The following is a 48192-nucleotide window of genomic DNA, read 5'->3' on the forward strand; positions in this document are numbered from 1 at the left end:
CCCGCCTTGGCGCGGACCTCTCCCATGTCCACGTCGTCGAAGGCGTCCAAAGCGGCGTCCAGGGCCGTCAGACTCAGGATCGGGGGCGTGCCGCACAGCCAGCGGTCGATCCCGGCGGCGGGCCGGTAGTCGTCCTCGAAGTCAAACGGCCGGGCATGCCCCATCCACCCTGAGAGCGGATTGCGCAGGATGTCCTGATGCCGCTTCGCCACGAACAGATATGCGGGCGCGCCCGGACCGCCGTTCAGATATTTGTAGCCGCAACCCGCCGCCAGATCGGCGCCGTCCCGGTTGAGGCGCACGTCCAGCACCCCGGCGCTATGGCTCAGGTCCCACAGGCTCAGCGCTCCGGCCTTCCGCACCGACGCGCTCTGGGCCGCCATGTCGCGGACCGCGCCACTGCGATAGTGGACGTGACTGAGCAGGACGAGGGCGGTTCGGTTGTCCAGGGCCGCCTGGAAACCGCCCGCCTCAACGACCCGAAGCTCGATTTCCGGGATCGCGGCCGCGAGCCCCTGCAGGATGTAGAGGTCCGTCGGGAAATCGCCCCGCTCGATGATCACCGCGGTCCGCCCGGGACCCTGCGTCCGCACGGCGGCCGCAGCCAGTTTGAACAGGTTTACGGACACTGAGTCCGCGGCGATGACCTCGTCGACTTTCGCGCCGATCAGCCGCGCGATCTTGCGTCCCGCCTGCTGCGGCAGGCCGATCCAGCCGTGGGTGTTCCAGCTTGAGATCAACTCCCGACCCCACTGCTGGCCGGTCGCTTCAGTCACCCGTACCAGGGCCGAGCGCGTCAGCGCGCCCAGGGAGTTGCCGTCCAGATAGATGATCCCGTCCGGCAAGCTGAACCGCTCACGCACCCCGGCCAACGGATCGGCGGCGTCCAGATCAAGACAGGTCTGGCGGGTCGTCATTCTCGAGGCTCCGGAGGAGGACGGCTATTGCTCTCTACAGCGACAGGGAGCGCCCCGCATCTAGCGGCGTCATCGAGACCTGCTTTGCTGAATTCGGCGGCGCCTAGCCCGCCCGCTTCGCCGGTTCGACCGGAGCCATGGCCAGCAGGGTTCCGATCGGCGCCGCCAGAGTTTCCTTCGTCGCCGCCCCTGAAGCCAGGCTGACCTCAAGCGCGCCGATAGCCACCACGAGCCGGGAATCCGACGCCTTCATGGCCAGGGTCTTCAGCTGGGCGGCCTGTTGCCGGATGGCCCGGACGGCCTGGGCGGGATCGCTATCGAACTGATCCAGGGCCGAAGCGAGAATGCGCATGGCCTGATCCCTGGCCGCAGCATCCGCGGCTGCGCCCGTCGCGGGCTTGTCGGCCTTGCGCTTGCTCGGACCGGAAAATTCCCCCGAATTGAACCTCCGCCGGTCGGGTCCGACATAGCCGACAGCCTCGACCCAGTCCCGCGGCTTGAGAGCGACGTTCTCGACGCGCTTCAGGAGATCGCCGCTGGTGAAGGGTTTGCGCAGGAACTCGTGCACGCCCGCATCCCGGGCGCCCAGGATGGTGCTGGCGGTCGCTTCGGCCGTCACCATTATGATCGGGACGCGGCGGCACGCCAGATGCGACCGCCGTACGTTGCGCGCCAGCGCCTCCCCGTCCAGCTTGTCGCCGGTCCGTTCCGTGAAAATGATGCCCGGTTCCATTTCGGCCGCGGTGCGCAAGGCGCGGTCGGTGTTCGGTTCGACCACGATCTCCGCGGCGCCCAGTCCCTTGATGATCTCGGTCAGCATGCGCGCGGAATGCGGGTTCGGATCGACGATCAGAACCCGCCGCAACATCGGGGCCAGTTTCGTCAGCACGCGACGATCAACAGCAAACAAGACGCACTACCTCCGCACCGGACGATCATCCTTAACGGCAGGCGGTTAAGGGCGGTTGAACGTCGTCAGCCCCGGAAGGGATCGTGCATCATGATCGTGTCGTCACGTTCCGGGCTCGTCGACAGCAAGGCCACCGGCGCGCCGATCAGTTCCTCGATGCGCCGGACATACTTGATCGCATTCGCGTTCAGGTCGCGGAAACTGCGGGCGCCGGCGGTGCTTTCGCTCCAGCCCTCCAGTTCCTCAAACACCGGCTCGGCCGCGGCCTGGGCCTTCAGGCTGGACGGCAGATAATCCAGCACCTCGCCGTCGATGCGATAGCCGGTGCAGATCCTCAGCGTTTTCAGACCGTCCAGGACATCCAGCTTGGTCAGGGCGATACCGTCGATGCCGTTGATGGCCACAGACTGGCGCACCAGAACCGCATCGAACCAGCCGCATCGGCGCGCCCGACCGGTGTTTACTCCGACCTCGCGCCCGACGGTCGCCAGATGCTCGCCGACCTCGTCGTTCAGCTCGCAGGCGAAGGGCCCCTCGCCCACCCGGGTCGTGTAGGCCTTCACGATGCCCAGCACATAGCCGACGCCGCGGGGGCCGATGCCCGATCCCGCCGCCGCCTGTCCCGCCACGGTGTTCGAGCTGGTCACATAGGGATAGGTGCCGTGGTCCACGTCGAGGAAGGCGCCCTGCGCGCCTTCGAACAGCACCCGCTTGCCGTCCCGCCGCGCCTTGTCCAGCACCCGCCATGCGGGCTGCACATACGGAAGGATCTTCGGCGCGATCTCGAGCAGCTGGCGCAACAGCGCCTCCGGATCGATCGGTTCGAGACCCAGCCCGGCCCGCAGCGGGTCGTGGTGGGCCCGCAGCCGGTCGATCTTGACCTTCAGATCCTCGGCGCTGGCCAGGTCGCAGACCCGGATCGCGCGACGGCCGACCTTGTCCTCATAGGCCGGGCCGATGCCGCGCCCCGTCGTGCCGATCCGGGCCCCGGGCGCGCTGGCCGCCGCCTCGCGCGCCACGTCCAGCGCCGGATGGATGGGCAGGATCAGGCAGGCGTTGTCGGCGACGATCAGTACGTCCGGACTGATCCGGATACCCTGCGCTTCAATCTTCTCGATCTCGCCGACCAGATGCCACGGATCGACGACCACGCCGTTGCCGATGATCGAGGGCTTGCCCTGCACCACGCCCGAGGGCAGCAGCGCCAGCTTGTAGACCTTGCCGTCCACGACCAGCGTGTGGCCGGCGTTGTGACCGCCCTGGAACCGTACGACCATGTCTGCCCGGTTCGACAGCCAGTCGACGATCTTGCCCTTGCCCTCGTCGCCCCACTGGGCGCCGACCACTGCGACGTTCGCCAAGACTGTTCTCCGCTGTCCGGGATTTCGGAATGCGGGCGCAGCCTATAGCGGGGGAATCGGCGGGTGTCCCGTCGCCGGATGATTATTCCGACAGCGCGGTCTCGAAGGCCCAGTCAAGCCAGGGCGTCAGCGCCTCGATATCCGCGACATCCACCGTGCATCCGCACCAGATTCTCAGGCCGGCCGGCGCATTGCGGTGGCTCTCGATATCGAAGGCTGCGCCTTCTCCCTCGACCAGCGCCTTCATCCGGATGACCAGCGCCCGTCGGCCATCGTCGTCCATCGCCGTCACACGCGGATCCACAATCCGCAGGCATACCGAGGTCGTCGACCGCGTCGTCGGGTGATCGGCCAGATACTCGACCCAATCCGTCCGTCGCACCCAGGCATCCAGCGCGGCGGCGTTTGCGTTCGTCCGAGCGATCAGGGCGTCCAGCCCTCCCTCGGCCAGTCCCCATTCGACCGCATCGATCCAGTCCTCGATCGTCCAGACCGAGAAGGTGTTGAGCATCGACCCGTTGGCCAGCATGCGGTCGAAACCGTTCGCGTCCCGCAACCGCAGCACCTTGGGCACGCTGCGCGGCGGTTTATAACGGTCCAGCCGCTCGACCGCGCGCGGCGAGAGCGCCGCCACGCCCAAGCCCGCTTCGCCGCCCAGCGCCTTCTGGAAACTGAACGTCACGACATCCAGCTTGCTCCAGGGCAGGGTCATGGCGAACGCCGCCGAGGTCGCGTCGCAGATCACCACGCCCTCGCGGTCGTCCGCGATGAATTCGCCGTCCGGCGCGCACACGCCCGAGGTCGTACCGTTCCAGGGGAACACCAGGTCCTTCGCCGGATCCACCCTGGAGGTGTCCGGCCAGCCGCCCCACGGGGCGGTCAGCAGCTCGGCGTCCAGTTTCAGATGATCGACCGCGTCGCTCGCCCAGACCTTGCCGAAATTCTCGAACGCCAGGACCTGCACCGGTCGCTCGCCCAGCATCGACCACATGGCGGCCTCGACCGCCGCGGTGTCAGAGCCGGGTATGTAGACGAGCACCCAGTCCGCCGGGACCTGCAGCAGTTCGCGTGTCAGCCTCAGGCCATGCGCGAAACGCTCCACCACCTCGGGCGCGCGGATGCCGCGACCCAGCAGGTCATGCGGAATCGCCTGCGACGACCATCCCGGCCGCTTCGCCGTCGGCCCTGATGAAAACCAAGGCCGCGCGGGCTTCACATTCGGCCGGTTGGCCATCAATCGCGCCATGGCTTGTAGGGGCCGGCGTCCCGCATGCTCTGCGCGACCTTCGTCAGCGCCGCGTTTTCCTCATCGGGCAGCATGACCATCAGCTTGGCCAGAAGGTCGCCCCGCTTGCCGTCCGCGAAGGCGCCCCGCCCCTTCAGCCGCAACACCTTGCCCGAGTTCGATCCCTTGGGGATGGTCATGGAGACCGTTCCCTCCGGCGTCCGGACCGGAATCTTGCCGCCAAGAACGGCGTCGGACAGCGTCACCGGAAGGTCCATCGTCAAATCCGCGCCCTCGCGCATGAACACAGGATGCCGCGCCAGCTTGAGTGTGATGAGGGCGTCGCCCGCCTCGCTGCGTCCGGAAGCGCCGGGCGCGCCCTGGCCCCGCAGCCGGATCGTCTGACCGTCGGCGGCCCCTTTGGGTATCGTCACGTCCAGCGTCCGTCCATCAGAGAACTGGATGCGCCGGGTCGCGCCGGAGATTGAATCTTCCAGGCTGATCTCCAGCGTCGCCTTGACGTCGGCTCCGCGTCCGAGGCCCGCACCGCCGAAGCCGCCGCCTCGCGCGCTGCCGGGCCTGGCTCCGCCGCCGAACATGCCGCCGAACAGTTCGTCCAGATCGATATTCTCGAAACCCTGCTGCCGCGCCCCGCCTTGGCCGAAGGGATTTCCGCCCGGCCCGCCGCGCGTCTGCCCGCCGCCGAAGCCGCGGAACTGCTCACGGCCGTCGGAGTCGATCTCGCCACGATCGAATTTGGAGCGCTTTTCCTTGTTGCCCAGCAGGTCGAAGGCGGCGGTGATCCGCTTGAACCGTTCGTCGGCGACCGTGTTACCGGGGTTCTTGTCGGGGTGCAGTTCCTTGGCGAGCTTGCGGAACGCCTTCTTGATCTCGTCCGCGCTCGCGCCCCTCGAAACGCCCAGTTCCTTGTAGGGATCGCCCGCCACGTAGAAATCGCTCCTGCGCCGGGCTCAAGCAGCGCCAAGCGCGTCAGCCCACTGAATACCGAATGGATCAGTTAGGGCATCGTGGGGATTCCGCAAAGGCGCGGCGCCGAAAACTCTGACACGGCTATCCAAGCGGCGCCTTCGCTTCAGCGCCCCAGCCGTATCCCTCGCCCCACTGGGATACCGCGAAAGCCGCCTCGGAGTCTGGACCGCCGGGGAAATCAGCCGCGGCGCTCGCCCCGGTATAGACCGTGTCCTCGCCTTCGGCCTCGAAGGTTCTCAGCGCCACGGTTCCCGCGAGTATCCTGATCCGGAACCGCTTGGGATCAGCCGAGGTCGGCTCGCCGTCCCAGCGGTCCCCGTCGATCCGCGCCCGCGGGATCCAGGCCAGATTGAACCCGCCGTCGATCCGGGACTTCGAGCGCAGGTGGGCAGGAGACCAGGGTCGGTCATGCACGCCGCTGCTGGTATGTGCGACTTCCGTCACCAATGGCCCGCCCGCCGGTGCGCCTGCCGGCCCCGCACGCCAGATCAGCGGCAGTCCCCGCTCGGCCCGCGTCGATTCGGCTCGCGCCGGCTCGACGTCCAGAAGAACAACGACCGCTCCAGCCGCTGCCCCGGTCGCCATGGCGCCATCCGTACCCTGCTGACCGCGCAGCAATCCGCCCAGCCGCCAGACGCCTTCGCCGATAAGCTCCGCCGCCCGAAACTGCAGCAGTTCCCAGCCGTCCGCCGTTTCGACCGCCGCCGCATTACCGCCTGCGAACACCGCGATCAGCGATCGGCTTTCGGGCGCTCGTCCCTCGATACGGATAGCCAATGAGTTCACCGGGTCCCAACGATGGCGCAGACCTGCCTTCAATGGTTCCGTCAGCACGCCCACGGTTACCGGTCGCGCGACATCGCCTCGCACCGTCAGCGCGTCCTCGGACGCTCCGGCAAACACTCGCATCGGCCGCCACGGTTCGGCCGCCGCAAATGCGATCGGACGGTCGTCCGCCTCTTTCCCGATCAGCGGAGGCAGTTCCACGATCCGGAAGAAGGGCGCCCCGCCCCCGGCGCTCTCATCACGGGCAGACGGCTCGCCGTCGTCCGGCCCCACCGTCACGGACGACACCCGTTCCAGCACCGCCGAGGGTGTTTCATCCACGTCCAGCCGCATGACCCGCCACCCGCCGGCATGACCCTCGACCGTGACGCCGTCGCCGGGCTCAAGTTGCAGCGCCTCCCTCGGTCCCAGCGCCACCGTCAGTTGCTGGTGCGCCCCGCCTTCCAGCGCGCGCTCCGCCGCGGCCCGCGCCAAAGAGGCTGAACACACGGCCGGCAGATCCAGATCGATCCCGCCGCCCGCGCCACTCGATCGGGCGACCGCCACGCCCGTCTGATAGTCGGCGTCGCCGTCGATGAACCTGACGCGCGCCGCGCCCGGCCGCGCCTCCAGGGTGCGATCCCCCCGGATGCTGGTTCCTTTCTCCGGCAGGGCCAAGGCATCGAGCCCTAGCGGGGTTTCTGATCTCGCCTCCCCGATCACCGCGATCTTTCCGCCCTGCTCGGCCGCGACCAGTCCCAGCGCCGCCAGCAGCGGCTCCAGCGCATCCCGGGTCCGCATCGGCCGGTCGATGACATACCCCTGCACCGCCCCGCTCGCAGAGGCGATATGGAAATCATTCTCGGCCAGGCCGCCTCGCTCCAGCACCGCCGCAATCAGGTCGCGAGTCTCACCGGCCAGGCGTCCGTTCAGCCAGTGCCCGGTCCGCCACGCGCCGGCATCGGCCCATACATCCCTTCGTCCCGGAAAGGCCGGCCAGGGTCGCGCATCCCAGCACCAGGCATCTGCGCCGGCCAGCATCGGCCCGCCATAAACATCCGAGACCGGATTGTTCTCCGGACGGGCATAGTGGTCCAACACCGCTTCCAGCGCGCGCCGCTGCATCCGATCATCGCGCGCGCCGGTCGAGAATGGCGGCAGACTGCTTTCGGAGCTTTTCGGGTCCTGAAACAGGTTCGGCGCATTGCCCCCGCGGTCCACCGCTGCGCAACCGAACTCCGTCAGCCGGATCGGCTTCATGCCCGGAATCCAGCCTGTCGGCGCTGAACTCCTCAACCCGCCGGGCCGGTCATGGTGCGAATGGCTCCACCAGCCCTTCAGATCTTTGGGCCGGAACACCCAGTGCTCGCCGTGCGCCAGATCGTTGATCGCAGTACGCGCCTGCGCCGCACGATCGGCGTTCGAAGCGTAGAACCAGTCGAAGCCTTCGCCGCCGTTCACCTGCCCCGCCAGATAGCCTGGATCGTCCGGCCCGGGGAACGCTGCGCCATCGACGCCGCCGTCCTCCGCCCGCCAGTCGCCGAGCGGCGGATACCAGTCGATACCCACATAATCGATGTTCGCATCGGCCCACAGCGGGTCCAGATGGAAGATCACATCGGCGCCGTCGTGCCGTCCGAAATACTCTGACCAGTCGGCCGCGTAGCTGATCGCCACATCCGGTCCCACGACCGCGCGGCACTCGGCCGCCAGCGTCTTCAACTGGCTGACGGCGGGAAACCCGCCGTCAGCGTCTCGGGTCCACGTCAGGCCGCGCATCTCCGAGCCGATCAGCAGCCCATCCGCCCCCGTCTCGACCGCCAGACCGGCATAGTGCAGCGCCAGACGCCGCAGGCCCCAGCCGTCCGCCGCGCCAAACACCGCCGACATGTCCGCCGTAGCCTGCGCCCCGTCGCGCCCCTTCATTCGCCCGCGCCACGGATAGGCCGCCTGCTCGGTTGCGCCATAGGGATCGGGCAACCCGTTTCCTGCAGCCACATCCATGAAGACGAAGGGATACAGGGTGACCTCCAGTCCCCGCGCCTTGATCTCCGCGACAGCCTGCCTCACGCTCTCGTCCGAAGGCGTCCCGCCATAGGCCGGCCCGCCGTCGTTTTCCGAAATCACGTGCGCATGCCCGCGGGTCAGCCCTGCGACGGACCAGGCCAGCGGTTCCGTCGCCTTGGCCACCCGCTCGACCCCGGGGCGGACCGTGCAATGCGCCGCCCGCAGGTCGGTCCCGAACCATCCGATGACCAGGCTGACCCGCTTCAGCGCCGGCGCCTGAGCCATCAGTTGATCCAGCGAGACGACGAAGTCGGTCCGGCCATCTCCGCCATGGACGTTCTCCGCGGTCGTCCGCGTCAGGCCCTCGCGGCGCCTGATGACATCGGTCGCCAGCACGAATTCCCCCGCGCCGGGGATCAGACACACGCCTTCAAGCCGATCCTCAAGCGCCGTTCCGCCGACGCCTGCCCTCCGGAATATCTCGAACGACAGCTGCGGCGGCCGATTTCCGTAGGGGCCCAGCGGCAGGTCTTCGAAGACCGCATAGGCGACGCCGCGATAGGCCGGCGCGTCGCCCTCCACGGCCTCTATCAACGGATCCGGCGTCTGATCGCCGCCGCCGCGATGCACCCGCATCGTGGCCCTCGACAGGTCCATGGGCCGCCCGTCGGCCCACACCCGACCCACGCCGTCGATTTCGCCCTCGCAAAGCGCGACGGCGAAGCTCAGCGAATAGTCGTACTCGGTGGTTCGCGGTCCGCCTTTTCCACCGGCGGACGTGTTCCGGCCTTCCAGGAACCGCGCCGCCCAGATGATCTGACCTGTTACGCGCGCGCGACCGAACACCGCCGGCACAGGCGCGCCTTCGGCCGTCCCCTGCACCTTCAGCGTCTCGAATCGCGGCCCCTTCTGCCGCGCCGGCTCCAGGCTGGACATGACGCGTTGATCGATCGCACGGCCAACCATCGAGCCGATGACCGCGCCGATCGGTCCGCCCACCGCCTGGCCCACGCTGGTCAGGATCACCTGCGCCATTCAGTCGTCTCCCTGTCCTTCAGCCGGCCAGCCGAAGGCCGCCACCAGCCGTCGGCGCCACCAGACGCCCATCCAGCTCTCGACCACCGCCCGGCCCCAGTAGGCGTGGATCATCCGGGCCTCGGCGCCGCCAAGGTCGCTAAGGATGGCGCAGTGTTTGACCGGGCATCCGGCGGCCATGCGAAACATCAGCACGTCGCCGACCTTCGCCTCCGCGACGGGCTTTTCCTTCAGCCAGCGCCGCGCAGCCGCCAGCAAGGTTTCCTCGCCCCCGACCTCGGCCCAGTCGGCAGGATAGGACGGGGTCGGCTCCGGCTCGCCTCCCACCAGTTCGCGCCAGACCCCGCGGACCAGGCCCAGGCAATCCGCGCCCTCGCCCCGCACGCTCGCCTGGTGACGGTAGGGCGTGCCCAGCCAGGCCCTCGCGATCGACGCCGCCCGACAGCTCACCGCCGGCTGCCGCCGTCATTCCGACCGCCCTCGACCGGAACGGCGGTCAGGAAGTCGTCCCCGGGAATGTCCGGAAACCCCTGAAAATTGATCCCGTTGGCGAATGTCCCGATGCAGGTCGCCCAGCGCTTGTCGCAACCGATGCCGGGGAAATCTGTCAGATCGACCCCGCAGCGCGGGTCGCCCAGCACGGCGTCGCACAGCCGCCCATAGGTCCGCCCCACCACCCGCTCCAGTCTCGCCAGGGGCCCGTCCAGCTCGGCGACGAAACCTCCCCCCTCCCGCCGGAGCCGCGCCAACCTCGCGGTCCACAGCCGCACCTTGAGGTCGGGCCGCGCCCAATCCACCCGCCACAGCGCGACATCCGCGCCGTCGTACAAGCCCGCCTCGACGTCCTCATCCCGGATCGCCGCGTCATCGAATCCCCCGGCAATGGCTGCGGATCCGGCCGTGAAACCGACGGCGCCGTCCGCCGCTCCCGAAGTCCAACCGCTCGCCGCCCGGCATTCGACTCCTTGGACGGTCAGATCCCGGTCATGGTCCGTAAACCCCAGCTCGACCCCGTCCGTCCGTCGCAACACCCACGCATGGCACAGCGTCGCCGCCCCGCTCTCAATGCGGGCGGCCATTTCCTCAGGTATGTCGCGCATGACTAGACCCGCACCTCGATCAGGGGCGCAGCCGCCATCCGTCCGGCGTTGAAGCTCTCCAGCGTGACCTCGATCCGGTCCGTATCGAACCGCACCGGCGTGTCGAATTCGAATCCCGCTGTCACCACCGCCCCGACGTCCGGCGGCTCGTCCAACGTGATCAGTCCGGTGACATGATCGACAGTGAAGCTTTCTTCCGGTTGCTCGACGCCGCCCACGGCCAACCGCACCGTGCCCTCAACCGGCTTGGCGATCCGTCGTTCCGGTGCGGTCTCATCGTCGCCATACCGTTTGAGAAGCGCGAACGTGGTGCGCGCCGCATCACCCTCGCCCAGCGCCTGGTCGGCCGCGGTGACCGATCCTCCGGGCCCGCAGGATTTGAAGTCGAAGAAATCCCGGAACCGGAAACCGAACAGGCGGCCGTGGCGGGCCTCGAAGAAGTCGGTCATGGCCGCCATGTCGTCCAGGGACCTCAGATTGGCGCCGATCAGATAGCGCCGCCGCCCCTGCGCCCAAGGCGTCGAACGCCGCTCGAAACCCGACCCCAGGGTTACAATCTCGGTGCGCCGCTCCACGCCGCCCGTCGATCCGAACGCCAGCCGCGCAGGCAGCCTCACCTCGTGAAACGACATCCCGCTTCTCCTCTCAGGTTCATTTCCGGGTTCGCTTTTGCTTGTCGAGCAAACGCCGGTACGTCATCCTCCCCCTGCCGGCCTCAAGGGTGCGGATCGCGTGGGAGGGCGCTATGAGCTTCGATACATCGTCCCGGATTGAAAGCTTCGACTGGCAGAAGCTTCTGTTTTCGTTCGAGGGCCGGACCCGGCGCTCTCACTTCTGGATCGGCTGGCTGATCTGCCTGGGACTCAGCGTCGTCGCCGGCTGGATTCCCCTGCTCGGCGCATTGCTTTCCATCGCCTTGATCTGGCCCAGCCTGGCCATCGCCGTGAAGCGTTTGCACGACATGGGGAAGAGCGGCTGGTTTGCGGCGATCCCCTGGGTCGTAAACATCGTCGGGGTCTGTTTCGCCTTCGTCACCGTCGGCGTCACGGCCATCACCAGCGCCGCGGCCCTCGAACGCGAGGAGCCGGCCGCCATCCTGGCCCTGCTTGGCCCGATCCTCGGCGTTCTGGCCGTGCTTGCTCTGGTCAATCTCGGCTTTCTGCTCTGGATCGGCGTCACCGACAGCCAGCCCGGCGACAACCGCTTCGGGCCCAACCCCAAGGGCTTCTGAACCCGACGGCAGCGCTCAGAGCCTGCGCGCGCCCAGCGACACGGCGCGCGCCAGCATCTGGGCGATCTGCCCTTCCGACCGCAGCAGTCCCTGGGCGCCGCCGTCGACACGGACGTTGACGACGACGCCGGCTCCGCCGACCGGCTCGATCACGCCGGGGCCTGAGGGGCGAAACACCTCCGGTCCTCGCTCGCCGACCAGATAGGCGCCGCCGCCCGCGACGGGCCCGCCATCCGCGCGCGCGCCCGGGAAGATCGTCTGCACCGCTTGGGCGATTGCGTCCGACAACCCGCCCCCGCCGCCCGATCCGGACGCCGCATTCACCGCCGCCAGCATCGCGCGCGCCAGTTCGGCCAGCGTCACCTCTCCGTCCGCCGCCGCCCGCGCCAGCGATCGCGTCAGGCTTTCTCCCGCCCGACCGAATGCATCCTCGATCGAGGCTGCCGCCCGTTCCGCCGGCTCCCGCAGGCCTTCCAGGGCCGCGGCCGCCTCAGCCGCCTTGATCGGCACCGCGTCCAGCCCGGCCGGTTCGAAACTGTCACTCATCCGGCCACGCCTCCGTCATCCGCACCAGATCCGTACGCCCCATAGGCGCGCCGCTCGCCGGCCGATCCGTCAACATCCGCCATTCCTTCAGCGACAGCCGCCAGAACGCCTCCGGCGCAACACCCAGCATCGCAGCGGTGCGCGTCATCTCGCTCCATGGCGTCTTCACGCGGCCGCTGCGAAGGCCTTCGCCACCGCCTCCGCCGCCTCGCGCGGATCGATCGCCGCGCGGTCCAGGTCAGTCGCCAATTCGAGCTCCCCGCCGCCCCGCAGGAGAGCGGCCAGCACCGCCACCAGGTCCCTGCCCGAAAGCGCCCGCATCCGTTCCGCCAGCGCGCCGACAGACTCCAGCCCCAGCGCCGTCTCGATCTGCGCCAGCGCACCCAGGGTCAGGCACAACCGCCGTTCACGTCCGGCCAGAACCGCCTTCGTCTCGCCTCGCGCCCCGTTGATTCCCATCACAGGGCGCCAAACGTAACCTCGCCGGCGCTCGCCAGACTGATCGCGAACGTCGCCTCGCCCTCGTGCTCGCCCGCATACTCGAGCGCCGCGACCAGAAACGGCCCCTCCAGAACGCCGAAGTCCGGCACAATCAGCCTCCAGGCCCGGGCCGCCTGATCAAAGAAGGCCTCACGGATCAGGGCGTCGGAGGCAGCGTCGCGAAAAATCCCCTGCCCCGCCACGGCCGCCGACTTGACCCCCGCGCCGCCCAGCAGCTCGCGCCACCGCCCGGCGCTGTCGCCGTCGGTCGCATCCACGGAGCGGGCGTTGAGGCTGATTGTCCGCGCCCTCAAACCAGCGACCGTCGTGAACACGCCCGGCGCGTTCTCGATCTTCAGCAGAATGTCCTTGCCGCGTTGTGCGCTCATGATCCGACCTCCTCCGTGACGGCGCGTACCCGCAGCACCGCAAATGTCCGCGCTCCGTCCGCGCCTGGAAACACATCCGCGAACGCGACCCTCAGGTTCACCGTCCGCGCTCCATCCGCCTCAAGCACGGCGTGCGTCAGACACAGCCGCACCGCCGCCAGCACCGCCTTGGCTTCCTCGGTCCCGCGAAACCGCGACACGACGGTCAAGGTCAGCGCATGCTCGACCCCTCCTCCGTCGGCTCGTACCGGCCGGCTTTCGCTGCGGCCGATCAGCAGATGCGGAAACACCGGCCGATCGGGCGGCGCATCCCAGATCCGCGCCGGTTCGCCCAACAGCGCCTGCACCGCCGCGTCCTCTTTCAGATGGGCGATCAAGGCCTTCTGCAGCGCCAGTTCGTGCGCGCTCATCGCATTCGCTCCAGGTTCAGGATCGCCTGCCCGCCGACCGTCTCGCCCGACACGATCCGCCAGTCGCCGCCGCCAAATCTCAGCATCCGGCCCGGCTCCAGCCGGACATCCGCCCGCGTCTCCGCCGTAACGGTGTCGACGGTGCGCAGGCCGCCCGCCTCCGACCGCTCGCGCGTTCGAAGTTTTCCCAGCTTGAGCCAGGCCGAGCCCAACGGTTCCCAACTGACGGCCCGCCCGCCGTAGGGCGTCTCTGATCCAACGCCTTCGAACAGGCCCGCCAGCGACCTCACAGCCGCGCCTCGCGATACGGTGCGATCCAGGCCTCCACGGGCGCGATCGGCATCGCCGGCTCTTCCCGCTCATAGGCCCTGAGCGCCAGCATCAGGATCGCCAGCCTCAGCGGCGCCGGAGAGGTGGACAGCAGGGGCGCCCCCACCTCCCCCTCGACCCGGGCCCGGGCCGCATCGATCAGCGTCTGGATCAGCGCATCCTCGGCGTCATGCTCGACGCGCAGGAACAGCTTCGCCTCCGCCAGGGCGACGGGTGCGGTCATGGGATGTCTCCGATGTTGGAAGGGAGGCGGCAGGCGTCAGCGAACAGACAGGAATTCCAACCCCGTCGCCTCGCCGTCGCCTGCCGCCTGTCGCCGCCTGCCTGGGTCAGCTCGCCGCGAACTTCATCACCTTGATGGCGTCGAAATTCTGCACGCCGCCGCCGACCCGCTTGGTGGTGTAGAACAGCACATAGGGCTTGGCGGAATACGGATCCCTCAGCACCCGCACGCCCGCCCGGTCGACGATCAGATAGCCCCGCTGGAAGTCGCCGAACGCGATCGCCGCGCTGTTGGCCGCGATGTCCGGCATCGTCTCGATCTCGGTCACCCGATAGCCCAGCAGACTGGCCGTCTCGCCCGCCCGCTGCGCCGGCTGCCAGATGTAGTTGCCGTCGGCGTCCTTGAATTTTCGCACCGCCGACACTGTCTTGCGGTTCATCACGAACCGCCCGTTGGGCCGGTACTGGGCCTTGGGCGCATAGACCAGGTCGATCAGCCGGTCCGCCGGGCTGGTCGAGGCGAAGGCCCCGGCTCCGCCCGACGCCACATAGCCGATCTCTCCCCAGACGGCGCTCGCATCCGCCACGATCGGATAGCTGAGGAAGCCCTTCGGCTTGTTGACTCCGTCGCCCGTGACGAAGGCCGCCGTCTCCTGCGCCGCGAATGCGTCCTCGACCTCGGCGGCCAGCCATTCGTCGAGGTCGATCAGGGCGTCGTCCAGCAGGGACTGCGTCGCCGCCGGATTGGCGTACAGATCGGCCGAGGGGAACTCCAGCAACGCCAGGGTCGCGGGGTCCGTCTCCGGTCGGGCCGCCGTCTCGGCCACCCAGCCTGCCGCCACGCCCGCCGTCGAGACCGGCTTCCTGAAAACCCCGGCTCCCACGGTGCGCACCGTCGCGATCTCGCGCATGGGCGATCCCGCCATCAGCCTGCGCTCGATGGCCCGCTCTGTCTGTTCGGGCACGACGTAGCCTGCCGAGTTCGACGCCGTGCTCAACCCGGCCTTCAGCTCCAGCCCGAACGACTGCCCGGTCTTCAGATATCCGTCGAACGCCGCCTTCTCTTCCAGTCCTGTTCCTTTGGAGGAGGGGACCGACCCCAGCTCCGGCCGCCGGCTTTCGCTCATCACGCGATCCAGCCGCGCCTGCGCGCCGGCCACCGCCTGGTCGATCCGCGCCACCTTCTCCTCCAGCAGCGCGTCGGCGGAAGCCTTCTTCTCGATCTCGTCCAGCCGGGCGTCGTTCGCCCCTTTGAACGCCTCGAACGCGGCCATCATCTCGTGCATGGCGGCGCGCGCCTCCGGCGTGGCCGGGGCCTGTTTGGTCTCTTTCATGATCTCTCCGGTTGAAGAACCGCGGGTTGCGGTTAGGGTCGAGGCGTGAACCGCCTTCTTGGAAAATTGGCGTTGGTCGCCGGGTGAGCCCTCGCTTCACCCCGCTCGAGACTGCCGTCCTCGACGCCCTCGCCTGGGAATTGCGGGACCTCGCTCCCGACCTCGCGGGCCAGTTCGCTGAAAGCCTTCCGGGCCAGCGCCGCAACACCGGCTCGGGCCTGCTCACTGAACTGATCGTCGACCGGACCCGTCCCGAGCCCATGACCACGCCGACGGGCCGCTTCGGCACGACACACGCCATGGTCGGCGATCTGCCGGATCCCGTTGCCTTCCAGGTCGAACTGCGCGCCGGCCGGCTGCTCTATCTCTTCGGCGACTCATACGGTCAGGACACGCGCGACATCGACTTCGCCACGGTCCCCTTCGACCAGGTGTTCACCATCGACGCCGCCGGGGAGTCGGTCGCTTTCGATCCCGTCGCCCTGATGCCGCCCAGTCCTCTGCTGGACCTGCATCGCTATCCCGAGCCGGAACCCGTCACCCCCGACAGGCCGCTTGTGAACGCCGGCCCGTTGCAGCGGCTTCAGGAGCCGCTGCCGAGCGCTCCCCAGCTGTCGCTCGACGCCTTGTTCGGTCTCACGGAACCGTCGAAGGACAAGGGGGTCGAAACATCCTCATCCCAGCCGCTCTCAAACACCCTGAAGTCCTGGGTGATCATCGGCCTCGCTCTTCTGGCCGCCACCGTCATGTTCCGGCTGCCGCTCGGCTTCCTGGGATTCTTCGCGGTCTACGGTCTGGTCAATCTGTTCCGCCGGCCCGCCCTGATGCGCGAACTGGGCCGGATGCTCGCCGGTCTCGCCCGTACCCGCTGACGCCGAACCGGGCGCCGGGCAACATCGGAAACGTCACCAGCGACACTTCCCACAGTTCCACCTCGACCAGCACCCGCAACCGCCCCTCGCGTCGCGCCCGGCTGCTGCGGAAACCGATCGACAGCCCATCCAGCGCCCCGGCCTTCGACAAGGCTCCGGCGAACCGCGCCTCGGCTGACCAGTCCATGATCCGGCCCCGGACAAACAAACCGCGCTCGTCCTCGATCATCTCATCCCAGACCCCGACCACGGCGCGGCCCTCATGCTGGTGCAGCATCCGGACGCCACGCGCGCCGCTCCTGGCCAGACTGGCGGCGAAGGCTCCCTTGGCGACCACGTCCCCGTTCAGATCGGCGACGCCCCACAACGAGGCATAGCCTTCGATCTCCAGACCCGCGTCCACGGATGCGACAATCGTCACCCCCAGCCCTCCAGCCTGTCCTCGATCCGGTCCAGCGACGCCCGCGTGGCGACGCTCTGTTCCTCCAGCCGCGCCAGCCGCTCGGCCACCAGCCGCTGCTCGGCGACCCGTTCCTCCAGGCTGGCGATCCTCGCCGCCGCGCCGCCGGCCCAAACCAGTCCGCCGATCGTCTGGACCGTCAACGCCACGATCAGCGCTATCGGAATCTTCCTCAGGCTTTCCATCACTTGCCCACTCCCGCCATCCGCCGCCGCTCCTCGTCCGTCAGGAAGGTCGCTGCGTTCAGTCGCGCCCACAGCGCATCGCGTTCGGGCTGCAGCGCCGGCAGCGCCTCCAGATCCGCCTCGATCCTGATCCCCTCGAACCGCCCGCCCAGCCATCCGCCCAGGGCCGCCGCCGTCTTCCGGACCAGCGGCACCACCGTCCCCCGCCAGAAGGCTGCATTGGCCTCGCGATAGTTGGCGTAGGTCGCGTCGCCGGGGATCCCCAGCAGTTGCGGCGGCACCCCGAACGCCAGGGCGATCTCCCGCGCCGCCGCATGCTTGCCGGCGATGAAATCCATATCCGCGGGCGTCCAGCTCATGGGCTTCCAGTCCAGCCCGCCTTCCAGGATCATCGGCCGTCCGGCGTTCATCGCCCCGGCATGGCTGTCGTTGACCTGCGCCCGCAGGCCCTCGAACTGCTCGGCTGTCAGTCGCTCGCCGTCCTTCGCCCCATAGACAAGCGCGCCCGAGGGTCGCGCCGCATTGTCCAGCAACGCCTTGTTCCAGGCCCCTGACGCATTGTGCACATCGATGGCCGCTGCCGCCGCCTCCAGCGGCGAGAACCCGTAGTGATCGTCCGTTGGATGAAACAGCTTCAGCTGCATCACCGGCATCCAGCCGTCCGCCGCCCGGCCGATCCGGACCGATCGGCCATCCACCGAATAGTCCCAGGCCTCGGCCCAGCCGGCGCGCCCCGGAACCACCTTCACCCTGTCGGGCCGCAGGTTCCAGAGCTCCTCGGGTTCAGCATCGCCCACTGCCTCGGCGTAGGCGTTGCCCGCCGTCTGCAGCGCGCCGTACAGCGCCTCCAGCCACTCCGCCCCCGACTGTTCCGGATTGGGTCGCGCCAGCAGTCTCGCCAGCGGATGGTCCGGCGCCCGCACCCCGTCGGCGAACACGATCAGCGGCGTCGACGACGCCGCCTCCGCGATCATGCGCACGCAGCGATAGGCCACGGCGTTCTTCCCGAACCCCTCCACCGCCAGATGGGCGTAGTCGCGCGGCGTCCACCGCGCCCGGCCGCCGCTGGTCAGCGCGATCAGCGGCCCGGCGCGGCTGTCCTTGATTTCAGGCGCGGCTCCACGCCCGCGGCGGCCCATCGGCCAGCGCAGCTTCTGCATGTCCATCCTTTCGAGAGGGTCCGCCTCCGGGCGTCAGCACGCCGCCGGCCGCCCGGCCCGGTCCTGATTTCCCGTCATGCCCAAAGACTAGCCGACCAGCGCACCAAGGCTGGAAAATCGCCGCGAGAAAAGTGCAAGGCCTTGTTCTGGAGACCCTTTATCTCGTGAATGCGACTATAGATCCGCGAATGACCCGCACGCCGGCTCCTTAGCCGTCCTTGTCCCCGCCCCGCTCAAGCATCCACTCGGGCGCCTCGAAATCCAGAGCGTCCTCCGACTTCTCCAGCGCCAGTTCCGACACGGTCTGCCCTTTCACGGACACCCCGGCCCTGTGCACGCTGTCAGGGTCGCCCGAAACCAGCGGGTGCCAGTCCGCCAGTCCCCGCCCCTCGTTGATCCGGCGGTATCCGCACGACAAGGGCATCCACCTCAATGCCTCGATGTTCCACGGCGTCAGCTTGATGCAGTCCGGCACATGCTCGCGACGGTTGGCGTAGTCGGTGCAGGTGCAGCGGTCCGGGTCGAACAACTTGCAGTGAACCCGTGTCGGAACCACCTCGCCGGTGTCCTCGTCCTCGAACCGCACCAGGCAGCACAGGCCGCAGCCGTCGCACAGACTCTCCCACTCCTCGCGGGTCATCTGTTCCAGGCGCTTGGTTTGCCAGAAGGGCCGTTCCATCGGCGCCTGTTAGCCCCTCGAGGCCCTCATGTCTCCCACAAGGCGCCGGCGCGGTGGTCACAAAGGTCCTAACCCCCTATATGGCCGCCTTCGACCGCACGGCCTCCCCGCCGTGCCGCGTGTCCAGGGTTTCCATGGCTCCCCGTCCTCCTCTCGTCGCCCTCAAGAATGTTCGTCTCCAGGACGGCCAGCGCCCGCTGTTCGACGGGGTCGATATCGCCGTGGAGCCGCGCACCCGCGCCGCCCTCGTCGGCCGCAATGGCGCTGGCAAGTCGACCCTGATGAAGATGGTCATGGGCCTGATCGAGCCTGACGCCGGCGACCGCTCGGTCCAGGCCGGCACCCGCTTCGCCTATGTCCCCCAGGAACCCGTCATCACCGGCGAGACCCTGCTCGACTACGCCGCCTCCGAAGGCGCCGAACGCTGGACCGCCGAGGCCTGGCTGACCACCTTTGGCCTCGACCCGGCGAAGCCCGCCGTCAATCTGTCCGGGGGCGAGACCCGCCGCGCCGCCCTCGCCAAGGCCTTCGCCGAAGAGCCCGACCTGCTGCTGCTGGACGAGCCGACCAACCACCTCGACATCCTCGCCATCGAACTGCTCGAGGAAGAACTGCTCCAGGCGCGCTTCTCCGTCCTCGTCGTCAGCCACGACCGCGCCTTCCTCAACCGTGTCACCCAGTCCTGCCACTGGCTCGAAGGTCGCCGCGTCCGCACCCTCAACAAGGGCTTCGCCGCCTTCGACGAATGGGCCGACAAGGTCATGGAAGAGGAGGCGGAATCCCTGCGCCGCCTCAACAAGCGCATCGAGGCCGAGACCTACACCTTCTACCGGTCCATCACGGCCCAGCGCACCCGCAACGAGGGCCGCGCCCGCGCCCTGGAGGCCATGCGCCAGGACCGCGCCATGCGGGTCAAGGACATCCCCCGCGAGCTGAACCTCGGCGTCGATTCCGGCGTCGCCTCCGGCAAGCTGGTCGCCGACCTGAAGGGCGTCTCGAAATCCTTCGGCGACCGGCCGGTCATCAAGCCTTTCACCACCCGCGTCATCCGCGGCGACCGCCTCGCCATCGTCGGCCCCAACGGCGCCGGCAAGACCACCCTGGTCAAGATCCTGCTCGGCGAACTCAAGCCCGATGAGGGCGCGGTCCGTCTCGGCGCCAATCTTGAGCCCGTCTATCTCGACCAGTCCCGCGAAGGCCTGAAGTCGGACATGACCCTGTGGGACGCCCTGACTCCCGGCGGCGGCGACAGCGTTCTGGTGCGCGGGATATCCAAACACGTCGCCGCCTACGCCAAGGACTTTCTGTTCCAGGAGGGCCAGCTGCGCCAGCCGATCTCGACCCTGTCGGGCGGCGAACGCAACCGCTTGCTGCTGGCCCGCGCGCTGGCCAAGCCCGCCAACATGCTGGTGCTCGACGAACCGACCAACGACCTCGACATGGATACGCTCGACAAGCTGGAAGAGCTGCTCGAGTCCTATGACGGCACCCTGATCCTGGTCAGCCACGACCGCGACTTCGTCGATCGTCTGGCCACCTCGACCATCGCCATGAACGGCCGCGGCGACATCGTCGAGACGCCGGGCGGCTGGACCGACTTCATCCGCCAGAACCCCGGCTTCCTCCAGCCCGGCGCCAACCCGCGCCCGCAGGACAAGGACGCCGCCCAGCGCGCCGCCGCCGCTCCGGCTCCGGCCCTGGCGCCGAAGAAGCCCGGCAAGCTCACCTTCAAGGACGCCCACCGGCTGAAGGAACTGGAAGGCCTGCTCGCCTCCCTGCCGGAAGACATCGCCCGCCACGACGCGACCCTGTCGGACCCCGACCTCTACGCCCGCGACCGCAAGGCCTTCGACCGCGCAACCGCCAACGCCGACCGCGCCCGGTCGCTCCTCGCGGCCGCCGAGGAGGAATGGCTGGAGCTGGAAGCGAAGCGGGAAGCCCTGTCGGCCTGAGCGGCCAGAAAGCCGCATCGCGCACAACCGGCGGCTGGGCTAGCGTCCGCCCATGACCGCCCGGATTCGCCGTCTCGAACTGACGCCCGCCGAACGCCGCGCCGCCGCGCGAGGCAATGCGGCGCTGGCGCTGGTGCCCCGCCTCAAGGCTGACGGTTGGCGGCTTGCGGCGACCCAGTGGCTCAGCAGCCGCTTCGGCGACACGGCGGCGTGGGTCACCGCGGCCCAGCTCAAACAGCGTGGCGTTCGGGTCGAGACTGTCCGCGTCCCTTCCGAGGACGGCGGCGTCTCTATCCGCATCCTCAATCCTCCGGGTCCGCCGCGCGGTGTCGTGCTGGACATGCACGGCGGCGGCTGGGTGGTCGGCAGCGCCGGCCTCAACGACCACCTGAACGCCGACCTCGCGGCCGAGGCCGGCCTGGCCGTTGTCTCAGTTGACTACCGTCTCCTCAGCGAGCCCCGCGGCGTGCTGATGCAGCACGCCCTTTCCGACTGCATGGCCGCCGGCCGCTGGCTGGCGGAAAACGCCGGGGAACGCTTCGGGACCGACCGCCTGTTCCTGTCGGGCCAGTCAGCCGGCGCCCATCTGGCCGCGCTCACAGCCCTCGCCCTGCGCGATGAAGGACGCCTGGGCGCCTTCCGGGGGTGCGTTCTGACCTACGGCGTCTACGACCTGTCCGGCACGCCCTCCGCGCGCGCGGCAGGCCCCGAGACCCTGATCCTGAATGGCCCGACCCTGGCTTCCGACCTCGGCCGTCTGACGCCTGACCGCGACGAGGCCGGCCGTCGCCGTCCGGACATCTCCCCGCTCTACGCCGACCTGCGCGATCTGCCGCCCGCCCTGTTCGTGTCCGGCGACCTCGACCCCCTTCGGGACGACAGCCGCCTGATGGCCGACGCCTGGTCAGGAGAGGCCGAATTGCTGGAAGTGCCGCTCGCCCCGCACGGCTTCATTCACTTCGGCGGCCCCCTCGCCGTGCGCGCCCTGGCGGAAATTCAGGCCTGGCTCGAACAGCGGATGGCCGTCCTCGAGGCCGCCTGACCCATCATCAGGGTCGGAAAACAGGCCGTTCGGGCGAAAAATTCGCTCGAAACATCGTCCCTGTGCAGAAATCGCAAGAGCCTCACGAATCAAAGAAAATTGCTCGATCCGCACAAGACGATCCCCGGCCTGCAAACTTTATCCCCAACATCGTCCACAGCCGGTCATTCCGGACCGCTTGCCAGTTCCGCTGATCGGAGCGAGCTTGATCAGGCCGAGGGACACGGCGGCGCGGAAAACCGGGGAGACCCGGGGCTCAAAGCGGACCGGCCCGGCTCTCTGATCGAACGCACCGGGGGGTTTCGACCTTAACGGACGGGAGACAGGATCAAGGCCCAAAGGATTTTTCAAAGGCTTCGGCCGGAGAAAACCCGGAGGGAACCGGATCGGGATCGATGGACGGCGCGAGGCTCGACCTCGTGGAACGCCGGAGACCAGGAGCGCGACAGGATACAGCCGACCATCGCCGGGGTTCGCCCCGCTGATGCAAGGCCAGGGTCTTGAACCTCAATGGCCAAGTCCAACCCGGACTTGGCGAGGGGACGAGGGAAGCCGGTTCGCCGGGGACCTTCGTCCCCTCGCTCAATTCCGGCGGGACCTCAGGTTCGGACCGGGGCGCGCCCCAGTTGAACGCCCCCTTCCCCTTCTCCCGGCTGAGCCGTAAACCAAGGCATGACCTTGCGTGGGAATCGCCGTTTCCGGCCCGACCGCCGCGCCGTGATCGCGGGCGCCGGCGCGATGGCGGCTGTGGCGGCCGTCTCGGCCTGCCAACGCGCCGAAGCTCCGGTCGATGAGGAAGGCCGCGTCCGCCTGCGCTTCGCCACCGACTGGCGCGCCCAGGCCGAACATGGCGGCTTCTACCAGGCCCTGGCCTCGGGGGCCTACGCCCGTCGCGGCCTGAACGTCCAGATCATCCAGGGCGGTCCGGGCGTGAACGTGCCCCAGCTGCTGGCCTCGGGCGCGGTCGAGCTGGGCATGGGCTCCAACAGCTTCATCCCCCTGAACCTCGTCGCCGAGGGCGCTCCGGTGAAGGCCGTCGCCGCCTTCTTCCAGAAGGACCCCCAGGTCCTGATCGCCCATCCCGATCCGGCGCTCAGATCCATCGCCGACCTCCAGGGACGCCCGTTCCTCCTGGCCGACGCCTCGATCACCGCCTTCTGGGTCTGGTTGAAGGCCAAATACGGTTTCACCGACGACCAGGTGCGCAAATACACCTTCAACCTCGCGCCCTTCCTGGCCGACGAGCGGGCGGTGCAGCAGGGCTATCTGACGTCCGAGCCCTATACGATCGAGCAGGAGGCGGGCTTCACGCCCAAGGTCTTCCTGCTGGCCGATGAGGGCTACCCTTCCTACGCCACGATGGTCCTCGCCCCGGACGCCTTCGCCCGCGACAACGCCACCGCCCTGCGCAGCTTCATCGCCGGCTCGGCCGAGGGTTGGCGCGACTATATCCAGGGCGACGGCAAGGCGGCTGACGCCTTGATACGCAAGGACAATCCGGAAATGACCCAGGACATACTGGATCAGGCCCGGGCCAAGCTGAAGGCCAACGGCATCGTCGACGGCGGCGACGCCGCGCTCTACGGCCTCGGCGCCATGACCGCCGAACGCTGGCAGGCCTTCTTCGACGTCACCTCGGGCGCCGGCGTCTATCCGGCCGGCCTCGACTGGCGAAAGGCCTTCACCACCCAGTACCTGCCCGGCCGTGGCTGAGCCGACGGCCGCGCTCTCGGGCGCCGTCGTCCGCTACTCCGGTCGCCCGCCCCTGGGCCCTGTCGACCTGTCCATCGCGCCGGGAGAGATCGTCGCCCTTGTCGGGGCCTCGGGCGCGGGCAAGTCCACCATCCTGCGGTTGCTCGCAGGGCTGGAAAAGCCCGCCGAAGGACAGACTGGACGCGGCGCCGGGCCCGGCCGGACCGGCTTCGTCTTCCAGAGCGCCACCCTGATGCCCTGGGCCGACGCCCGGACCAATGTCGCCCTGCCCCTGGAAATCTCCGGCGTCCCTCGTTCGGAAGCCCGCCGCCGGGCGGAAGGCGCGCTGTCAGCCGTCGGCCTCGGCGACCGCTTCACCGCCCGTCCCCGCCAGCTCTCCGGCGGTATGGCCATGCGGGTGTCGCTGGCCCGGGCGCTGGTCACTGAACCCGATCTGCTGCTCCTCGACGAGCCTTTCGCGGCCCTCGACAGCATCACCCGCCGCGGCCTGATCGAGGATCTGCACCGGCTATGGGCCGCTCGCTCGCCCCGGCCCGCCATCGTCTTCGTCACCCACGATGTCGAGGAGGCCGTCTATCTGGCCCGCCGCGCCCTGGTCCTCGATGCGGGGACCGGACGCCTCGCCGCGGAACAGGCCTTGCCCGGATCCCTGCCGCGTCCGGCAAGCTGGCGGATGCATGCCGATTATCGCGGCGCGGTGGAGGCGCTGGCCCGGGCGCTCGCCGATGCCATGACGCCGCCGCAGGCGGCCGCATGACTCGTCTCCTTCCGCCCCTCCTGCTGACCGCCCTTCTGTTGGCGGCGTGGGAAATGGCCTGTCGGACGTTGCACGTCCCGGCCTATTTCCTGCCCCCGCCCAGCGCCGTGGCCGTCGCCATGGTCGACCGCGCGCCCGTCCTCGCCGCCTCGGCCGTCGCCACCTTCTGGATGGCGCTGCAGGCCCTGATCGTCGCCGCCCTTCTGGGCGGCGGCCTCGCCTTGATCGTCTCCCTGAGCCGTCCGGCTGAACGGGCCGTACGACCGCTGGCCGTCGCGCTGCAGGTGACGCCAGTCGTCGCCATCGCGCCCCTGGTGCTGATATGGACGGGCCTGGACCATGCTGACCGCGCCGTCGTCGCCCTCGCCGCCGCGGTCGCCTTCTTCCCCCTCTTCTCGGGCGTTCTGACCGGCCTCAAGGCGGCCGATCCGGACCTCGAACGGCTGTTCGATCTCTACCGCGCCAGCCCGCTCCAGCGCCTGATCCGGCTGCGGCTGCCCGCAGCGCTCCCGTTCATGCTCGAGGGACTGCGGGTCGCCTCCGGCCTGGCGGTGATCGGAGCGGTGGTGGCCGAGTTCGTCTCCGGCTCCGGCGCGACCCAGGGCCTCGCCTGGCGCCTGCTTGAAGCCGGCAACCGGTTGCGAACGGCCGACATGCTCGCGGCCCTGGCGCTGCTGATGTTCATGGGCCTGGCGCTCAATGGACTGGTCAGCGCGCTGGAACGCGCCGTGCGCCGCCGAACCCTCTAGCCGTTTGTCCGCCGGGCGCCCGCCGCAGCCCCTTGCGTTAGCCCGGCCTTAAGGCCCTGACGGCTAGCCTGGGGCTCCAGTCCCTGCGTCCGGAGCCGCCCCTTGCGTCGCGTCCTCAGCCTCCCGATCGCGCTCCTCGTCGCTACGACGCTGACCGGCGCCGCAGCCGCGCAGACCCGGCCGGCCGTCCGGCAGGATCTGCGTCAGATCTCGTGGCCGGGCCGGAACGCCGCCGCGCCCGCCCCGAACGCGCCCGCGCCCGCGCCCGAGGCGGCGCGCACGGACCTGCGCCGCACCAACCTCGTTATTCCCCACGGCGGTTTCGGCGCGGTCGAACCCGCCGCGGCGCCGCGCCCCGCTCCCGCGCCCCGGCGAACCCTGACGCCCGCCGACTCCTGGCTGCGACCGGCAGCTCCGGCACCGGCTCCGGCTCCCGCTGTGATCGCGACGGTTCCGGTCCGGTCGGAAGCAGCTTCGCCGCCGCCCGCCTCCCGACCCGCAGCGATACCCGAATATCTCCCTGACCAGGGACGGCGCGGCCAGCACGCGCCCGCCGACATCGTCTATGCAGCGCCGCCCGAGCCCGCGCCTTCGGGCACAAGCGCCGCCTCAGACCAACCGGCCGATCCGATGGCGCCCCGTCGTGACGCGCCGATCTTCCGCATCCAGCAGGCGCCGCCCTCGCCTGAGCCTGCTCCCGAGGCCGCCGTCGCGCAGGAGCCGGCCCCCGCTCCCAGGCCTCGCTACGTCGCCGAGGTGGTCAACACCGGGGAACGTCCGCCCCAGCAAGGCGCCCGCTACTACTCCGTCCATCGCCAGAATGGCCGTCAGCCCGATTCCCTGGCGATGCCCGAGCCGACCTATGTCGACGCCCTGGCCATCACCATGACCCAGACGCCCGCCTCGCAGGATCTGGCCGAGCCCGAGCAGGGCCCGAACCTGATCCGCGACAACCAGGGTCGGACCCGGCCCGTTCCCGCCGCTTCCGACGGGGACCATCAGTGAGCGAGGCTGAGTTCGCGTCCTCGCGCCTTCCCGACCTGATCGCCCTGGCGGAAGAGGGCTCCAGCGAGAAGCGGCGCGCCCTGCTGCGTGAACTGACTGATCATTTCTTCGGCGGTACGCCGCGCACCGCGACGGAAGACACCCTGTACGGCGCCGTCCTGACCCGGCTGACGGCGGACATGGAACTGGCCGTCCGCGCCGAGCTTTCGGCCCGCTTCGCCTCGGCTCCCGACGCGCCCCATAACCTGATCCGCCGGCTGGCCAACGACGAGGCCGCCGTGGCCGGCGCGGTGCTGGCCTCTTCTCCCGTGTTGACGGACGAGGACCTGCTCAGCGTCGTGCGCGAGCACGGCCAGGACCATCTGCGCGCCGTCTCGGCCCGGCCGTCGGTCTCCGAGGCTGTCTCGGACGTCATCGTCGAGCGTGGCGACGACGTGACCCTCGGCACGTTGTTGCGCAACGACGGGGCCCGGCTGTCGCGTCAGGCCTCGGAAGCCGCCATCGAACGCGCCAAGGTCAATCCGGCCCTGCACGAGGCGGCGGTCGAGCGCACAAGCCTTCCGCCGGACCTGCTGAACGAGATGTATTTCGTGGTCGAGGCCCGCCTCCGCACCCAGATCCTCGAGCAGAACGCGCGGCTGGATCCGGCTCTGCTGGAAAGCGCCATCGCCGCCGGTCGCACCCGGGTCGCCACCGACGACGGCGCCCTGCCCGCCGACTACGCCGAGTGTCTGGCCTACGTCGAGGAACTGAAGGCCGCCGACCAGTTGTCGCCGCAGATGCTCGCCCGTTTCCTGCGCTCGGGCGGAACCACATCCTTCCTCATCGCCCTGGCCCAGTTGTCGGACATCGACTTCCACACCGCGCGGCAGATCATCGAACGCCGCGAGCTGGACGCCCTGGCCGTCGTCTGCAAGTCAGCCGACCTGGATCGCGCCCTGTTCCTGACCTATGCGGTTGTGCTGCTGAACGACGACGGCGATGCAATGGCCAAGGCTCGCGCCTACGCCCGCATGTACGCCGACCTCAGTCGCGACGCGGCCCTGCGCACCCTGCGCTTCTGGCGCATGCGCCGCGGAGCCCAGGCGGCCTGACCCGACGCCGGACGTGAAAACGCCCGCCTCCGTTTCCGGAAGCGGGCGTCTCATGCCGCGACAGGCGGATTATTTCTTGGCGCGGCCGGCAGCGGCGCGAGCGGGCTTGCGGCCGCCCTGGCCCAGCCCCATCGACTTGGCCAGGTCCGAACGGGCCTTGGCGTAGTTCGGCGCGACCATCGGATAGTCTTTCGCCAGGCCCCACTTCGCCCGGTATTCTTCGGGACTCATGTTGTATTTGGTGCGCAGGTGCCGCTTCAGCGACTTGAACTTGCGGCCGTCTTCCAGGCAGATCAGGAAATCGGGCGTGATCGACTTGCGCACCGGAACCGCGGGATCCTTGACCTCGGGTTCGGGTTCGACGGCGCCGTTGGAAACCTGCGTCAGGGCGGCGTGAATGCTGGAGATCAGCCCCGGCACTTCAGTCGCCTGAACGTTATTGTTACCGACATAGGCGGACACGATGTCCGCGGTCATCTCGAGCAGTTGAGCGTTGTCTTCCACGTGCGGGCCCCGTCTTGCTAAACTCAAATCTGGACTGAATCAGTCGATGATGAGGTCAATAGATTTGTTCCGTACTGAAAGCAACCACAGCCACAATCATCGCAACGCTGATCCTCTGGCGTGCGCGAGTTTACTATAGGTGTTGCCCGTTCGGGTAGAAAGCGGCTTTGCTTTTGGTTGCGCCGCGGTATTCAACGTCCGAAATTTTCCGCCAGGGCCAGCATAGCGGCGCGTTCGGGAGCGGAGTAATCGTCGATTCCCTCTTCTTCGCCGTCCCGGATGGCCCTGAGTAGAGCCGGCGTCAAGGCGGACGACAGCGACCAGTTCCAGTAACGCAGCACCGTCTGGGCCCGATCGACCGCCAGCATGTCGTAGGTGACCTGCACGCGCTCCCACGCCGGATGAACCGACCCGTCCTCATCCGTTTCCGGACGGCGCATCGATCGCCACAGGCCCAGCAGATCGCTCTTGCCCAGACCCGTGGCCTTGCAAAGGATCGCCAGCGGTTCGCCGCCGGGGTCGCCCATGATCTTGGCCCCGGTTATCGGCTTGATCCCGGACAGATAGGCGATCTCCGTCGCGACCTCGCGGTTCAGTCCGCCGGCGGCCGCGGCCGCCACGGCCTGCTCCAGTCCTCCGTAGGGACTCTTGGCGATGGCGGCGCGGTTGCGCTGGCGACGCTCGATGAACTGCAGGGCCTTGCGCGAGACCGGGTCCTGCCAGTTTTCCTCCGCCGCCATGGCGAAGACATCCTCGGCCACTTCCTGCATGACTTCCCGCGATACGGCGAAGCGCTGCAGAATGGTCCGGCGATCCTCGGCCGACGACCACCAGAACATCACATAGGCCCCGGACGGGCGGAGTTCAGGCCGCTTCAGCACGGGACCGCACAGCTGCGGCTCCTGCCGGCTCAGACTGACCACGCACTCAATGGCGGTCTGGCAAAGGCGGGCGGTGTTGTTGCGCAGCACCGCCTCGATGACGTGGCTTTCACCGAAACTCAGCAAGGTCTCGGTCACGACCTCGGACAACGACCGGCGGCTGGCCATGAGGAACCGGTGCTCCGGACCGGTGTCGCGCGCGCAGGCCACCAGGTCGGCGTCCGACAGCGAGGCGCACTGCTCGATCAGCAGGCCCGCGATCTCGGGATCGTCGCGCAACAGCATCCGCGCCAGCGCATTGGGCAGTTCAGCGAGCGGCGCCAGACGCTGGGCCACGCGACGCCGGTCCTCGGCGCTCGCCAGTCGGAGCATTTCGACCAGCAGGTCGCCGGTCACCGCCCGCTCGAACGCGTTGATCCGGCTGGCGGGCAGGGACACCACATCGGCCAGGCGCTTCAGCAGCGCATGGCGCGCGCGGAAACCGCCTTCCGGGGCGGGCTCCTCGGTGATGGGCGCGAGATCGGACATGTCGGCGCCGACGTTACGGCGGCGCCGGTTAACCGCCTGTGACGGTTACAACCCCTCGAACAGCGCCGTCGACAGATAGCGTTCGGCGAAGCTTGGGACGATGGCGACAATGGTCTTGCCGGCGTTTTCATCCCGCGACGCGATGCGGAAGGCCGCCGTCAGGGCTGCGCCCGAGGATATTCCGACGGGGATTCCTTCCACCCGCGCGACCTTGCGGGCCATGTCGAAACTGTCCTCGTTCGACACCTGTTCGACCCCGTCGATGACCGAACGGTCGACGTTGGGCGGGATGAAGCCCGCGCCGATCCCCTGGATCTTGTGCGGGCCGGGCTCGCCGCCCGACAGCACCGGCGACGCCGTCGGCTCCACGGCGATCATTCGCAGCGAAGGCTTGCGCGCCTTCAGCACCTGGCCGACGCCGGTGATCGTGCCCCCGGTGCCGACCCCGGCGACGACGATGTCGACCGCGCCGGCCGTGTCGTTCCAGATTTCCTCAGCCGTCGTGACCCGGTGGATGGCCGGGTTGGCCGGGTTGTCGAACTGCGAGGGGCAAACTGACCCGGCGGTCCGGTCCAGAAGTTCCTGCGCCATGGCTATGGCCCCCTTCATGCCCTTCTCGGCCGGCGTTAAAACCAGTTCCGCCCCCAGCAGGGCCAGCATCTTGCGCCGCTCGATCGACATGCTCTCGGGCATGACCAGGATCAGTCGATAACCCTTGGCCGCGGCGACGAAGGCCAGGGCGATGCCGGTGTTGCCGCTGGTCGGCTCGATCAGCACCGTATCCGGCCCGATCTTCCCGGCCTGTTCCAGCGCATCGATCATGGCCACGCCGATCCGGTCCTTCACCGAGGCGATCGGATTGAAGAACTCCAGCTTGGCCAGCACGGTCGCCTTGGGCGAATACTCGGCCGACAGGCGCGGCAGACCAACGATCGGGGTGTCGCCGATGGTGTCGAGGATCGACCCATACACCTTGCCGCGTCCGGCCTTCAGGTGGCGGGAAGGATCATAGGAGGCGTCTGACATGGCGGTGCTCCGGGCTTGAGTCCGGGGAACATAGGCGCTTCCCCGGCAGGAAAAAGGTGAAACTGCCGGTCTGCCCTGGTCCGTGCAAGGTCACGCCCGGGCCGGGACTGCAGGGGTGTCCAGCCAGCCGGCGGCGCGCAGACGTGCAACGCTCGTGCGCGACACGGGGGCCTCGATTCCGCCCTTCAGCCGGATCCGGATGTTGCGGCCGTCCTCGATCACGCCCTGGACCGCATTGCGGGCGACCCACCACGACCGATGCACCTGCAGGCCTTCGAGATCGCTGAGCTCATCCATCGCCTGGCTCAGGGACATCAGGACCAGGGTTGAGCCATGGATCGTATGGAGCCGCACATAGTGATCCTCCATCGACAGGCACAGGAGGTCGCGGCCAAGCCGGGCCGGCAGGTGGCGCAGGATGCGCGGGGTCGCCGGATCGGTCGTGGTCTGCGCGACGGCAGCGTGCGAAGGGCGCCGGCGCAGCGCGCCGTAGAGCGCCACATAGATCAGGCTCACCATCACCGTCTGACCGTACCAGTCCAAAGGACTCACGGCCTGGAGAATCCCGGGCCACAGGGCGGCGGCCATCGCGCGGGTGACCCAGGCCAGAGGGATTCCGAGCGCCAGCACCATCATGGGCGCCCAGGCCCACACCGGCACGCCGCCGGTCCGCGCGCGGGGCGCCAGCACCCGGATCGTCAGGCCGAACACAATGCCGCAAACCAGGAACACCCCGGCCCAGTAGGCGACCCGCACGGGGAGCGTGTCGTTGAAGAAACTGCCGAAGGGACCGATCACGCCCAGCATGGCGCCCGTCCCCAGACAGACCGCCAGCTCCGTCGTCCAGGCGCGGGCCGTATTCGGCGTTTCGATCATCGTTCCCCCTTGGCCGACACTATAACGCAGCGATTTCCGCGGGGAACTGCTGGCCGGACCGCGAACCCGTTCGCCCGTTGGCGAAGCGGCTCTGGCGGCGGCCGACCCGAGGGCCGACGATCCGGGACTTCGCCGACCTCCCGGACCATCACATGTCATTGCATCGCGCTTCCTTCGCCCTGATCGCCGCCCTTATGGGCGCCTGGACTCTCGCGCCGGCCGCCCCGGCCACGGCCCAGGAAGCGGATATGGCATTCCGTTTCGCTGATCCCGACGGCGGCGAGATCGAGGCCGGCGTCTGGCTTCCGGATCAGGCTTCGTCCGGGGCGCCCCATCCCCTCATTGTCATCTCCCACGGCAACGGCGGATGGTATCGCGGCCACTACGACACAGCCGAAGCGCTCGCCGGGGCCGGCTTCGTCGTCGCCGCTCTTACCCACCCCGGCGACAACTGGCGCGACGACAGCCAATCAACCCAGCTCAGCGCTCGCCCTCGCCACGTCAGCCTCCTGATCGATCACATGACGCAGGACTGGTCGGGGCCGGTCGCCATCGATCCCGGCCGGATCGGCGCCTTCGGCTTCTCGGCCGGCGGCTTCACCGTCACGGCGATCGCCGGCGGCGTCAGCGATCCGTTGCTTATCCTTCGTCATTGCGAGGAACAGCCCCAGGTGTTCGCCTGCCGCCTTCTGGCGCAGCGCCCCCTCCCGGTGCCGACCTGGCGCCCCGTGGGCCATGATCCCCGCGTGAAGGCCGCGGTCATCGCGGCCCCGGCCCTCGGCATGGCCTTCACCGACGAAAGCCTCGCGGCCGTACAGATCCCGATCCAGCTGTGGCAGGCCGCCGACGATGAAATCCTGCCGACCCCCTTCAATGTCGAGCCCATCCGCGACCGGCTGGGCAGGCCGCCCGAGTATCATCGCGTCGCCGACGCCACCCACTACGACTTCCTCCCGCCCTGCGCGCCGGCGATGCGCGAGGCCCTGCCGGTGCTGTGCGCCTCGAAGCCGGGATTTGACCGGACCGCCTTCCACCGGCAGCTCAACCAGGAGGTCGTACGCTTCTTCCGCGAGACGCTCTGAGCCGGCCCCTTCACGTCCGGTTAACCACGATGACGCATCCCTGAACCACTGTTCCGGGGCCCTATCTTGCGTAATCTCGCCACCGCCGTTGAAGCCGTCGATCCGCTTGTCGTGACCGGCAAGGTCGCGGGCGTGAACGGACTGCTGATTGAATCGCGCGGCGGCCTGTCGCGCCTCGCCGTCGGCGCGCGCGCCGAGATCGAGCGCCGCCATCTGCACCCCCTGCCCGCCGAGGTCGTCGGCTTCCGAGACGCCAAGGCCCTGCTGATGCCGTTCGGCCCGGTCGAGGGCGTGGCCCCGGGGGCCGACATCCGCATCGTCTCCGCCGCCGCCAGCGTCCGGCCGACCACCGCCTGGCTGGGCCGGATCATCGACGCCTTCGGCCAGCCCATCGACGGCAAGGGGCCGCTGCCGCAAGGCCCTGCCGCCTATCCCCTGCGCGCCCCCCCGCCCCCGGCCCACTCGCGCGGCCGGGTCGGAGAGCGGCTCGACCTCGGCGTCCGCTCGATGGACGTCTTCACCACCACCTGCCGCGGCCAGCGCCTCGGCATCTTCGCCGGCTCGGGCGTCGGCAAGTCGGTCCTGCTGTCCATGCTCGCCCGTCAGGCCACCTGCGACGTCGTCGTCGTCGGCCTGATCGGCGAACGCGGCCGCGAGGTCCGCGAATTCATCGAGGAAACCCTCGGCGAGGAAGGCCTGCGCCGCGCCATCGTCGTCGTCGCCACCTCGGACGAGCCGGCGCTGAAGCGCCGGCAGGCCGCCTATATGACCATGGCCATCTCCGAATACCTGCGCGATCAGGATCTGGAGGTCCTGTGCCTGATGGACTCCGTCACCCGCTTCGCCATGGCCCAGCGCGAGATCGGCCTGGCCGCGGGCGAGCCGCCGACCACCAAGGGCTACACGCCCACCGTCTTCACCGAACTGCCCAAGCTGCTGGAGCGCGCCGGCCCCGGCCCGGTCCGCCCCGACGGCACCACCGCCGGACCGATCACCGCCCTGTTCACCGTGCTGGTCGACGGCGGCGACCATGACGAGCCCATCGCCGACGCCGTGCGAGGCATTCTCGACGGCCACATCGTCATGGACCGCAAGATCGCCGAGCGCGGCCGCTTCCCGGCCATCGATGTGCTGAAGTCGGTCAGCCGCACCCTGCCCGCCTGCCAGACCCTGCCCGAGCGCGAACTGAACAAGCGCGCCCGCCAGTGCCTCAGCGCCTACGCCAACATGGAAGAGCTGATCCGCATCGGCGCCTACCGCACCGGCGCCGACCCCATCGTCGACCGCGCCATCGCCCTGAATCCCGCGCTCGAGGCGTTCCTCGGCCAGGACAAGGACGATCACACGCCTCTTTCCGATTCCTTTACCCAGCTGGAAGCAATCCTGAACCAGGGAATGATCCAGTGACCGGAGTACGCAGATGACCGCCTGGGCCCAATCGCTGATCCGCATCTCGAACTACGAGGTCGAGACGCTGCAGAAGCGCCTCGCGGAGATCACCGCCCGCCGCGCCTCCGCCGAAATGCGCATCGCCGTTCTCGAGGCCGAGGCCGAGATCGAACAGGAACGCGCCCGCTCCGACGCCGACGCCGCCATGATGCTTCAGGCCTATCTGAGCGGCTGGAAGCTCCGCAAGGGCGCGGCCGAGGCCGACGTCGTCGTCATCAACGCCGAGGAGGAAGGCGCCCGCGACGCCCTCACCGGCGCCTTCGAGGAACTGAAGAAGTTCGAACACGTCGCTGAAACCACCCGGCTGAACAGCATCATCGCAGCCGGCAAGCGGGAAACCGCCGCCTTCGACGAACTGGGCCTGCGCCGCCACGCCGGCTGATCCGCGTCTCGAGCAGGGCCATGATCGATCGCCGCTCCCTGCTCGCCACGTCTCTCGCCCTCGCGGCCTGCAACCGCTTCGCCTCCGCCCGCACGCCCGGCCCCGAAGCCGCGCCGCTGAAGGATCTCGCCCCCTTCCCCTTCGGCGCCACCGGCATGACAGGTCAGCTGTCGGACCCGGTCTGGGTCGCCCAGATGCGCAAGCACGTCAGCCAGCTCACCCCCGAGTGGGAGCTGAAGCCCGAACGCATCCTGCAGCCCGACTTCACATGCGACTTCTCCGCCTCGGACCGCATCGTCGACTGGGGCCGCGAACAGGGGATGCGGGTCCACGGGCACACCCTCGTCTGGTACTCCCAGGGTCAGGACGCCTTCACCGACGATCTTCCCCGCGCCCGTTTCGCCGCCGAATACGACCGCTATGTCTCGACTGTCGCCGGGCGTTATCGCGGCCGGATGGCCGGCTGGGACGTCGTCAACGAGCCGGTGGCCGAGGACGGCGACGGCCTGCGCGACTGCCATTTCAGCCGGGCCCTCGGTCAGGAAGGCTACATCGTCCGCGCCTTCGAACAGGCCCGCGCCGCCGACCCGGAGGCGGTCCTCTTCCTCAACGAATACAATCTCGAGAACATTCCGCGGAAGGGCGCGACCTTCCTTCGTCTGGTGGAACGCCTGCTCGCCCTCGGCGCCCCCATCGGCGGCATCGGCACCCAGTCCCACCTCGACATCGAGATCCCCGCCGGCCAGATCGCCGCCTTCTTCAAGGACGCCGGCTCCCTCGGCCTGCCGATCCATGTGTCCGAGCTGGACTTCTCCCTGCGCTCCGACAACCGCCTCGACACCCGCTCCCTCGCCACGAAGCGCGGCCAGCAGGTCGCCCGCGTCGGAGAACTGGCTGCGGCCTTCATGGCCTTGCCCGAACGCCAGCGGTACGCCTTCACCACCTGGGGCCTGCGCGATACGGACAGCTGGCTCCTCCGCCCCGAAGGCAAGGGCTGGACGGACGACAGCCCGCTCCTGCTCGATGCGAACGGTCGGGCCAATCCCGCCTATGCCGCGGTGGCGGACGCGTTCCCGGGCCGAAAGCCCGCCTCAACCCGGCCTTGAGGTTTGTGCTATAGTCTCCCACCTGAGACCCGAGCCCGCCCCGAAAGCCGATCGAATGTACGAGACCCCCGAACTGGACGACGACGCCTTCGTCCGCACCCACGAGATCCGCGTCCATGACGCCGAGGCCTTCGAGGGCATGCGCAAGGCCGGCCGTCTGGTCGCCGAGGCCCTCGACATGATCACGCCGTTCGTGGTCCCGGGCGTGACCACCGGCGAGCTCGACGATCGCATCCGCGAGTTCACCCTGGACCACGGCGCCCTGCCCGCCTGCCTCGGCTACAAGGGCTACGAGAAGACGATCTGCACCTCGATCAACCACGTCGTCTGCCACGGCATTCCCGGCGACAAGGTTCTCAAGGACGGCGACATCGTCAACATCGACCACACCGTCATCGTCGACGGCTGGCACGGCGACTCCAGCCGCATGTATCCGGTCGGGAACATCAACGCCCGGGCGAGGAAGCTCATCGACGTCACCTATGACTCGCTCGACGCCGGCCTGGCCATGGTCAAGCCGGGCAACACCTTCGGCGACATCGGCTACGCCATCCAGCAGGTGGTCGAGGCCAACCGCATGTCGGTGGTGCGCGATTTCTGCGGCCACGGCATCGGCCGGCTCTTCCACGACAGCCCCAACGTCCTGCACTACGGCCGCCGCGGCGAGGGGGCGACGCTCAAGACCGGCATGTTCTTCACCGTCGAGCCGATGGTGAACCTGGGCAAGCCGCACGTGAAGGTTCTGTCCGACGGCTGGACCGCCGTGACCCGCGACAAGTCCCTGTCGTCCCAGTGCGAGCACACCATCGGGGTGACCGACACGGGTCTGGAAATCTTCAGCGCCAGCCCTGCCGGTCTCTTCCGCCCGAAATTCTGACCGGCCGACCGCAGCGGCGAACCGCTGGACGTTCCTTTTTTGTTCTGGCATCGTGCGCCCCTTCGTCCGGAGGTCGCCATGTCCGCCGTATTGCCCTTCCCGATAACGGCTCCCGCGCCGCGTCAGGCCGCGCCGTCCGCCGATGTCGTCCCTATCCGGGGCGCCGGCCTGTCTGGCCATCGCGAACGCCTGCGCGACCGCGCCCGCGGCGCCGGCCTTCCCCACCTCCCCGACTACGAGCTTCTCGAACTGTTCCTGTTCCGCAGTCAGCCGCAGGGTGACGTCAAGCCCGTCGCCAAGGCCCTCCTGGCCCGGTTCGGCTCACTGGCGGCGGTGCTGGCCGCCTCCGTCGAGGACCTGATGACCGTCCGCGCCGAGGACGCGAAGGGCCGGATCAGGAGTGTCGGCGCCGAAACCGCCCTCGACCTCGCCGCCCTGCACGAGGTCGCCCGCCGCGTCACCCGCGAAGAGGCCGCCGCCCGCCCCGTCATCTCATCCTGGACCGCCCTGGTCGCCTATGTCCGCCTGAGCCTCCAGCATGAGCCGCGCGAACAGTTCCGCGTCCTCTACCTCGACAACCGCAACCAGTTGATCCTCGACGAAATCCAGAACCGCGGCACCGTCGACCACGCCCCCGTCTATCCGCGCGAGGTCGTGCGCCGGGCGCTGGAGTTGTCGGCCAGGTCCATGATCATCGTTCACAATCACCCCTCGGGCGATCCGACGCCCTCGCGGCCCGACATCGAGATGACGCGGCTGGTGATAGAGGCGGCCCGGGCTCTCGGCGTCGACGTGCATGACCACCTGGTCGTCGGCCGCGCCGGCGTGGCCAGTTTCAGGCAACTGGGCCTGATCTAGGCGTCGGCGCAGCCTGACGGTCTCATTGCGCGAACGCGTCGCTGCGCGGCAGTTGCAGGTGGAATGTCGCGCCATACACCCTGCCGCGCGAGGCCCAGAGCCGCCCGCCGCAGGCCTCGATGATGATCCGGCAGAGCGAAAGGCCCAGGCCGACGCCCGTCGGTTTGGTGGTGAAATAGACCTCGAAGATCTGGTCCAGCGCATCGGGCGCGATGCCGGCGCCGTTGTCGCTGACCTCGAGCAACACAGCCGTGCCTTCCGCCGCCCTGGAGCTGACCGTTATCTTGCGACGTCGGTTCTTCACGCTGTCGAGGGACTCGATCCCGTTCGTAATCAGGTTGACGAGCACGCGCTGGATCTGGATCGGGTCGGCCAGAATGGGCGGCAGCGTTTCATCCAGCGAGAGTTCCAGTGAGACCTTGTGGGCGGTCAGGTCACGGTCCATCACCAGCGCGGTCTCGCGCACCAGATCGTTGAGGTTGAACTGGGTTCGCCCGCCCCGACGCTGGCCGAACATGGCCCGGATGCTCTTGATGACGTCGGACGTCCGATGTTCGGCCTCAAGAACCGCGTCGAACGCCCCGATCGCACTCGGCACATCCGGGGGCGTGACCTCGAGCCGGCTCCGGCCCATCCCCGCCTGGAGGCGAATGGCCGTGAGCGGCTGGCCGATTTCGTGGGAGATGGCGGCGGCGACCGCGTCCAGGGACATCAGCCGGGCGTTGCGTTCCCGGTTCCGTCCGATCGTGGCCAGAGCCAGCCGCGCATAGAGCCGGTTGGATTCTGCGATCAGGGCCAGCATCACAATGAGGTGTGAAAACACCGACACGATGAAGAAGACATACCAGCCGGCAGTGAACCGGGCGGAGAGCATCATGACGGTCAGCGTCTCGATCACCCAGCACGCCACGGCGACGAGAAGCCACATGTCGAGCACGGATTTGCGCGCTCGGAACAGCATGATCCCGGCGGTGGCGAATCCCGTGAGCAGCGCGGCTTGATACCAGACTGCATGGGAATAGATGACGTCGGATCGGTTGAAGAAATAGGCTGGAAGAAAGTCTTTTCCGACCGTCGTCAGCAGCGTAATCGCCGCCGCAATCGCGACTGCGGCGAGGACCCACACGCCGACCCGAATGGCGGGTCGTTCTGTCCCCGGGACGGCTACGGCCTCTTCCCGCTTCAGCCAGACATAGAGAATCACGACGAGCGGAAAGACCCATCGCCTTCCGTAGGCGAGCCATGCCGCCGTGCTTGTCCCGGCGCCGAGCAACCCTTCGGGGGCGAAGGCGCCCGGAAAGGTCAGCCCGTGCGCCACGACCAGCAAGGCGGTGACCGCATATCCGGTGCCGAGGACGACAAGCGCTCGGGATCGAAAGACGGACGCCTGGGCGTAAAGCAGGGTCGCGGTTATCGCCTCCCCGAGAAACATGATCGCGTCGATCGTCGGGGCGAATGCATTGAGGGCGGGCAGCGGAACCGCGCGCAGGGGCCAGATCAACGGCAGGGTGACCCCCACCAGGCAGACGATTCCGATGCTGAGCCGTATCTGTCGCCGATCCGGCGGTGTGTCGAAAAGTCCCAACCGATTGTGAGGCACGCCCGCGTCCCCCCCGGATAAAGGCGCCCAGGCCCGTCCAGGAAGGCTAGCGTGAAAATTTCTTAACACCTAGCGCGTTCCCTGCCCCTGCCCCTGCCCGGCGGCTCCTTGATCCAGCGTTCAGCGCCATTTCTGCTACGGTCGGCCAGATGAACGGAACAGCGGTAGAGGCGGCGCGAACGCCTGACCGACAGCGAAGAGGATCCATCCTGTGCCCGACCTGCCGGTCAGAAATCTGATCATCCTCAACCAACCGAAGCGACCATGAGCGCGCAGACCCGCAGGGCCGTTCTGGGCGCCGCGCCGCTCGTCGCCGTCGCCGGATCGGCGGCGGCCCGGGATCGCACGCCTGACGTCATGGTCTCCACCTGGGATTTCGGCGCCGCGGCCAACGCCGCGGGCTGGGCCGCGCGTCAGGGCGGAGGTTCCGCGCTGGACATGGTCGAGGCCGGAGGTCGCGTGGCCGAGGCTGACGAGAGCAACACCTCGGTCGGTCTGGGCGGCCTGCCTGACCGCGACGGCCGGGTGACCCTGGACGCCTGCATCATGACCTGGGCGGGCGACATCGGCGCGGTCTGCGCGCTGGAGGACGTCGTCCACGCCGTCTCCGTGGCCCGCCGGGTCATGGAACGCACGCCCCACACCATGCTGGTCGGCGCCGGCGCGCGGTCGTTCGCCGTCGATCAGGGCTTCGAAACGCAGACCCTGCTGACGCCCCGCGCCGAGGCGGCCTGGCGCGAATGGCTGAAGACCGCCGACTACGCCCCGCGCCCCAACAGCGAGAACGCCGACTGGAGGGGAACCCCTGGCGGCCCGGGCAATCACGACACCATCGGCCTTCTGGCGATCGGCGCGGACCAGCGCATGGCCGGCGCCTGCACCACGTCCGGCATGGCCTTCAAGATGCGCGGCCGGGTCGGCGACAGTCCGATCATCGGCGCCGGCCTCTATATCGACGACGAGATCGGCGGGGCCACGGCCACCGGAGTCGGCGAGGACGTGGTGCGCGTGACAGGCTCCCATTCGGTGGTCGAGGCCATGCGCCACGGCTTCGACCCGACCGCCGCCTGCCGCGCGGTGATCGAACGCCTCGCCCGCCTGCGGGGAGCGAAGGTCGCCGCCTCGCAGGTCGCCCTGCTGGCGCTGGACAAGGCCGGACGCGCCGGCGCTTTCGCCCTCCAGCCGGGCTTCACCTACGCCGTCACAGACTCCGCCGGCCGCACCCGCATCGAACGCGCAGGAGCCCTGTTCGCATGACCACCCTCGTCACCGAACGCCTGACGCTGGCCCCCGTGACCCTCGCCGATCTCGACGACCTGGTCGCCCTCTGGGCCGATCCAGCCTTCGCCACGGCCATCTTCCCCGCGCCCCTGAGTTCGGAGGATGTATGGTTCCGGCTGCTGCGCGACATCGGTCATTGGGAGGCGCTCGGCTACGGCAACTGGGCCATCCGGGAAACCGCGACAGGCGCCTATGTCGGCAGTGTCGGCGTGCTGGACTATCGCCGCATCATGACCCCGGCGTTCGACGCGCCCGAGCTCGGCTGGGGGGTCGCGCCGCGCTTCCAGGGCAAGGGCTTCGCCTTCGAGGCCCTGTCCGCGGCCCTCGCCTGGTGCGACGACACCCTGAACGCCCCCCGCACCGTCTGCATGATCTCGCCCGACAACGCGCCGTCGCATGCTCTTGCAAGGCGAGCCGGCTACGTCCCCTATGTCGAGACCGCCTACAAGGGCGCGCCGATCGTCTTGCTGGAGCGGACGGCGGCGTAGCCAGCCATTAAGGTTTACGCGGCATGATCCCGGCTCCATCCGGGGACCGCGCCTTCCATGCCCATGCCTGTCGAAACGCTTCGCGGCCATCTGACCGAAGCCTTTCCCGACGCCGAGATCGTCATCGACGATCTGGCCGGCGACGGCGACCATTATCGCGCGCGTATCGTCTCCACGGCCTTCGCCGGTCTTCCCCGCGTGCGCCAGCATCAGCTGGTCTACGCCGCGCTGAAGGGAAAAATGGGCGGCGAACTACACGCGCTGGCGCTCGAAACAGCCGCGCCGGCGGGAGACTGAGACCATGCGCTACCGTCCCTTCGGCGTCGCCGGACAGGCCGTTTCGGCCCTCACCCTCAGCCTCGGCGCCCGCGACATCGCCGGCGGCCCCGAGGCCGGCCGCGAACTCGTCTATTCTGCGCTGGAAGCCGGCATCAACAGCTACCGCCTGGAAACCGCCGATCCCGTGCTCGCCGAGGTGCTGGGCCAGGCGCTCAAGCACGTCGACCGCAAGCTGGTTCAGGTCTCGCTGACCCTCGGGGCCGGCGACGGCCGCCGCGGCTCGGACCGCGACTTCTCGGCCGAGGGCATCACCTCCGCCATCGACAAGGCCCTGCACGCCTCCGGCCTCGGCTGGTTCGACATGGCCCTGCTGGACGAGCCGGTCGACAATGAACTGCCCCAGTCCACCCTGAACGCGCTGAAGGCCCTGCGCGCCACTGAACGCGTGCGTCTGCTGGGCGTGTCCGGCGACGGCGACGTCATGGACACCTATGTCTCCACCGGCGCCTTCGACGTGCTGGCGACGCCCTTCCACGTCAACGCCAGCTGGCAGATCCGTTCGCGCCTGCGCGCCGCCCGCGAGCAGGACATGGCCATCTTCGTCTACGGCTATTTCCCCGACAGTCTGAACACCGCGAAGAAGGCGGCCACCGCCCACGTCGAGAAGAAGCGGGGCCTGTTCGGTTTCGGCGGCCCCAAGGTCAAGGAAGGCCCCCTGGCCCACGCCGGCACCTTCGCCTTCCTGCACCGCACGAACAACTGGACCGCAGAGGCTATCTGTCTGGCCTACGCCCTGACGGATCCCTCGGTTTCCAGCGTCCTGATCGAGGCCAGCGACATCGAGCGGCTGAACAGCCTGTCGCTGGTCCCGGACCGCGACATGCCGCCGGGCCTGGCCGCCCAGATCGAGATGGCGCGGGTCGCCGGAGCCAAGGCGGCCTGACGTCGCACGCCCCTTGACCCCCTGCCCCCGGGCCCATACCTGACGGCCTTCACCGAGAGGCCAGTATCCCCGTGACCGACCAAGCCGTGACTTCCGCCGCCGGCGCTGATCCCGTCCACGCCTTCATCGGCGAGACGGTGAAACAGCACGACGTCGTCCTGTTCATGAAGGGCACGCCCGACGCGCCGCGCTGCGGCTTCTCCTCTCTGGCGGTCCAGATCCTCGACCACATCGGCGCGAATTTCGTCGGCGTCGACGTGCTGCAGGACGAAGCCCTGCGCGACGGCATCAAGACCTTCAGCGACTGGCCGACCATCCCGCAGCTCTATGTGAAGGGCGAATTCGTGGGCGGTTCGGACATCGTGCGCGAAATGTTCAATGCGGGCGAACTTCAGACCCTGATGGCCGACAAGGGCGTGGCCCTGGGCGAAGACGCCGAGGCCTGATGGCGCGCGCGGTCCTTGAACCCCGCGAGGACCGCGAAATCTTCGTCGTCCCGCTGACGGTCCTGCCCGAACACATCGACGACAACGGCCATGTGAACAATGTGGTCTATGTCGGCTGGCTCCAGGACGCCGGCACGGCCCACTGGAACGCCCGCTTCGACAGCGAAACCCGCGCCCGCTGGTCCTGGGTCGCCGTCCGGCACGAGATCGACTACTTCCGCCCCCTGCCTCCGGAAGCTCAGGGCGTCGCGGCCCGCACCTGGGTCGGCGATCCGCAGGGACCGCGCTTCAACCGCTATGTCCGCATCGAGGACGGCGAGGGCCGGCTGTGCGCCCAGGGCGTCTCGGAATGGGTGCTGGTGGACGCCGCGACCATGCGGCCGCACCGTATTCCGGCGACGATGGTTCCCGCCTTCGAGCGGCGTTAGCCCGGCGGCAGCTGGTACGGGTTCTCGACCGACAGGCGCGTGCCGTCCGCCAGACCCAGTTCCTCGAACGACCAGCGCATCTCGACGCCTTCGGGCTGTACCTGACGGCAGCGGTCTTCCTTGATCCGGCGCAGGGTGATGATGGGCCCGTCGCTGGACTGGCGCACCACCGGCTGGATGTCGGCCTTGGCCGTGCAGCCGTTCGAACTGACCCAGAAGGCGGCCTGGTTCTGGGCGATGACCGCGGCGTGAACCGGCTCGACATGGCCCGGCAGCGCCGCTGTTTCCGGCATCCGGGGCTGATCCGTGAACTGCCGCGCGATCACGCAGGCCGACAGCAGGGGGCAAAGCGCAAGCAAGGCGGCGGCTGTCGCGATCAGTCTCATCCCCGGCCTCCTCGCCAACCCTGGACTCCGGGAAATACGCCTGTTCGCGGCGCGGCGAAACCCGCCCCCTGTGCGAAACGACCGTGTCGAGGGACGGCCTTGCCGACCGGGCGCTTCGGCCCGACCTTTGCCAGCGGGTCTCAAACCGTTAGGCTATCGACGGTCGGCCAAACAAGGCGGGCGGCGAAACGGCGACGACGATGGCGGATGACCGGCCGATCCGACGTCCCAGACGGAGCGCGAAGCCCGGCGAGCCGCCGACGACGCCCGCCCGCAAGGATGAGCTGAAGACCGCGAGATGGCGCATCACCGAGGCCGGCGCCGCGGTCGCGGCCTTCCTGCTTTCCCTGAGCATCTTCCTGCTGGGGACCTTCCAGTCGATCCGGGGCTCCGAGATTGTCCTGCTGCCTCCGCAGTATGTTTACCTGTATCGGGACGCCCCGACGCCTTCCACCGATGTCCTGATGCTCGCCGTCGAAACCGGCATGATCAACACCGCCCGCGCCGACTATGGCGATGTCGCCATACAGGCGTATGCGGAGATCGCGGGCACGCAGGCCGCCGTGGCGCGGTTTCCGTATGACGGCTCGCTCGACCCGGTGACCCTGCCTGTCGGGCTGGATCGCACCGCCGACTGCCCCATCGACGCGCGCTGCGTCCCGGCGACCGGCCTCGGGCCGCCCAAGCCCGGGCGGATGGGCCTGATGGTGATCGAGCGGAGGCCAGAGTTGCTGACCGTTCCCGGCGGGTCTTCGAATTCCGTTTGGCTCGGATTTTCGTTCGCCAACTGTCGCGGCCAGTCCACGACCTGCGATCGCTACTCGAGTTTCAAAGATGCGCTCAAGCAACTTCGGCGCGCGCCCGATCTGTCCTTTCGCGTAACGCTGGACTTTCACTCGGACGGGCGTAAGACAATTCTATGCGCATTCGATCGCGAGGGCGCCACGAGCCGACGGGAGTTTCTGGATTTCTTGGAGGAACGAGGATGGGCTACCTTAACGTGTCGTCGAGAATTGCGGCCCTGAGCCTGGGCTTGCTGGCCCTGGCCGGTTGCCAGGACGCCGGCCAGACCTCCGGAAGCACGGTGCGATTGCCCGTCAAGGATCAGATGGCCTTCGTGATCTGTCCCGGTGACAGACGATGCGGCCAGATGGACGAAACCGCCGTAGGGGCGTCGACCTGCAGCCTCCAGCGCACCCACTACAGGTTCCAGTGCGGTCCCGAGAATCTGCCGTGCCCCGGAAAGGGCTGCCCTACGGGCGAGCCCGGCATCGAAGCCCAGGCGTGCCGCATCACCGAGGCCTTCATCGATGTGAAATGCCGCAAACCGGCGGACGGCAGTCCGTCGGCGGGCCCCGCCGCCGCGACAGCGCAACCCGCCCCCGCCCCCGCTGAAAAAACGGAATAGGGGGCGCCGCTGCAGACCGGTCACGAAAAAGGGCCCCGGATCGCTCCGGGGCTCTTCTGTTTTCCGGATCCCGCCGGGGCGGGACACCGTCCTTACGAGGAGTAGTATTCCACGACCAGGTTCGGCTCCATCTTCACCGGGAACGGCACGTCGGCCAGTTCCGGCACGCGGACGAAGCGGACCGAGAAGCCGCGGTCGCCCAGCTCGATGTAGTCGGGGATGTCGCGTTCCGACGACTGCTGGGCTTCGAGCACCAGCGCCATGTTGCGGGACTTTTCCTTGACCTCGACGACGTCGCCGACCTTCAGACGGTACGACGCGATGTCGACCTTCTTGCCGTTGACGGTCACGTGGCCGTGGCTGACGAACTGACGGGCCGACCAGACGGTCGGAACGAATTTGGCGCGATAGACCAGGGCGTCCAGGCGGGACTCCAGCAGGCCGATCAGGTTCTCCGAGCTGTTGCCCTTGCGGCGCGAGGCTTCCTCGTACGTCGCGGCGAACTGCTTCTCGGTGATGTTGCCGTAGTAGCCCTTCAGCTTCTGCTTGGCCTTCAGCTGCAGGCCGAAGTCAGAGACTTTCGACTTGCGGCGCTGGCCGTGCTGGCCGGGGCCGTACGAGCGTTTGTTGACGGGGGACTTGGCGCGACCCCACAGGTTTTCACCCATGACCCGGTCGAGTTTGTACTTGGCGCTATGGCGCTTGGACATGTGTCACTCTTCTCATGATGCGGCCCGGTCCCTCCCCAACTGGAGAGACGATCTCAACGGCGGTCCACGCATCGTCCGTAGTGGTTCGCGCGTCCGGCGGGCCGGATGCGTGAGGGCGGGCTTATGACGGCCACGCCCCGCAGAGTCAAGGCTGGGCGGTCGTTTCAGGAACCCAGACGAAGCCGTCGTCCTTGCGCTGGAACCGGCCCAGTCCCGGGAAGGGGAAGTGCACGCCGTAGACCCGCAGCGACCCGGCCGCCCCGCGCTCCAGCAGACCCTGACGCGTCGCCACCCCCGCGGCCCCGTCGGTGTCCCAGCCGTTGACCCAGTCGGGCCGCTGCACCGAGATGACCGAGCTATGCATGGCGTCGCCGATATACAGCAGCCGCTCCGCGCCCGAGACGATCTCATAACCCGAATGCCCCGGCGTATGGCCGGCCAGCGCCACGGCGCTGATCGAGGGCGTCACCTGGGCCCCCGGCGCGAAAGGCTGGACCTTGGGCGTCACCGCCGCCAGCAGGGCCGCTTCACCGGCCCTGGCGGCGCCGGCCTTCATATATTCCCACTCCGGCTCGCTGATGCGCACCGCCGCGTTGGGGAAGGTCAGCGAGCCGTCCGCCCCGACCAGGCCGCCGACGTGGTCGCCATGCGCGTGCGAGATCAGGACATCGGTGACCGTCGTCGGATCGACCCCGGCGGCCCGCAGGGAGCCCACAAGCTTGTTCTGCGTGCCCATTCGCCCGCCCGCGCCGGTGTCGATCAACACCACGCGCTCGCCGTCCCGCACCAGCAGCGGCTGGACCGACAGGTGAATGGCGTCCCCGGGCTGGCCCGCGCCGGTCAACACGGTCCGCGCCCCGGCCGTGTCCGACCAAGGGCTTTCGTTCGCCGCGTTCGGAAGGACGATCTCGCCGTCCCTGAGCGCCACCGCCTCCAGCGCCCCGATCCGGAAGGCGTGGGCGTCGGGGCTCTGAACCGTCGCGGGCGTCGTTGCGGCCGGCGAGGCGGACTTGTCCGCCTCGGGCGAACAGGCGGTGATCGACGCCAGGATCAGCGCGGCGGCGGCGAGGCGGGCATGCACGTTCATCGGTCGGCTCTCCGTGGGCGGGATACGGCAGCCATTGAAACAGGCCGCCGCATCCCTCGCGCCATTGCGGAACAGGAAATTCCGGCGATCAGCTCGCCGCGGCGAACAGTTCGTTGGCCTTGTTCCAGTTCACCACCGTCCAGAAGGCCTTCAGATAATCAGGCCGGCGGTTCTGGTATTTCAGATAATAGGCGTGTTCCCAGACGTCGGCGGCCAAGACCACGGCGCCCCGCTCCTCGGCTACGTCCATCAGCGGATTGTCCTGGTTAGGCGTCGAGGTCACCTTCAGCTTGCCGTCCTGGACGATCAGCCAGGCCCAGCCCGAGCCGAACTGGCCGGCGCCGGCGGCGTTGAAGGCTTCCTTGAACGTCTCCAGCCCGCCCAGATCGCGGTCGATGGCGGCGGCCAGTTCGGCCGAGGGTTCGCCGGTCTCGCCGACGGGGGCCATCAGCTCCCAGAACAGGCTGTGGTTCCAGTGTCCTCCGCCGTTGTTGCGCACGGCCTTGGGGGCTTTCGAGATCGAGGCGAACAGTTGTTCCAGCGTCTTGCCCTGCAGGCCGGCGTCAGCGGCCACCGCCTCGTTCAGCTTGTCGACATAGGCCTGGTGGTGCTTGTCGTGGTGGAAGGTCATCGTCTCCTTGTCGATCGCCGGCTCCAGGGCGTCATAGGCGTAAGGGAGGGGCGGAAGCGTGAAGGCCATGGGGAGGCTCCTTTGGCGACTGGACAGGTCTGCATGTAGGCGCCCGGACGGCAGGCCCAAGCGTCAGCGACGGATTTCATCGGTCTTCAAACGCTTGCATCCGGGCAATAGCTGCACGACGGTGCAAATGGTTAAGCTTCGGGGAAGCGGGGGAAACGGCATGCGAACGCGAAACACGTTGATCGCCCTGGCGGCGGCAGGCGTCGGTCTGGGCGGCTGCACCAGCGACCCGGCCTTCTGGGATGCTGTGGCCACGGGTCTTGACCAGGCGGCCTACGACCTGGCCAACGAACCGGTCTGCACCTGGTACACGGACCGCTTCGGCGTGCTGCAACAGAGTTGCGTCCCGGCCTATGCCGTCAATGCGCCGACCTACTATCCCGTGTCGCAGTACGGGGACCAGGATCGCGATCGGGACCGCCGCGATCGCGGAGACCGGGACGGCCGTCGCGATGGACGCCGGGATCATGATCGGGATGACCGCCGCGACCGGGACGGACGACGGGGTCCCAAGGGCGAGTGAAGCCTCAGCCCTGCGGCAGATGCGCCTTCAGGCAGTCCCGCACGGCGCGCCTGAGATCCCCCGTCGAGGAGGCGAAGTCCACGCCCTCGGCGTCGAAGACGGCGCGCACCGCCGCATCCAGCCCGTTGGCCAGCGCCGCCTGGACCCGGGCCTCGCCCTTCGGATGAAGGCAGAAGCCGACTTCCACGCACAGGGCGGCGAACATCGGGGCGTAGTCTGGGGCGCTGGTCTCGGTCATTCGCCCTGCTAGCACAAAACTCAGGGCAGCAGGCCGCTCAGCCAGTGCATTATGTTCAGCCCGAACTGCGCATTGCCCGGCGCCACGTTCATGCCGAACCGCGTCTCGGGCCGGCCGTCCGGAAAGCGGACGACCTGGGCTGACAGCATGCCGGCCTCGCCCAGCACCACCACCCGTCCCTGTCCGTGATCGAACGCCAGGGCCTGCGCCGGCAGGGCGGGTGTCGAGAACTCCTCAAGGGCGGCCGCTCGCGCCGCGCCGCCGTTCAGCCGTTCGGCCAGCGCCTGAAGCGTCGGCAGGTCCCGCGCCTCACGCGCGCCCAAGGTCATCGGCAACAGCGTCACCGCTTCCGCTGGCCCCTGCAGGGACTGACCCGTGAAGGCGGTCACGCTCGCAACCCGCTCATCGGCGCTTCGCCCCGCGATGATCGGATGATCCCCGAACGCTTCCGCCGGATAGGTCAGGTTGGTGGTCAGGTCGCCGTCGTCGGTCATGGCGAAGGCGTAGCCCTTGCCCATCCTGACCCCGAAACGTATCGCCAGCGCCTCGGCCGCCGAGCCGAACGGCGTATGATCGGCGATCAGCAGCAGTTTCCCGCCACCTCGCACCCAGGCCTCGACCGCCTCGATCTCGCTCGCGGTGAAGGGCGAACCGCCATCGGACGGTCCCGCGTTGGCGATCACCATCACTCCGACCCGGTCCAGCCCACCCGCGTCGAAGGCCGCGGTCCCGCCGCGCACCTGATAGCCGTCCGCCCGCAACAGCGCGACGAACGGAGCGTAACGGCCGTCGACGGTGTGGAAATTATTGTGCGCTCCGTCGATGACGACCACCGGGCCGTCCGCGGCGAAGGCGGGCCGGGCCACCGTGGGATGGAAGTCCGGATCGGTCATCTGCTGCGCCGCGGCGGGCGCGGCGACGGCGAGGGCGATCAGGCCGAGGGCAAAGGCGAAACGTCTCATCGAAACCCCTCCGGTTTGGCCCACCCTACCCCTTCAGACGCGCCGCATGGAAGGCGACATGGTCGCCGATGAAACTGGCCATAAAGAAGTACGAGTGGTCGTATCCCGGCTGCATCCGCAGGGTGATCCTCTGCCCCGCGGCCTCGCCGGCCTGAACCAGCAGATCGGGCTTCAGCTGTTCCGTCAGGAAGGGATCGGCATCGCCCTGGTCGATCAGGATGTCG

The 48192-nt window shown here is 68.6% G+C and carries 56 protein-coding genes and 1 pseudogene; 24 read left to right on the top strand and 33 right to left on the bottom strand.

Features of this window, described 5'->3' with window-relative positions; all coding sequences use genetic code 11:
- The 9 genes from V6M42_RS10645 to V6M42_RS10685 all read right to left on the bottom strand — a co-directional run.
- On the bottom strand, positions 1–917 hold a 917-nt coding region (locus tag V6M42_RS10645; protein WP_332678452.1), incomplete at its 3' end, for an aminotransferase class V-fold PLP-dependent enzyme.
- A 103-nt stretch (positions 918–1020) separates the two neighbouring features.
- On the bottom strand, positions 1021–1806 hold the full coding sequence (locus V6M42_RS10650; protein ID WP_332678453.1) for a response regulator: 786 nt from the start codon (positions 1804–1806) through the stop codon (positions 1021–1023).
- 86 nt (positions 1807–1892) lie between these two features.
- Positions 1893–3188 carry an adenylosuccinate synthase gene (locus V6M42_RS10655; protein ID WP_332659328.1) on the bottom strand — a complete coding sequence of 432 codons (1296 nt, stop codon included), beginning with the start codon at positions 3186–3188 and terminating at the stop codon, positions 1893–1895.
- A gap of 82 nt (positions 3189–3270) precedes the next feature.
- Positions 3271–4422: a phosphoserine transaminase gene (locus V6M42_RS10660; protein WP_332678454.1), complete on the bottom strand. Its 1152-nt coding sequence runs from the start codon at positions 4420–4422 to the stop codon at positions 3271–3273.
- Positions 4422–5360, bottom strand: a complete 939-nt coding sequence (locus V6M42_RS10665) for a DnaJ C-terminal domain-containing protein (RefSeq protein ID WP_332678455.1) — start codon at positions 5358–5360, stop codon at positions 4422–4424. The genes V6M42_RS10660 and V6M42_RS10665 overlap by 1 nt, the downstream gene beginning before the upstream one ends.
- A gap of 124 nt (positions 5361–5484) precedes the next feature.
- Positions 5485–9210 carry a baseplate multidomain protein megatron gene (locus V6M42_RS10670; RefSeq protein ID WP_332678456.1) on the bottom strand — a complete coding sequence of 1242 codons (3726 nt, stop codon included), beginning with the start codon at positions 9208–9210 and terminating at the stop codon, positions 5485–5487.
- Positions 9211–9660, bottom strand: a complete 450-nt coding sequence (locus tag V6M42_RS10675) for an NlpC/P60 family protein (RefSeq protein WP_332659334.1) — start codon at positions 9658–9660, stop codon at positions 9211–9213.
- The gene (locus V6M42_RS10680; protein ID WP_332678457.1) at positions 9657–10310 is read right to left on the bottom strand and encodes a baseplate hub domain-containing protein; all 654 of its coding nucleotides are present in this window, start codon (positions 10308–10310) and stop codon (positions 9657–9659) included. The genes V6M42_RS10675 and V6M42_RS10680 overlap by 4 nt, the downstream gene beginning before the upstream one ends.
- A gap of 2 nt (positions 10311–10312) precedes the next feature.
- A complete protein-coding gene (locus tag V6M42_RS10685; RefSeq protein WP_332678458.1) occupies positions 10313–10942 on the bottom strand; it encodes a DUF2460 domain-containing protein in 630 nt (209 codons plus the stop codon).
- A 113-nt stretch (positions 10943–11055) separates the two neighbouring features.
- On the opposite strand from V6M42_RS10685, the gene V6M42_RS10690 reads away from it, so the two are divergent.
- On the top strand, positions 11056–11541 hold the full coding sequence (locus tag V6M42_RS10690; protein WP_332659337.1) for a DUF805 domain-containing protein: 486 nt from the start codon (positions 11056–11058) through the stop codon (positions 11539–11541).
- A gap of 15 nt (positions 11542–11556) precedes the next feature.
- On the opposite strand, the gene V6M42_RS10695 is transcribed toward V6M42_RS10690, so the two are convergent.
- The 8 genes from V6M42_RS10695 to V6M42_RS10730 all read right to left on the bottom strand — a co-directional run bounded on the left by V6M42_RS10695 (position 11557) and on the right by V6M42_RS10730 (position 15252).
- Entirely contained in the window at positions 11557–12087 is a 531-nt protein-coding gene (locus V6M42_RS10695) for a phage tail tape measure protein (RefSeq protein WP_332678459.1), read from the bottom strand.
- Positions 12080–12235 (bottom strand): phage tail assembly chaperone, encoded by a 156-nt coding sequence (locus V6M42_RS10700; protein WP_332659339.1) that lies wholly within the window; start codon positions 12233–12235, stop codon positions 12080–12082. Before V6M42_RS10700 ends, V6M42_RS10695 begins: the two co-directional genes overlap by 8 nt.
- 17 nt (positions 12236–12252) lie before the next feature.
- Positions 12253–12546, bottom strand: coding sequence for a GTA-gp10 family protein (locus V6M42_RS10705; RefSeq protein ID WP_332659340.1), 294 nt, complete (start codon positions 12544–12546; stop codon positions 12253–12255).
- Complete coding sequence (locus V6M42_RS10710) at positions 12546–12956, bottom strand: phage major tail protein, TP901-1 family (RefSeq protein ID WP_332678460.1); 411 nt, start codon at positions 12954–12956, stop codon at positions 12546–12548. The genes V6M42_RS10705 and V6M42_RS10710 overlap by 1 nt, the downstream gene beginning before the upstream one ends.
- Positions 12953–13366 carry a DUF3168 domain-containing protein gene (locus V6M42_RS10715; RefSeq protein WP_332678461.1) on the bottom strand — a complete coding sequence of 138 codons (414 nt, stop codon included), beginning with the start codon at positions 13364–13366 and terminating at the stop codon, positions 12953–12955. The genes V6M42_RS10710 and V6M42_RS10715 overlap by 4 nt, the downstream gene beginning before the upstream one ends.
- Complete coding sequence (locus tag V6M42_RS10720) at positions 13363–13656, bottom strand: phage head completion protein (RefSeq protein ID WP_332659343.1); 294 nt, start codon at positions 13654–13656, stop codon at positions 13363–13365. The genes V6M42_RS10715 and V6M42_RS10720 overlap by 4 nt, the downstream gene beginning before the upstream one ends.
- A complete protein-coding gene (locus tag V6M42_RS10725; protein WP_332659344.1) occupies positions 13653–13919 on the bottom strand; it encodes a head-tail connector protein in 267 nt (88 codons plus the stop codon). The genes V6M42_RS10720 and V6M42_RS10725 overlap by 4 nt, the downstream gene beginning before the upstream one ends.
- A 106-nt stretch (positions 13920–14025) precedes the next feature.
- Entirely contained in the window at positions 14026–15252 is a 1227-nt protein-coding gene (locus V6M42_RS10730) for a phage major capsid protein (protein ID WP_332678462.1), read from the bottom strand.
- Positions 15253–15335: 83 nt separating this feature from the next.
- Here V6M42_RS10730 and V6M42_RS10735 point away from each other — a divergent pair, with 83 nt between their 5' ends.
- On the top strand, positions 15336–16124 hold the full coding sequence (locus V6M42_RS10735; RefSeq protein WP_332678463.1) for a hypothetical protein: 789 nt from the start codon (positions 15336–15338) through the stop codon (positions 16122–16124).
- Here the strand turns inward: V6M42_RS10735 and V6M42_RS10740 are convergent.
- From V6M42_RS10740 to V6M42_RS10755, 4 genes are all read right to left on the bottom strand, one after another.
- Entirely contained in the window at positions 16051–16527 is a 477-nt protein-coding gene (locus V6M42_RS10740) for an HK97 family phage prohead protease (RefSeq protein WP_332678487.1), read from the bottom strand. The two genes, V6M42_RS10735 and V6M42_RS10740, sit on opposite strands and share 74 nt — an antisense overlap.
- A gap of 14 nt (positions 16528–16541) precedes the next feature.
- Positions 16542–16769: a hypothetical protein gene (locus V6M42_RS10745; RefSeq protein ID WP_332659348.1), complete on the bottom strand. Its 228-nt coding sequence runs from the start codon at positions 16767–16769 to the stop codon at positions 16542–16544.
- On the bottom strand, positions 16769–17929 hold the full coding sequence (locus tag V6M42_RS10750; RefSeq protein WP_332678464.1) for a phage portal protein: 1161 nt from the start codon (positions 17927–17929) through the stop codon (positions 16769–16771). The genes V6M42_RS10745 and V6M42_RS10750 overlap by 1 nt, the downstream gene beginning before the upstream one ends.
- A 208-nt stretch (positions 17930–18137) precedes the next feature.
- Complete coding sequence (locus V6M42_RS10755) at positions 18138–18608, bottom strand: YcgN family cysteine cluster protein (RefSeq protein ID WP_332659351.1); 471 nt, start codon at positions 18606–18608, stop codon at positions 18138–18140.
- Between the two features lie 134 nt (positions 18609–18742).
- Here V6M42_RS10755 and V6M42_RS10760 point away from each other — a divergent pair, with 134 nt between their 5' ends.
- The 7 genes from V6M42_RS10760 (at position 18743) to V6M42_RS10790 (ending at position 26920) form a co-directional block, all read left to right on the top strand.
- Complete coding sequence (locus V6M42_RS10760) at positions 18743–20560, top strand: ABC-F family ATP-binding cassette domain-containing protein (protein ID WP_332678465.1); 1818 nt, start codon at positions 18743–18745, stop codon at positions 20558–20560.
- Positions 20561–20612: 52 nt separating this feature from the next.
- Entirely contained in the window at positions 20613–21602 is a 990-nt protein-coding gene (locus V6M42_RS10765; RefSeq protein WP_332678466.1) for an alpha/beta hydrolase, read from the top strand.
- 672 nt (positions 21603–22274) lie between these two features.
- Entirely contained in the window at positions 22275–23315 is a 1041-nt protein-coding gene (locus V6M42_RS10770; RefSeq protein ID WP_332678467.1) for an ABC transporter substrate-binding protein, read from the top strand.
- Positions 23308–24072 carry an ABC transporter ATP-binding protein gene (locus tag V6M42_RS10775; RefSeq protein ID WP_332678468.1) on the top strand — a complete coding sequence of 255 codons (765 nt, stop codon included), beginning with the start codon at positions 23308–23310 and terminating at the stop codon, positions 24070–24072. Before V6M42_RS10770 ends, V6M42_RS10775 begins: the two co-directional genes overlap by 8 nt.
- Entirely contained in the window at positions 24069–24821 is a 753-nt protein-coding gene (locus V6M42_RS10780; protein WP_332678469.1) for an ABC transporter permease, read from the top strand. Before V6M42_RS10775 ends, V6M42_RS10780 begins: the two co-directional genes overlap by 4 nt.
- A gap of 102 nt (positions 24822–24923) precedes the next feature.
- Complete coding sequence (locus V6M42_RS10785; RefSeq protein WP_332678470.1) at positions 24924–25826, top strand: hypothetical protein; 903 nt, start codon at positions 24924–24926, stop codon at positions 25824–25826.
- A complete protein-coding gene (locus tag V6M42_RS10790; protein WP_332659359.1) occupies positions 25823–26920 on the top strand; it encodes a DUF2336 domain-containing protein in 1098 nt (365 codons plus the stop codon). Before V6M42_RS10785 ends, V6M42_RS10790 begins: the two co-directional genes overlap by 4 nt.
- 69 nt (positions 26921–26989) lie before the next feature.
- Here V6M42_RS10790 and V6M42_RS10795 read toward each other — a convergent pair whose 3' ends face one another.
- From V6M42_RS10795 to V6M42_RS10810, 4 genes are all read right to left on the bottom strand, one after another.
- On the bottom strand, positions 26990–27424 hold the full coding sequence (locus V6M42_RS10795; protein WP_056617996.1) for a MucR family transcriptional regulator: 435 nt from the start codon (positions 27422–27424) through the stop codon (positions 26990–26992).
- Positions 27425–27615: 191 nt separating this feature from the next.
- Positions 27616–28833: a DUF2336 domain-containing protein gene (locus tag V6M42_RS10800; RefSeq protein WP_332659360.1), complete on the bottom strand. Its 1218-nt coding sequence runs from the start codon at positions 28831–28833 to the stop codon at positions 27616–27618.
- 45 nt (positions 28834–28878) lie between these two features.
- A complete protein-coding gene (gene cysK, locus V6M42_RS10805) occupies positions 28879–29859 on the bottom strand; it encodes a cysteine synthase A (RefSeq protein WP_332678471.1) in 981 nt (326 codons plus the stop codon).
- Between the two features lie 90 nt (positions 29860–29949).
- Positions 29950–30735 (bottom strand): LytTR family DNA-binding domain-containing protein, encoded by a 786-nt coding sequence (locus V6M42_RS10810; protein WP_332678472.1) that lies wholly within the window; start codon positions 30733–30735, stop codon positions 29950–29952.
- A gap of 152 nt (positions 30736–30887) precedes the next feature.
- Between V6M42_RS10810 and V6M42_RS10815 the strand changes: the two genes are divergently transcribed.
- From V6M42_RS10815 to radC, 6 genes are all read left to right on the top strand, one after another.
- Positions 30888–31817, top strand: a complete 930-nt coding sequence (locus V6M42_RS10815) for an alpha/beta hydrolase family protein (protein WP_332678473.1) — start codon at positions 30888–30890, stop codon at positions 31815–31817.
- Between the two features lie 66 nt (positions 31818–31883).
- Complete coding sequence (fliI, locus tag V6M42_RS10820; RefSeq protein ID WP_332659364.1) at positions 31884–33224, top strand: flagellar protein export ATPase FliI; 1341 nt, start codon at positions 31884–31886, stop codon at positions 33222–33224.
- A 13-nt stretch (positions 33225–33237) separates the two neighbouring features.
- Positions 33238–33648, top strand: coding sequence for a flagellar export protein FliJ (locus V6M42_RS10825; RefSeq protein ID WP_332678474.1), 411 nt, complete (start codon positions 33238–33240; stop codon positions 33646–33648).
- A 20-nt stretch (positions 33649–33668) separates the two neighbouring features.
- Positions 33669–34754 carry an endo-1,4-beta-xylanase gene (locus V6M42_RS10830; RefSeq protein ID WP_332678475.1) on the top strand — a complete coding sequence of 362 codons (1086 nt, stop codon included), beginning with the start codon at positions 33669–33671 and terminating at the stop codon, positions 34752–34754.
- Positions 34755–34809: 55 nt separating this feature from the next.
- The gene (gene map / locus V6M42_RS10835; protein WP_332659368.1) at positions 34810–35631 is read left to right on the top strand and encodes a type I methionyl aminopeptidase; all 822 of its coding nucleotides are present in this window, start codon (positions 34810–34812) and stop codon (positions 35629–35631) included.
- Positions 35632–35709: 78 nt separating this feature from the next.
- Positions 35710–36489: a RadC family protein gene (gene radC, locus V6M42_RS10840; RefSeq protein ID WP_332659369.1), complete on the top strand. Its 780-nt coding sequence runs from the start codon at positions 35710–35712 to the stop codon at positions 36487–36489.
- A 22-nt stretch (positions 36490–36511) separates the two neighbouring features.
- Here radC and V6M42_RS10845 read toward each other — a convergent pair whose 3' ends face one another.
- Positions 36512–38008, bottom strand: coding sequence for an ATP-binding protein (locus V6M42_RS10845; protein ID WP_332678476.1), 1497 nt, complete (start codon positions 38006–38008; stop codon positions 36512–36514).
- A 345-nt stretch (positions 38009–38353) separates the two neighbouring features.
- Here V6M42_RS10845 and V6M42_RS10850 point away from each other — a divergent pair, with 345 nt between their 5' ends.
- The 6 genes from V6M42_RS10850 (at position 38354) to V6M42_RS10875 (ending at position 41954) form a co-directional block, all read left to right on the top strand.
- The gene (locus V6M42_RS10850; protein WP_332678477.1) at positions 38354–39346 is read left to right on the top strand and encodes a N(4)-(beta-N-acetylglucosaminyl)-L-asparaginase; all 993 of its coding nucleotides are present in this window, start codon (positions 38354–38356) and stop codon (positions 39344–39346) included.
- Positions 39343–39858 carry a GNAT family N-acetyltransferase gene (locus tag V6M42_RS10855; protein WP_332659373.1) on the top strand — a complete coding sequence of 172 codons (516 nt, stop codon included), beginning with the start codon at positions 39343–39345 and terminating at the stop codon, positions 39856–39858. Before V6M42_RS10850 ends, V6M42_RS10855 begins: the two co-directional genes overlap by 4 nt.
- Before the next feature lie 57 nt (positions 39859–39915).
- Positions 39916–40155, top strand: a complete 240-nt coding sequence (locus tag V6M42_RS10860; protein WP_332641087.1) for a BolA family transcriptional regulator — start codon at positions 39916–39918, stop codon at positions 40153–40155.
- A 4-nt stretch (positions 40156–40159) separates the two neighbouring features.
- A complete protein-coding gene (locus V6M42_RS10865) occupies positions 40160–41080 on the top strand; it encodes an aldo/keto reductase (RefSeq protein WP_332659374.1) in 921 nt (306 codons plus the stop codon).
- 71 nt (positions 41081–41151) lie between these two features.
- Positions 41152–41526, top strand: coding sequence for a Grx4 family monothiol glutaredoxin (gene grxD, locus V6M42_RS10870; RefSeq protein ID WP_332659375.1), 375 nt, complete (start codon positions 41152–41154; stop codon positions 41524–41526).
- Positions 41526–41954, top strand: a complete 429-nt coding sequence (locus V6M42_RS10875) for an acyl-CoA thioesterase (protein ID WP_332678478.1) — start codon at positions 41526–41528, stop codon at positions 41952–41954. The genes grxD and V6M42_RS10875 overlap by 1 nt, the downstream gene beginning before the upstream one ends.
- Here the strand turns inward: V6M42_RS10875 and V6M42_RS10880 are convergent.
- Positions 41951–42340: a hypothetical protein gene (locus V6M42_RS10880; RefSeq protein ID WP_332678479.1), complete on the bottom strand. Its 390-nt coding sequence runs from the start codon at positions 42338–42340 to the stop codon at positions 41951–41953. The genes V6M42_RS10875 and V6M42_RS10880 overlap by 4 nt on opposite strands.
- A 200-nt stretch (positions 42341–42540) precedes the next feature.
- Here V6M42_RS10880 and V6M42_RS10885 point away from each other — a divergent pair, with 200 nt between their 5' ends.
- Positions 42541–43365, top strand: a complete 825-nt coding sequence (locus V6M42_RS10885; RefSeq protein ID WP_332678480.1) for a hypothetical protein — start codon at positions 42541–42543, stop codon at positions 43363–43365.
- Positions 43341–43748: a hypothetical protein gene (locus V6M42_RS10890; RefSeq protein WP_332678481.1), complete on the top strand. Its 408-nt coding sequence runs from the start codon at positions 43341–43343 to the stop codon at positions 43746–43748. Before V6M42_RS10885 ends, V6M42_RS10890 begins: the two co-directional genes overlap by 25 nt.
- Before the next feature lie 92 nt (positions 43749–43840).
- On the opposite strand, the gene rpsD is transcribed toward V6M42_RS10890, so the two are convergent.
- From rpsD to V6M42_RS10905, 3 genes are all read right to left on the bottom strand, one after another.
- The gene (rpsD, locus tag V6M42_RS10895; RefSeq protein WP_332659380.1) at positions 43841–44458 is read right to left on the bottom strand and encodes a 30S ribosomal protein S4; all 618 of its coding nucleotides are present in this window, start codon (positions 44456–44458) and stop codon (positions 43841–43843) included.
- A gap of 145 nt (positions 44459–44603) precedes the next feature.
- A complete protein-coding gene (locus tag V6M42_RS10900; protein WP_332678482.1) occupies positions 44604–45545 on the bottom strand; it encodes an MBL fold metallo-hydrolase in 942 nt (313 codons plus the stop codon).
- An 88-nt stretch (positions 45546–45633) separates the two neighbouring features.
- Positions 45634–46245 (bottom strand): superoxide dismutase, encoded by a 612-nt coding sequence (locus tag V6M42_RS10905; RefSeq protein ID WP_332678483.1) that lies wholly within the window; start codon positions 46243–46245, stop codon positions 45634–45636.
- Positions 46246–46405: 160 nt separating this feature from the next.
- Here V6M42_RS10905 and V6M42_RS10910 point away from each other — a divergent pair, with 160 nt between their 5' ends.
- Positions 46406–46768, top strand: coding sequence for a hypothetical protein (locus tag V6M42_RS10910; protein WP_332678484.1), 363 nt, complete (start codon positions 46406–46408; stop codon positions 46766–46768).
- 4 nt (positions 46769–46772) lie between these two features.
- Here V6M42_RS10910 and V6M42_RS10915 read toward each other — a convergent pair whose 3' ends face one another.
- The 3 genes and pseudogenes from V6M42_RS10915 to V6M42_RS10925 all read right to left on the bottom strand — a co-directional run.
- Positions 46773–47006 (bottom strand): hypothetical protein, encoded by a 234-nt coding sequence (locus V6M42_RS10915; RefSeq protein WP_332678485.1) that lies wholly within the window; start codon positions 47004–47006, stop codon positions 46773–46775.
- A gap of 20 nt (positions 47007–47026) precedes the next feature.
- Complete coding sequence (locus V6M42_RS10920) at positions 47027–47968, bottom strand: DUF4350 domain-containing protein (protein WP_332678486.1); 942 nt, start codon at positions 47966–47968, stop codon at positions 47027–47029.
- A gap of 25 nt (positions 47969–47993) precedes the next feature.
- Positions 47994–48192 (bottom strand): annotated as a pseudogene (locus tag V6M42_RS10925) (S-formylglutathione hydrolase); the annotation flags it as partial.

The sequence above is a fragment of the Brevundimonas sp. genome (assembly GCF_036677305.1).
Taxonomy (GTDB): Bacteria; Pseudomonadota; Alphaproteobacteria; order Caulobacterales; family Caulobacteraceae; genus Brevundimonas.

Coding starts and splice junctions, on each gene's coding strand:
- V6M42_RS10660 (WP_332678454.1), bottom strand. CDS start 4,422: ATGGCCAACCGGCCGAATGTGAAGCCCGCGCGGCCTTGGTTTTCATCA.
- V6M42_RS10670 (WP_332678456.1), bottom strand. CDS start 9,210: ATGGCGCAGGTGATCCTGACCAGCGTGGGCCAGGCGGTGGGCGGACCG.
- V6M42_RS10680 (WP_332678457.1), bottom strand. CDS start 10,310: ATGCGCGACATACCTGAGGAAATGGCCGCCCGCATTGAGAGCGGGGCG.
- V6M42_RS10685 (WP_332678458.1), bottom strand. CDS start 10,942: ATGTCGTTTCACGAGGTGAGGCTGCCTGCGCGGCTGGCGTTCGGATCG.
- V6M42_RS10690 (WP_332659337.1), top strand. CDS start 11,056: ATGAGCTTCGATACATCGTCCCGGATTGAAAGCTTCGACTGGCAGAAG.
- V6M42_RS10695 (WP_332678459.1), bottom strand. CDS start 12,087: ATGAGTGACAGTTTCGAACCGGCCGGGCTGGACGCGGTGCCGATCAAG.
- V6M42_RS10700 (WP_332659339.1), bottom strand. CDS start 12,235: ATGACGCGCACCGCTGCGATGCTGGGTGTTGCGCCGGAGGCGTTCTGG.
- V6M42_RS10705 (WP_332659340.1), bottom strand. CDS start 12,546: ATGGGAATCAACGGGGCGCGAGGCGAGACGAAGGCGGTTCTGGCCGGA.
- V6M42_RS10710 (WP_332678460.1), bottom strand. CDS start 12,956: ATGAGCGCACAACGCGGCAAGGACATTCTGCTGAAGATCGAGAACGCG.
- V6M42_RS10715 (WP_332678461.1), bottom strand. CDS start 13,366: ATGAGCGCGCACGAACTGGCGCTGCAGAAGGCCTTGATCGCCCATCTG.
- V6M42_RS10725 (WP_332659344.1), bottom strand. CDS start 13,919: ATGACCGCACCCGTCGCCCTGGCGGAGGCGAAGCTGTTCCTGCGCGTC.
- V6M42_RS10730 (WP_332678462.1), bottom strand. CDS start 15,252: ATGAAAGAGACCAAACAGGCCCCGGCCACGCCGGAGGCGCGCGCCGCC.
- V6M42_RS10745 (WP_332659348.1), bottom strand. CDS start 16,769: ATGGAAAGCCTGAGGAAGATTCCGATAGCGCTGATCGTGGCGTTGACG.
- V6M42_RS10750 (WP_332678464.1), bottom strand. CDS start 17,929: ATGCAGAAGCTGCGCTGGCCGATGGGCCGCCGCGGGCGTGGAGCCGCG.
- V6M42_RS10755 (WP_332659351.1), bottom strand. CDS start 18,608: ATGGAACGGCCCTTCTGGCAAACCAAGCGCCTGGAACAGATGACCCGC.
- V6M42_RS10760 (WP_332678465.1), top strand. CDS start 18,743: ATGGCTCCCCGTCCTCCTCTCGTCGCCCTCAAGAATGTTCGTCTCCAG.
- V6M42_RS10765 (WP_332678466.1), top strand. CDS start 20,613: ATGACCGCCCGGATTCGCCGTCTCGAACTGACGCCCGCCGAACGCCGC.
- V6M42_RS10770 (WP_332678467.1), top strand. CDS start 22,275: ATGACCTTGCGTGGGAATCGCCGTTTCCGGCCCGACCGCCGCGCCGTG.
- V6M42_RS10780 (WP_332678469.1), top strand. CDS start 24,069: ATGACTCGTCTCCTTCCGCCCCTCCTGCTGACCGCCCTTCTGTTGGCG.
- V6M42_RS10800 (WP_332659360.1), bottom strand. CDS start 28,833: ATGTCCGATCTCGCGCCCATCACCGAGGAGCCCGCCCCGGAAGGCGGT.
- cysK (WP_332678471.1), bottom strand. CDS start 29,859: ATGTCAGACGCCTCCTATGATCCTTCCCGCCACCTGAAGGCCGGACGC.
- V6M42_RS10810 (WP_332678472.1), bottom strand. CDS start 30,735: ATGATCGAAACGCCGAATACGGCCCGCGCCTGGACGACGGAGCTGGCG.
- V6M42_RS10815 (WP_332678473.1), top strand. CDS start 30,888: ATGTCATTGCATCGCGCTTCCTTCGCCCTGATCGCCGCCCTTATGGGC.
- V6M42_RS10825 (WP_332678474.1), top strand. CDS start 33,238: ATGACCGCCTGGGCCCAATCGCTGATCCGCATCTCGAACTACGAGGTC.
- V6M42_RS10830 (WP_332678475.1), top strand. CDS start 33,669: ATGATCGATCGCCGCTCCCTGCTCGCCACGTCTCTCGCCCTCGCGGCC.
- map (WP_332659368.1), top strand. CDS start 34,810: ATGTACGAGACCCCCGAACTGGACGACGACGCCTTCGTCCGCACCCAC.
- radC (WP_332659369.1), top strand. CDS start 35,710: ATGTCCGCCGTATTGCCCTTCCCGATAACGGCTCCCGCGCCGCGTCAG.
- V6M42_RS10850 (WP_332678477.1), top strand. CDS start 38,354: ATGAGCGCGCAGACCCGCAGGGCCGTTCTGGGCGCCGCGCCGCTCGTC.
- V6M42_RS10855 (WP_332659373.1), top strand. CDS start 39,343: ATGACCACCCTCGTCACCGAACGCCTGACGCTGGCCCCCGTGACCCTC.
- V6M42_RS10860 (WP_332641087.1), top strand. CDS start 39,916: ATGCCCATGCCTGTCGAAACGCTTCGCGGCCATCTGACCGAAGCCTTT.
- V6M42_RS10865 (WP_332659374.1), top strand. CDS start 40,160: ATGCGCTACCGTCCCTTCGGCGTCGCCGGACAGGCCGTTTCGGCCCTC.
- V6M42_RS10875 (WP_332678478.1), top strand. CDS start 41,526: ATGGCGCGCGCGGTCCTTGAACCCCGCGAGGACCGCGAAATCTTCGTC.
- V6M42_RS10880 (WP_332678479.1), bottom strand. CDS start 42,340: ATGAGACTGATCGCGACAGCCGCCGCCTTGCTTGCGCTTTGCCCCCTG.
- V6M42_RS10885 (WP_332678480.1), top strand. CDS start 42,541: ATGGCGGATGACCGGCCGATCCGACGTCCCAGACGGAGCGCGAAGCCC.
- rpsD (WP_332659380.1), bottom strand. CDS start 44,458: ATGTCCAAGCGCCATAGCGCCAAGTACAAACTCGACCGGGTCATGGGT.
- V6M42_RS10900 (WP_332678482.1), bottom strand. CDS start 45,545: ATGAACGTGCATGCCCGCCTCGCCGCCGCCGCGCTGATCCTGGCGTCG.
- V6M42_RS10905 (WP_332678483.1), bottom strand. CDS start 46,245: ATGGCCTTCACGCTTCCGCCCCTCCCTTACGCCTATGACGCCCTGGAG.
- V6M42_RS10910 (WP_332678484.1), top strand. CDS start 46,406: ATGCGAACGCGAAACACGTTGATCGCCCTGGCGGCGGCAGGCGTCGGT.
- V6M42_RS10915 (WP_332678485.1), bottom strand. CDS start 47,006: ATGACCGAGACCAGCGCCCCAGACTACGCCCCGATGTTCGCCGCCCTG.
- V6M42_RS10920 (WP_332678486.1), bottom strand. CDS start 47,968: ATGAGACGTTTCGCCTTTGCCCTCGGCCTGATCGCCCTCGCCGTCGCC.